43 protein-coding genes and 1 pseudogene are annotated in these 44,645 nt (G+C 29.1%); 27 read left to right on the top strand and 17 right to left on the bottom strand.

What is annotated here, in order from left to right:
* Nucleotides 1–147 precede the first annotated feature (147 nt).
* Nucleotides 148–600, top strand: coding sequence for a DUF411 domain-containing protein (locus L8V82_RS07195; protein WP_263724489.1), 453 nt, complete (start codon nucleotides 148–150; stop codon nucleotides 598–600).
* A 10-nt stretch (nucleotides 601–610) separates the two neighbouring features.
* On the opposite strand, the gene L8V82_RS07190 is transcribed toward L8V82_RS07195, so the two are convergent.
* From L8V82_RS07190 to exbB, 3 genes are read right to left on the bottom strand one after another with little or no spacing between them, the layout of a single operon-like run.
* Nucleotides 611–1,264 (bottom strand): energy transducer TonB, encoded by a 654-nt coding sequence (locus L8V82_RS07190; protein WP_263724488.1) that lies wholly within the window; start codon nucleotides 1,262–1,264, stop codon nucleotides 611–613.
* Nucleotides 1,261–1,650 (bottom strand): TonB system transport protein ExbD, encoded by a 390-nt coding sequence (exbD, locus tag L8V82_RS07185; RefSeq protein ID WP_039628097.1) that lies wholly within the window; start codon nucleotides 1,648–1,650, stop codon nucleotides 1,261–1,263. The genes L8V82_RS07190 and exbD overlap by 4 nt, the downstream gene beginning before the upstream one ends.
* Nucleotides 1,643–2,074: a TonB-system energizer ExbB gene (gene exbB, locus L8V82_RS07180; RefSeq protein ID WP_263724487.1), complete on the bottom strand. Its 432-nt coding sequence runs from the start codon at nucleotides 2,072–2,074 to the stop codon at nucleotides 1,643–1,645. The genes exbD and exbB overlap by 8 nt, the downstream gene beginning before the upstream one ends.
* 157 nt (nucleotides 2,075–2,231) lie before the next feature.
* Here exbB and L8V82_RS07175 point away from each other — a divergent pair, with 157 nt between their 5' ends.
* Nucleotides 2,232–4,325 carry a TonB-dependent receptor domain-containing protein gene (locus L8V82_RS07175; RefSeq protein ID WP_263724486.1) on the top strand — a complete coding sequence of 698 codons (2,094 nt, stop codon included), beginning with the start codon at nucleotides 2,232–2,234 and terminating at the stop codon, nucleotides 4,323–4,325.
* Here L8V82_RS07175 and L8V82_RS07170 read toward each other — a convergent pair.
* Nucleotides 4,322–5,854: a DNA polymerase III subunit gamma/tau gene (locus tag L8V82_RS07170; RefSeq protein WP_263724485.1), complete on the bottom strand. Its 1,533-nt coding sequence runs from the start codon at nucleotides 5,852–5,854 to the stop codon at nucleotides 4,322–4,324. The two genes, L8V82_RS07175 and L8V82_RS07170, sit on opposite strands and share 4 nt — an antisense overlap.
* A gap of 2 nt (nucleotides 5,855–5,856) precedes the next feature.
* The gene (gene rho, locus L8V82_RS07165; RefSeq protein WP_039617780.1) at nucleotides 5,857–7,161 is read right to left on the bottom strand and encodes a transcription termination factor Rho; all 1,305 of its coding nucleotides are present in this window, start codon (nucleotides 7,159–7,161) and stop codon (nucleotides 5,857–5,859) included.
* 175 nt (nucleotides 7,162–7,336) lie between these two features.
* On the opposite strand from rho, the gene L8V82_RS07160 reads away from it, so the two are divergent.
* Together L8V82_RS07160 and ccoS are read left to right on the top strand one after the other, a co-directional pair.
* The gene (locus tag L8V82_RS07160; RefSeq protein ID WP_263724484.1) at nucleotides 7,337–9,682 is read left to right on the top strand and encodes a heavy metal translocating P-type ATPase; all 2,346 of its coding nucleotides are present in this window, start codon (nucleotides 7,337–7,339) and stop codon (nucleotides 9,680–9,682) included.
* Nucleotides 9,679–9,888: a cbb3-type cytochrome oxidase assembly protein CcoS gene (gene ccoS, locus L8V82_RS07155; RefSeq protein WP_214099529.1), complete on the top strand. Its 210-nt coding sequence runs from the start codon at nucleotides 9,679–9,681 to the stop codon at nucleotides 9,886–9,888. The genes L8V82_RS07160 and ccoS overlap by 4 nt, the downstream gene beginning before the upstream one ends.
* Before the next feature lie 11 nt (nucleotides 9,889–9,899).
* Here the strand turns inward: ccoS and L8V82_RS07150 are convergent, their stop codons facing one another.
* Complete coding sequence (locus L8V82_RS07150; RefSeq protein ID WP_087700117.1) at nucleotides 9,900–10,205, bottom strand: c-type cytochrome; 306 nt, start codon at nucleotides 10,203–10,205, stop codon at nucleotides 9,900–9,902.
* 129 nt (nucleotides 10,206–10,334) lie between these two features.
* On the opposite strand from L8V82_RS07150, the gene L8V82_RS07145 reads away from it, so the two are divergent.
* From L8V82_RS07145 to gmhA, 4 genes and pseudogenes are all read left to right on the top strand, one after another.
* Entirely contained in the window at nucleotides 10,335–10,850 is a 516-nt protein-coding gene (locus L8V82_RS07145) for a D-glycero-alpha-D-manno-heptose-1,7-bisphosphate 7-phosphatase (RefSeq protein WP_263724483.1), read from the top strand.
* Nucleotides 10,847–11,800 (top strand): ADP-glyceromanno-heptose 6-epimerase, encoded by a 954-nt coding sequence (gene rfaD / locus L8V82_RS07140; protein ID WP_263724482.1) that lies wholly within the window; start codon nucleotides 10,847–10,849, stop codon nucleotides 11,798–11,800. The genes L8V82_RS07145 and rfaD overlap by 4 nt, the downstream gene beginning before the upstream one ends.
* Nucleotides 11,793–13,166, top strand: coding sequence for a D-glycero-beta-D-manno-heptose-7-phosphate kinase (rfaE1, locus tag L8V82_RS07135; RefSeq protein ID WP_263724481.1), 1,374 nt, complete (start codon nucleotides 11,793–11,795; stop codon nucleotides 13,164–13,166). The genes rfaD and rfaE1 overlap by 8 nt, the downstream gene beginning before the upstream one ends.
* A pseudogene (gene gmhA / locus L8V82_RS07130) lies at nucleotides 13,156–13,714 on the top strand (D-sedoheptulose 7-phosphate isomerase). The gene rfaE1 and the pseudogene gmhA overlap by 11 nt, the downstream one beginning before the upstream one ends.
* Before the next feature lie 7 nt (nucleotides 13,715–13,721).
* Here the strand turns inward: gmhA and pyk are convergent.
* From pyk to L8V82_RS07100, 6 genes are all read right to left on the bottom strand, one after another.
* Nucleotides 13,722–15,173, bottom strand: a complete 1,452-nt coding sequence (gene pyk / locus L8V82_RS07125) for a pyruvate kinase (protein ID WP_263724480.1) — start codon at nucleotides 15,171–15,173, stop codon at nucleotides 13,722–13,724.
* 12 nt (nucleotides 15,174–15,185) lie between these two features.
* The gene (locus L8V82_RS07120) at nucleotides 15,186–16,532 is read right to left on the bottom strand and encodes an FAD-dependent oxidoreductase (protein ID WP_263724479.1); all 1,347 of its coding nucleotides are present in this window, start codon (nucleotides 16,530–16,532) and stop codon (nucleotides 15,186–15,188) included.
* 109 nt (nucleotides 16,533–16,641) lie between these two features.
* Nucleotides 16,642–17,265: a type III pantothenate kinase gene (locus tag L8V82_RS07115; RefSeq protein WP_087700105.1), complete on the bottom strand. Its 624-nt coding sequence runs from the start codon at nucleotides 17,263–17,265 to the stop codon at nucleotides 16,642–16,644.
* Nucleotides 17,252–17,584 (bottom strand): hypothetical protein, encoded by a 333-nt coding sequence (locus tag L8V82_RS07110; RefSeq protein ID WP_263724478.1) that lies wholly within the window; start codon nucleotides 17,582–17,584, stop codon nucleotides 17,252–17,254. The genes L8V82_RS07115 and L8V82_RS07110 overlap by 14 nt, the downstream gene beginning before the upstream one ends.
* Before the next feature lies 1 nt (nucleotide 17,585).
* Nucleotides 17,586–18,581, bottom strand: coding sequence for a hypothetical protein (locus L8V82_RS07105; RefSeq protein WP_263724477.1), 996 nt, complete (start codon nucleotides 18,579–18,581; stop codon nucleotides 17,586–17,588).
* Nucleotides 18,578–19,123 (bottom strand): hypothetical protein, encoded by a 546-nt coding sequence (locus tag L8V82_RS07100; RefSeq protein ID WP_263675347.1) that lies wholly within the window; start codon nucleotides 19,121–19,123, stop codon nucleotides 18,578–18,580. Before L8V82_RS07100 ends, L8V82_RS07105 begins: the two co-directional genes overlap by 4 nt.
* A gap of 151 nt (nucleotides 19,124–19,274) precedes the next feature.
* Between L8V82_RS07100 and gatC the strand changes: the two genes are divergently transcribed.
* From gatC to L8V82_RS07060, 8 genes are read left to right on the top strand one after another with little or no spacing between them, the layout of a single operon-like run.
* Nucleotides 19,275–19,562 carry an Asp-tRNA(Asn)/Glu-tRNA(Gln) amidotransferase subunit GatC gene (gene gatC / locus L8V82_RS07095; RefSeq protein ID WP_263662245.1) on the top strand — a complete coding sequence of 96 codons (288 nt, stop codon included), beginning with the start codon at nucleotides 19,275–19,277 and terminating at the stop codon, nucleotides 19,560–19,562.
* A gap of 21 nt (nucleotides 19,563–19,583) precedes the next feature.
* A complete protein-coding gene (locus L8V82_RS07090; protein WP_263724476.1) occupies nucleotides 19,584–20,153 on the top strand; it encodes a CvpA family protein in 570 nt (189 codons plus the stop codon).
* Complete coding sequence (locus L8V82_RS07085) at nucleotides 20,143–20,598, top strand: Fur family transcriptional regulator (RefSeq protein WP_043019516.1); 456 nt, start codon at nucleotides 20,143–20,145, stop codon at nucleotides 20,596–20,598. Before L8V82_RS07090 ends, L8V82_RS07085 begins: the two co-directional genes overlap by 11 nt.
* 11 nt (nucleotides 20,599–20,609) lie before the next feature.
* On the top strand, nucleotides 20,610–22,112 hold the full coding sequence (gene lysS, locus L8V82_RS07080; protein WP_263724475.1) for a lysine--tRNA ligase: 1,503 nt from the start codon (nucleotides 20,610–20,612) through the stop codon (nucleotides 22,110–22,112).
* Nucleotides 22,113–23,354, top strand: coding sequence for a serine hydroxymethyltransferase (locus L8V82_RS07075; RefSeq protein WP_257397119.1), 1,242 nt, complete (start codon nucleotides 22,113–22,115; stop codon nucleotides 23,352–23,354).
* Nucleotides 23,351–23,896, top strand: coding sequence for a DUF1882 domain-containing protein (locus tag L8V82_RS07070; protein ID WP_263675352.1), 546 nt, complete (start codon nucleotides 23,351–23,353; stop codon nucleotides 23,894–23,896). The genes L8V82_RS07075 and L8V82_RS07070 overlap by 4 nt, the downstream gene beginning before the upstream one ends.
* A gap of 20 nt (nucleotides 23,897–23,916) precedes the next feature.
* Nucleotides 23,917–24,723 carry an SPOR domain-containing protein gene (locus L8V82_RS07065; protein WP_263724474.1) on the top strand — a complete coding sequence of 269 codons (807 nt, stop codon included), beginning with the start codon at nucleotides 23,917–23,919 and terminating at the stop codon, nucleotides 24,721–24,723.
* Nucleotides 24,720–25,502 (top strand): shikimate dehydrogenase, encoded by a 783-nt coding sequence (locus L8V82_RS07060; RefSeq protein ID WP_263724473.1) that lies wholly within the window; start codon nucleotides 24,720–24,722, stop codon nucleotides 25,500–25,502. The genes L8V82_RS07065 and L8V82_RS07060 overlap by 4 nt, the downstream gene beginning before the upstream one ends.
* Here the strand turns inward: L8V82_RS07060 and dnaJ are convergent.
* Nucleotides 25,499–26,620 (bottom strand): molecular chaperone DnaJ, encoded by a 1,122-nt coding sequence (dnaJ, locus tag L8V82_RS07055; protein WP_263724472.1) that lies wholly within the window; start codon nucleotides 26,618–26,620, stop codon nucleotides 25,499–25,501. The two genes, L8V82_RS07060 and dnaJ, sit on opposite strands and share 4 nt — an antisense overlap.
* A gap of 113 nt (nucleotides 26,621–26,733) precedes the next feature.
* Between dnaJ and L8V82_RS07050 the strand changes: the two genes are divergently transcribed.
* From L8V82_RS07050 to L8V82_RS07040, 3 genes are read left to right on the top strand one after another with little or no spacing between them, the layout of a single operon-like run.
* Nucleotides 26,734–27,405: a response regulator transcription factor gene (locus L8V82_RS07050; RefSeq protein WP_039617824.1), complete on the top strand. Its 672-nt coding sequence runs from the start codon at nucleotides 26,734–26,736 to the stop codon at nucleotides 27,403–27,405.
* Nucleotides 27,402–28,634: an ArsS family sensor histidine kinase gene (locus L8V82_RS07045; RefSeq protein ID WP_263724471.1), complete on the top strand. Its 1,233-nt coding sequence runs from the start codon at nucleotides 27,402–27,404 to the stop codon at nucleotides 28,632–28,634. The genes L8V82_RS07050 and L8V82_RS07045 overlap by 4 nt, the downstream gene beginning before the upstream one ends.
* Nucleotides 28,634–29,209: a recombination protein RecR gene (locus tag L8V82_RS07040; protein ID WP_263724491.1), complete on the top strand. Its 576-nt coding sequence runs from the start codon at nucleotides 28,634–28,636 to the stop codon at nucleotides 29,207–29,209. The genes L8V82_RS07045 and L8V82_RS07040 overlap by 1 nt, the downstream gene beginning before the upstream one ends.
* On the opposite strand, the gene L8V82_RS07035 is transcribed toward L8V82_RS07040, so the two are convergent.
* The 3 genes from L8V82_RS07035 to L8V82_RS07025 are packed head-to-tail and all read right to left on the bottom strand — an operon-like array spanning nucleotide 29,196 to nucleotide 32,459.
* Entirely contained in the window at nucleotides 29,196–30,224 is a 1,029-nt protein-coding gene (locus L8V82_RS07035) for a hypothetical protein (protein WP_263724470.1), read from the bottom strand. The genes L8V82_RS07040 and L8V82_RS07035 overlap by 14 nt on opposite strands.
* Nucleotides 30,221–32,014: an excinuclease ABC subunit UvrC gene (gene uvrC, locus L8V82_RS07030; RefSeq protein WP_263724469.1), complete on the bottom strand. Its 1,794-nt coding sequence runs from the start codon at nucleotides 32,012–32,014 to the stop codon at nucleotides 30,221–30,223. The genes L8V82_RS07035 and uvrC overlap by 4 nt, the downstream gene beginning before the upstream one ends.
* A complete protein-coding gene (locus L8V82_RS07025; RefSeq protein WP_263690503.1) occupies nucleotides 32,007–32,459 on the bottom strand; it encodes a hypothetical protein in 453 nt (150 codons plus the stop codon). The genes uvrC and L8V82_RS07025 overlap by 8 nt, the downstream gene beginning before the upstream one ends.
* Nucleotides 32,460–32,593: 134 nt before the next feature.
* On the opposite strand from L8V82_RS07025, the gene nhaD reads away from it, so the two are divergent.
* Both nhaD and guaA read left to right on the top strand, forming a co-directional pair.
* The gene (gene nhaD / locus L8V82_RS07020; protein WP_039617835.1) at nucleotides 32,594–33,952 is read left to right on the top strand and encodes a sodium:proton antiporter NhaD; all 1,359 of its coding nucleotides are present in this window, start codon (nucleotides 32,594–32,596) and stop codon (nucleotides 33,950–33,952) included.
* Between the two features lie 9 nt (nucleotides 33,953–33,961).
* Nucleotides 33,962–35,497, top strand: a complete 1,536-nt coding sequence (gene guaA, locus L8V82_RS07015) for a glutamine-hydrolyzing GMP synthase (protein ID WP_263690504.1) — start codon at nucleotides 33,962–33,964, stop codon at nucleotides 35,495–35,497.
* Here guaA and L8V82_RS07010 read toward each other — a convergent pair whose 3' ends face one another.
* Entirely contained in the window at nucleotides 35,498–36,049 is a 552-nt protein-coding gene (locus tag L8V82_RS07010; protein WP_039617837.1) for a class I SAM-dependent methyltransferase, read from the bottom strand.
* Nucleotides 36,050–36,161: 112 nt separating this feature from the next.
* Here L8V82_RS07010 and L8V82_RS07005 point away from each other — a divergent pair, with 112 nt between their 5' ends.
* The 6 genes from L8V82_RS07005 (at nucleotide 36,162) to L8V82_RS06980 (ending at nucleotide 44,496) form a co-directional block, all read left to right on the top strand.
* Nucleotides 36,162–37,601: a hypothetical protein gene (locus L8V82_RS07005; protein WP_263724468.1), complete on the top strand. Its 1,440-nt coding sequence runs from the start codon at nucleotides 36,162–36,164 to the stop codon at nucleotides 37,599–37,601.
* A gap of 263 nt (nucleotides 37,602–37,864) precedes the next feature.
* The gene (gene purD / locus L8V82_RS07000) at nucleotides 37,865–39,115 is read left to right on the top strand and encodes a phosphoribosylamine--glycine ligase (protein ID WP_263724467.1); all 1,251 of its coding nucleotides are present in this window, start codon (nucleotides 37,865–37,867) and stop codon (nucleotides 39,113–39,115) included.
* Nucleotides 39,112–39,570: an RDD family protein gene (locus tag L8V82_RS06995; protein ID WP_263724466.1), complete on the top strand. Its 459-nt coding sequence runs from the start codon at nucleotides 39,112–39,114 to the stop codon at nucleotides 39,568–39,570. Before purD ends, L8V82_RS06995 begins: the two co-directional genes overlap by 4 nt.
* Nucleotides 39,560–41,596, top strand: coding sequence for an LPS-assembly protein LptD (locus tag L8V82_RS06990; RefSeq protein ID WP_263724490.1), 2,037 nt, complete (start codon nucleotides 39,560–39,562; stop codon nucleotides 41,594–41,596). The genes L8V82_RS06995 and L8V82_RS06990 overlap by 11 nt, the downstream gene beginning before the upstream one ends.
* Entirely contained in the window at nucleotides 41,596–42,252 is a 657-nt protein-coding gene (locus tag L8V82_RS06985) for a phosphoribosyltransferase family protein (RefSeq protein ID WP_263724465.1), read from the top strand. The genes L8V82_RS06990 and L8V82_RS06985 overlap by 1 nt, the downstream gene beginning before the upstream one ends.
* A 135-nt stretch (nucleotides 42,253–42,387) precedes the next feature.
* Complete coding sequence (locus L8V82_RS06980) at nucleotides 42,388–44,496, top strand: polyribonucleotide nucleotidyltransferase (protein WP_263724464.1); 2,109 nt, start codon at nucleotides 42,388–42,390, stop codon at nucleotides 44,494–44,496.
* The last annotated feature ends 149 nt before the right edge of the window (nucleotides 44,497–44,645 follow it).

Below are 44,645 nucleotides of genomic sequence, written 5' to 3'. Positions count from 1 at the left end.
AGGTAAAGTTAATATTTGTAATAAGTATTATTAAATGAAGTAGGAATATAATTTTGTATTTTGGTATATTTTAAAATAAAAATTATTGGCTTTATAAAAAATATTAATTTTTATAATGTATTTTATCTTTTTATTTTTGGAGGATATATGAAAAAATTATTTTTAACTTTATCGCTTGGTTTTACAGCTTTATTGGCTAATGAAAAATTATTAAATATTTATGAAAGTCCTACTTGTGGATGTTGTGATCTTTGGGCTGATTATATGAAAGATAAGGGCTATAAAGTGCAAATACATAAAAGCGAGGATTTTTTAAAAATAAAAGAAAAAATGAATATTCAGCCTATGTATCAAAGTTGCCATACTGGCGTAATTGATGGTTATGCTATAGAAGGACATGTTCCTGAAGATGCAGTTGCTTGGCTTTTGAAAAATAAACCTGAAGATGTTATAGGTATTTCTGCTCCTGGTATGCCTCAGGGAAGTCCTGGTATGGAGCAAGGTTATGAAGAAGAATATCCTGTGGTTTTAATGCTTAAAAATGGAGATTATAAAATTTATGGGATCTACAAAGGACATAATTTAATCAAGACAAACTAAGTAATTTTGCTTAGTTTATCTTATATATTAATGGTATTCTTATATGAAAAGTTTTTTCATATTGTGGAAAATTCTTAGATGCTATACGTATAGTTTCTAAGGCACTATCGTTTAGTAATTTATATTTTGATGGTTTTAATATTTTTAAGTTTAATAGGTTTTTATCTTTAGTCCATGTGAATTCTACTAAAATTTCGCCACTCATTCGCATTTTTTTGGCTTGTCTAGGAAATATTAAAGCTTCATCTATAGCTTGTTTAACTTCTTTTAAAAGTTCATTGTTATTAGTTAAAGATATGCTTTCTTGAGAAGTTATTGGAGTGTTTTTTTCTTGTGCTATAGTTTTTTGAGGTTTTATTTTTTCATTTAATTGATTTATTGCTTTGGTATTGGTTAAAGTATTTGTTTTTTTAGGTTGAATAATAGCTTTTTCTTTTGTTTGTTCTGGCTTTTTTATTTTTTCTTGTTTAGGTTGTTCGGTTTTTACTTTAGGTGAATCTTGTAAAAATTGTTTTATAGTTATATTAAATTTTTCTTCTTTTGAAGCGCTATGTTGTATATGTAAAAAACTCTTAGTATAAATAAAAACAAAAAATAAAGGCAAAAAGAGAAATAAAGTGATGAAAAAGGATTGATTTTTATGATTGTTTATAAATGTTTTCATCTTTTTTGCTCTGTTAAAATTTGAAAATTTTCATGATTTTTATTTTTTAAAATATCAATAATTTTTACAAAACTTTCAAATTTTGCTTCTTTATCACTTTTTAATTCTACTAATGTTTTAGAATCTATAGTGTCAAATTTTGCTTTTATTTCTTCTAAGGAAGCTGTTTTTCCATCGATATAAAATTCATTTTCTTTATTGATTAAAATACTCACTTTGTCTTTATTTTCGTTTATGGAATTTGAATTTTCACTTTGAGGTAGATTGATTTTGATTTCACCATGTGCGATAAAAGTGGATATGCTTAAAACAATAGCTAGTAAAACAAGCATTATGTCTATAAAAGGAATGATGTTTAAACCTTCATTTTTCGGTAATTTAAGCATTTTTATCCTTAAAAATACGATATGCATTACTCAAGGTTGATATTTTTCTAAGTAATCCATTATAAGCCATCAAAGAAGGGATGGCAACTAAAATTCCTAATGCTGTAGCCTTTAAAGCTAATGATAAACCAATAACAATAGATTTAACATCAATATTCCCACTTGCTCCCATGTCGTAAAATGTAATCATAATCCCTATTACAGTTCCTAAAAGTCCTACATAAGGAGCATTAGTATAAATAATATAAAGCATAGTAAGATTTTCACTAATTGCATCATCAAATTTTTCTTGACATTGATAGTCATTTAGTTTGATTTTTTTAAAAAACAAGATACGTTCTATAGTACACCATATGGCAATAAATGCCATTACCCCTAAAACAATAAATATAATTAAGTCAATATAAGTTTTTAAAAATTCCATTATACCCTCATCTTAAAATTTTTTGTGATTATATTGCTAAAAATTAAATTTTTTATTAATAACAATTATCATAATTGATACAATAAATTTATTTTAAATTAATAATTATTATCATAATATTCCAACTTTGAAAATTTGTTTATTAAGAAAGGAAATAATGAAAAAACATTGTTTATCGTTTTGTGTTGCTAGTTTTTTGGTCTGCAATGCTTTATCACAAGAAGTTTTATTAGATAGTTCCATAGTAAGTGCTTCAGGTTTTTCTCAAGATATTAAAGAAGCCCCTGCTACTATAAATGTGATTAGCAAAAAAGATTTAGAAAGCAAGCCTTATAGAGATGTTGCCGAAGCTATTGCTGATATTCCTGGTGTAGATTTATTTGCTAGTAAGGGAAAAACTGGATCTTATAATATCACCATGAGAGGTATTACTGGATATACTTTAATTTTAATTGATGGACGCCGTCAAGGGATAGGCGGGGAAGTTGGGCCTAATGGTTTTAATGAAATTTCAAATTCATTTTTGCCTCCAATTTCTAGCATAGAAAGAATAGAAGTAATCAAAGGACCAATGAGTACTTTATATGGTTCTGAAGCTTTAGGTGGTGTTGTAAATATCATCACAAAAAAAGTAAGTGATAAGTGGGAAACATCGGTCAGTTTAGATGGTATTTTTAATGCACATAATGAATGGGGCAATACTTATGGTACAAGTATATATTCAAGCGGTCCATTGATGAATGATCGCCTAGGATTAACCTTACGTTTTAGAGAGTTTTATAGGGAACAATCTAATGTTGAATTTAGTAATGGTAGTGGACAAAGAGTGCAAGGCGATCAAGCTCAAAGTCCTACAAAAGCTAATAATTTTAATTTAGGAACTAGGTTAAACTATTTAGTAGATGATTATAATACTTTGATATTTGATATTGATTTTTCAAGAAATCATTATGATAACAAAAAAGGCCAACTAGGAACGCTGACTAAGCCATCTGGTGATAACGGGGCTTTAACAGGTGGTTATACAGATACTATGCAAGTAGATAAGTTGGTAACTTATTTAAGTCATGAGGGTGTATATGAAGACTTTTCGATTACTTCTACCTTGCAGTATAACCGTGTAAGTAATGATGGTCGTGAGGTAGTTGGTCAAAAAACACAACCATTTTTAGGACAAAATAGAGATATAGTTGCTGAAGATATTATCGTAGATACAAGATCAGTTATTCCTTTAGGCCAAAGTCATATTTTAAGCGTGGGTGGTGAATATAGACTTGAAAAAATGCAAGATAAAATTGCTAATCCTACAAATTTTGATCAATATTTATTAGCTCTTTTTGCAGAAGATGAGTATAGTATAAGAGATGATTTAAGATTTACTTTTGGCGCAAGATATAATCATCATGAAATTTTTGGAAATAACATTTCTCCAAGGGCTTATTTGGTTTATAATCCTACTAGCGAACTTACTTTAAAGGGTGGTGTTTCAACGGGCTTTAGAACTCCATATGCTAATAGATTGATAGCTGGTGCTTATAATTATAGTGGACAGGGTAAATACCCTATGTATGGAAATCCAAATCTAAAAGAAGAAACATCGCTTAATTATGAATTAGCCGCTGTTTATAATAATGATTTATTTTATATTTCAGCTACTGGGTTTTTGACAAATTTTAAAGATAAAATTTCTAGTCAAGAATTTAGTAAAAATAGTATGATTTCGGGTATTGGAAAATGTGAAGCTGGTACATGTTATCAAGCGATTAATCATGGCAAGGTTGAATACAAAGGCATAGAGCTTGGAGCAGGGATTACCCCTATAGAACATTTAAATCTAGATTTAGCTTACACTTATCTTGATAGTGAAGTAAAAGATGCACAAAATAAAGCTGTGATAGGAAAGCCAGAAGTGGATAGTTTAAAACACAATATCATGTTAAAAGCAAATTATAATATCTTTAATAAATTCACTCCATGGGTAAAAGGTGAGTGGCAAATAGATCGTTATATGGGCGATACAAATATTAATAGAGAATATTATCAAGATGTCTTTTTAGCTTCTATGGGTGTGCGTTATGATATCAATAAAAATTGGAACATCAATGCAGCAATTTATAATCTTTTTGATAAAAGTTTCACAAATGATTGGGATTCTTATAAAAACAAAGATGATGAAGATACTTGGGTAAATACTTATAACCGTATAGAAGAGGGAAGAAGAATTTATATTTCAATCAATGGTAGTTTTTAATTTTGTATTGTCGGAGAACCAAAGAGCTTATTAAGAGCCTCTTTGGTTTCGTCTTTAGGATCGTATTTTTTAGCGTCTTTTTTAAAATTTTCAAAATGCTCATTTAGATTTGGAGTGTTTTTTACTTCTTGTTTTATGGGAGTTTTGAATATATCTTGTAGTTTTTGAGTATCTATGGTTTCTATTTTTTGGATTTTAATTTGTGCTTTTTCTCCAAAAAGCTCATGAAGTAATGTTTTGATTAATTTAAAACCATTGTTTAAAACCATTCTATCATCATCTTTGGCATGTGAGCTAATGCTTAAAATGTCATCTTCAAAAGAAACAAACTGTGTGGTTTTTTTGAAAACTTCAGCTAAGTCATAATCTCTTTTATATATTGCTTTTAAGAGATTTTCATAAGGACTAAGTTTTTCTTCTTTAGGGGTTTGTTGAATAGAAGGAGTTTCTTGTTGTTTTGGATTTGGCATGCTATCTTGCTTTGAACCTTTAATAGCCTCATCAATGCTTTTTAGATAAGTTGCTTCTATAAGCATGAAAGCCATAACACAAAGCACAAAACTATCATCATCACTAGAATTTAACATAGTCTTAGCGCGTGAAAGAATTCTAAAAAATCTTTCATAAATTAACATAGAAAAAAGATTATTTTTGGTAAAAAATGCTTCTTTTAAAAAAAATATCATCTCATCAATGACATTACTTGCTTCATAATCTTCAAATTCTTTTAAAAACTCAAGAACTTTATCTTTATCATTGGCTAAAATGGTTTGATAAAATTCTTCAATTTTAGCTGGGTCTAAAAAGCCTAGCATCGCAGTGATTTTTTGTGTTTGTATATCATTTTGACAATATACTATGGCTTGATCTAGCAAGGTTAAGGTATCTCTTAAGGAGCCATTTCCGCTTCTTGCAATGAGTTTTAAAGCTTCTTTTTCATAACTAATATTTTCTTTTTCCAAAATCCATTCAAGATGATTTAAGATATCATGGGTAGAAATTTGCTTAAATCTAAAATGCTGTGTTCTTGAAAGAACCGTAGCAGGAAGTTTTAAAGGATCGGTTGTTGCTAGTATAAATTTTACATAACTTGGTGGCTCTTCTAAGGTCTTAAGCAAGGCATTTGCTGCTTGTGGGGTGAGCATATGCACTTCATCGATAATAAAAATTTTAAATCTAGCTAAAGATGGAGCGTATTTGACTTGCTCGATAAGTTCTTGTATATCTTCTAAGCTTCTATGGCTTGCAGCATCCATTTCTATAATGTCTATATTAGAACCACTAAGTGAAGATAAACATTGAGAACATTCACCACAAGGGTTGGCACTTGGTCCCTTTTCGCATACTAGAGCTCTTGAAAAAATTCTTGCACTTGAAGTCTTTCCGCTTCCGCGTAATCCTGAAAACAAATAAGCATGTGCTAAGCGATTATTTTCAAGAGCATATTTTAAGCTTGTAGAAACAGTATTTTGCCCTACAAGCTCATTAAAATTTTTTGGTCTGTATTTAACAGCAAGAGCTTGAAGCATTACTACTCATTCATGATAGATAATAACTCTTCATTGCTTTTAGTTTTTAGCATTTTAGAGTATAAGAATTTTAAAGCCTCTATATCATCCATTTGTGAAATAGCTGATCTAATTGCCCAAATTTTTTGAAGTTTTTCAACACCTTGGAGTAATTCTTCTTTTCTAGTTCCTGATTTTATGATGTTAATTGCAGGGTAAATTCTTCTGTCTGAAATATTTCTATCAAGAACGATTTCACTATTTCCTGTTCCTTTAAATTCTTCAAAAATTACTTCATCCATTCTTGAGCCTGTTTCTATTAAAGCAGTTGCTATAATGGTTAATGAGCCACCATGCTCTATATTTCTAGCTGCACCAAAAAAGCGTTTTGGTTTATGTAAGGCATTTGCATCAACTCCACCGCTTAAAACCTTACCACTACTTGGCGTAGCAGTATTATAAGCTCTTGCTAATCTTGTAATAGAATCAAGTAATATAATGACATCTTTGCCTGTTTCTACCATCCTTTTTGCTTTTTCTATAACAAGCTCAGCTACCCTAACATGATTATAAGCGGGTAAGTCAAAAGTTGAGCTAAAAACTTCGCCTTTGACACATCTTTGCATATCTGTAACTTCTTCAGGGCGCTCATCTACCAAAAGCACAATCAAATGAGCCTCTGGGTGATTTTTAGCAATAGCAGTGGCTAATTCTTTCATTAGCTCAGTTTTACCAGTTCTTGGAGGTGCTACAATTAAGCTTCTTTGGCCTTTTCCTATAGGGGCAAATAAATCAAGCATTCTACCTGTTAGTTTTAAAGGATCGTATTCTAATTTGATTTTTTCAGTTGGAAAAATTGGAGTAAGATTGTCAAATAAAGGTCTTTCTCTAGCTTCTTTTAATGGAAGATAATTAATTGCTTCAATTTTTAATAAAGCATAGTATTTTTCTTGATCTTTTGGTTCTCTAACTTGACCGGTAACTATATCCCCAACGCGCAGAGCAAATTTGCGAATTTGTGAGTTTGATACATAAGCATCATTTACGCTATCGCTTAAATTTGAATCCATTCCACGCAAAAAGCCATAGCCTTCAGGTGAAATTTCTAAAATCCCTGTAAAGAGTATAAAACCACCTTTTTTGGTTTGTGCTTTTAGAATTTCAAAAATAAGATCTTGTCTTCTAAATTCTCTTGGGTTTTCTATTTCTGCTTCATTGGCAATTTTAACTAAGCTTTCTAGATCAAGCAACTTTAAATCTTCTATCTTATAACCTTCCACCGGAATGTGTGTTCTTTGATGTTGTTTTTTTTCTTTTGTATTTTCCATATATCCTCTAAAATGTAGAAAATGTAGTATTTAATAATGAATAAGAGATTTTATTCAAAAAAATGCTTCTTTGTCAAATTTTTAAAATTATAATATAGCTTTGTAAATAATTTTTAAAATAGTGATTTTAAAAAAATGATAAAATATTGTAAAAAATTATTGAAGAAAGTATAAGATGAAATGCAAACACTGTCAATTAAGTTTTAGACAAGATCAAATGATAGAAAAAAATGGAAATTATTTTTGCTGTAAGGGTTGTGAGAGTGTTTATGAGATTTTACAAGAAAATAATTTGGAAGAATTTTATGAAAAACTTGGCAATCAAACTCTAACTCCTGCGATAATAGAACATAATGTTAAAGATTATGAAAAATACATACAAAAAACCAAAGAAGGTTTTAGTGAGATTTTTTTACTTATAGAAGAAATTCATTGTGCTGCTTGTGTTTGGCTTAATGAAAAAATTCTCATTAAAAGTGAAGGTGTGATAGAAATTGATATTAATTCTATTACCCATAAAGCTAGAATTGTTTTTGATGAAAAAAGCATAAATTTAGCAAAAATTATCCAAAGTATAGAAAGTATAGGTTATAAGGCTAGTGTGTATTTGCCTACAAAAAATGAACAAAGAGCAACTCAAACCAAAAGAGATTTTTATGCAAAATTAATAGTTGCCATAGCCTGTGTGATGAATATCATGTGGATATCTGTAGCCAAGTATGCTGGGTTTTTTAGTGGCATGGAAGCTGATACTAAGGATATTTTGCATTTTGCTGAATTTTTACTTTGTACTCCTGTGCTTTTTTATACAGGCTCAATCTTTTATAAAAATGCCTATTATGCTTTGAAATTTAAAAGTGTTAATATGGATACTTTGGTAATTAGTGGGGCAAGTTTAGCTTATATATATTCAGTATGGGCGATGTTTTCAAGAGCTTCACAAGTGTATTTTGATTCTGTAGCGATGATTATTTGTTTTGTTTTTATAGGAAAGTACTTAGAGCTTTTAAGCAAGAAAAAAGCTCTTGATACGCTTGATCATTTACGATCGTTTTTAAGTAGTGAAGTAAGGGTATTAAAAAATAACAAAATAGAAAATATCGATATAGAAGAAGTGCAAATAGGAGATATTGTAGAGTTAAAAGAAGGTGATAGGGTTTTAATAGATGGAATGTGCATTAGTGGTAATATTAGCTTGGATATGTCTAGTTTAAGTGGAGAGAGCTTACCGCTTGATGTGCAAAAAGATGATATGATTTATTCTGCTTCTTTAGTTTTAAGTGGGAATGCTTTATATAAGGCAAATGCACTTTATAAGGATTCTAAATTAGCTAGGATTATTAATTTACTCGAAAACTCAAGTACTAAAAAAGCCAAAATAGAAAAAATGGTACAGCAAGTAAGTAAGTATTTTTCACCTATTATTTTAACTTGTGCTTTACTTTGCTTTGCTTTTACTTTTTTTGTATTAAATTTGGGTTTTGAAGAAGCTATGATACGCATGGTTTCTGTGTTAATTATAGCTTGCCCATGTGCTTTAGCTTTGGCTACTCCGGTGAGTTCTTTAGTAGCAATTAGTGCTGGTTTGAAAGAAAAAATTTTATTTAAAGAAGCAGGTGTTGTGGAGGATTTGAGTAAGTGTAATGTGGCTGTGTTTGATAAAACAGGGGTTTTAACAAAGGCTAGTTTAGAAGTTAAAAAAAGCTTTTTAGATGAGAGGTTAGATAAAAATGAGTTATTAAATTTCTTACACCTAACTAACCACCCAGTGGCTAAAAGCATTTTGAAATTTTTAGATAGAAAAATAGATAGTAGAATAGAATTTGAAAAAATTCAAAATTTTCAAGCAAGAGGTTATAAAGCCTTTTTGGGTAAAGATGAATTTTTGGGAGGAAATGAGAGATTTTTCAAAGAAAACCATATACAAGTACAAGAATTTCAAACCACGCATTTTATATTTGCTAAAAATAAAACTGTATTAGCAGTTTTTGAATTAGAAGATAGTATAAGAGAAAGCTCTGAAGAGTTGATTAGATTTGTGAAAGAATGTAAAATGCAAATTTATATGTTAAGTGGTGATAATTTATCTGCTGTGAGTAAGGTGGCTGAAAAATTAAAAATAAATAATTTCAAAGCCACATGTATGCCAGAAGATAAAATGCAAATAATAGCTAATTTAAATCAAACAGGTAAGGTTTTAATGGTAGGAGATGGAGTAAATGATGCTTTAGCACTTTCTTATGCAGGTGTTGGGGTTTCTTTAAAAGAAGGTTCTGAACTTGCTATGGAAAATAGTGATATTATATTGTTAAAAAATGACCTAAAAAGCTTACAAAAAGCCATACAAATAGCTAAAAAAACTTATCAAATTATTAAACAAAATTTAGCTTTTTCTTTATTTTATAATGCTTTGAGTATGCCTTTGGCTTTTTTTGGTTTGATTAATCCTTTAATTGCGGCTTTATCAATGTCTTTTAGTAGTATAATAGTAATTTTAAATGCTCTAAGGATTAAAAAATGAATGGTGTTTTAATGATGATGATAGGTGTTTCTTTAGTTGCTTTGTTTTTAGCAATTTGCGCTTTGCTTTGGGGTATAAAGAATAAACAATTTGATGATGATTATAAATTTACTACTTTAAATGATAGTGAAGATGCGTTAAACGATGCGGTGATTTTAGAAAAAAGAAAAAAAGAAGCTTTGGAAAAGAACAAAAAACAGCCATAAAGGCTGTTAAATTATTTTTTTAAGCTTTCAATATAATCTTCAATTGCTTTGAAATCTGCTTCTGTTAAACCTTTAAGGTTAATTTTCATGATCGCTCCTTGACCATAAGCATTTCTTTTACCTGCTGCATAATCTTTCATGTATTGTAATCTTTCAGCTGCAGTTAAAGTATTTAAAGCAGGAACTTTGTTAAGGTAAACTTTATCTGCTTTAGCACCATGACATACTGCACATTTTTTATAAAGTGTAGCACCATCTGCAGCAAAAGCTGAAACACCAAGACATGCTAAAGCTGATAAAACAAGTAGCTTTTTCATTGTATCACTCCTATATAAATTGAAAATAAAATGTGTTTAATTATAAGCTTTTTTTATTTAAAGTCGCTTAAAAAACTTTTTTACTTGATAAATTATAAAATCTTAAAAAAAATTCATTATAATTTTTTTATGAAAACAAAGGCGTTATTTTTAGATAGAGATGGGATTATTAATATAGATAAAAAATACGTTCATAAGATTAGTGATTTTGAATTTTGTGATGGTATTTTTGAACTTTGTGAATTTTTTCAAAAGCAAGATTTTTTAATTTTTGTAGCTACTAATCAATCAGGTATTGCAAGGGCTTATTATAGTGAAAAAGATTTTGAAATTTTAAGCTCGTATATGCTAGGTGAGTTTTTGAAAAAAGGCATTAAAATAGAAAAAATTTATCACTGCCCGCATTTAGAAAATTGTGAATGTCGTAAGCCAAAACCTGGCATGCTTTTAAAAGCACAAAAAGAATTTGATATAGATTTTTCACAATCTTTTTTTATAGGGGATAATTTAAGTGATATGCAAGCTGGAATTAATGCTGGTATAAAAAATCTATTTTTGATTAATGAAAATTATAATGATGATGAAAACTATAAGGTCTTTAAAAATTTAAAAGAACTTTTGCATTATTTAAAGGATAAAAAATGAAAATAGTGATAACGGGTGGAGCAGGTTTTATAGGCTCTGCTCTTGCTTTAGAACTTCAGGATAAACATGAGGTTTTAATTGTAGATAAAATGCGCTCAAGTGCTACTTTTGAAAATGGAAATTTAGAAAGTTTTGGTCATTTTAAAAATATTTTAGATTTTGAAGGTGAGCTTTATGTGGGTGATATTAATGATGAAAAAACTTTAAAAGTTATAAAAGATTTTAAACCCGATGCGATCTTTCATAAGGCTGCAATTTCAGATACAACTGTTTATGATCAAAACAAAGTTTTAAAGACTAATTTAAACACTTTTAAAGATTTTATAGAACTTGCCTTAGAGCTTAATGCAAAATTAATCTATGCAAGTTCAGCTTCAGTTTATGGAGATGCACCAAGCCCACAAACTGTAAATTTAAGTGAAGCCCCTAAAAATCCTTACGCATTTTCAAAGCTAATGATGGATAAATTAGCAAAAAAATACTTTGATAAAATGCATATAGTCGGGCTTAGATATTTTAATGTATATGGCAAGGGAGAATTTTTTAAAAATAGCACTGCTTCTATGATTTTGCAATTTGGACATCAAATTTTAGCGGGTAAAAGTCCGCATTTATTTGAAGGAAGCGATCAAATTTATCGTGATTTTGTGTATATTAAAGATGTTGTGAGCGCAAATTTGCAAGCTTTAGAAGCAAAAAGTGGAATTTATAATGTAGCTACAGGTAAGGCAAGAACTTTTCAAGATATAGTTGATATTTTACAAAAAGAATTAAACACTAATTATCCTTGTGAGTATATTCCTAATCCTTATAAAAACGCTTATCAATTTCATACTCAAGCAAAATTAGATGAGAGTTTTTCATATAAAGCTAAATTTAGTCTTGAAGAGGGAATAAAAGATTATTTAGATGAGATTAAAAGGCTTTATGAAAAGGAAGTAAATGCTTGATTTTTTAAGTTCTAAAAAGCCAAAAATTTTAGTTGTTGGGGATTTTATGGTAGATCATTATATATGGTGTGATTGTACTAGAATTTCTCCAGAAGCTCCTGTAATGGTGATGAAATCACAAAAAGAAGATAAAAGACTAGGTGGAGCTGGTAATGTGTATGCAAATTTAAAAAGTCTTGGTGCTGAGGTTTTTGCTCTAGGACTTGTGGGTGATGATGAGAGCGGGAGGTTTTTAAAAGAGAATTTAAATGCAAAATTATTAGTAGAAAAAGATAGAAAAACCCCTCTTAAGAGCAGAGTTTTATCGCATTCTCAGCAAGTTTTAAGACTTGATGATGAGAATGATTTTGATACTAAATTAGAAGATGAAATTATCAAAGAGTATAAAAAAATCGCAAAAGATTATGATGCAATTATTTTGAGTGATTATGCTAAAGGAGCTTTAACTTCGAAAGTCACAAAGGCTTTGATAGAGCATGCAAATACTTTAAATTTACCCATTTTGATTGATCCAAAAGGAAACGATTTTAGCAAATATCAAAATGCAACCTTGTTAACTCCAAATAAAAAAGAAGCTATTCAAGCTTTGGGTGTAGAAAAAATTGATAATTTAGAAAAAGCTTTGAAAAAATTAAAAGATGATTTAAATCTAACTTATTCTATTATAACTTTATCTGAAGAAGGAATAGCACTTTTTGATGAAAAATTACATATTATTCCTGCAAAAGCTTTAGAAGTTTATGATGTAACAGGAGCTGGAGATAGTGTTATAGCTATGCTTGCTTATGCTTTGGCTTTAAAAGTTGATATTATAAAAGCGTGCGAGCTAGCAAATGATGCAGCAGCTGTTGTGGTAGCAAAAGTTGGAAGTGTGAGTGTAAGTTTAGAAGAGATAAAAAATCTAAAAAAAGCTTCTTTTGAAGATAAACTTAAAAGTAAAGAAGAGCTTGTAAAATTAATACAAAATCAAAAAGTAGTTTTTACCAACGGATGTTTTGATATTATGCATTATGGTCATATAAAATATCTTGAAAAAGCTAAAAAATTAGGAGATATTTTAGTTGTAGGTTTAAATTCAGATGAAAGCGTAAAAAAACTAAAAGGAAACTCAAGACCTATAAATTTAGAGTTCCAACGTGCATGTATGCTTGCAAGCATGTATTTTGTAGATTATGTAGTGATTTTTGATGAGGATACTCCTTATGAATTAATAGAGTTTTTAAAACCCGATGTGCTAGTTAAAGGAGCTGATTATAAAGGCAAAGAAGTAGTGGGTTCAAATTTAGTAAAAAAAGTAGAATTGATTGACTTTGAAGATGGGTTTAGCACTACTAATATAATTAATAGGATCGCAAATGATAAATAAAATTGAAAAAGAATTTATTCAACATCAAAAAACTTTAGAACAAAGTTTAAAATTAAAAGAGCAAATTGCTATGGTTGCTCAAGAGTTAAAAGTATGTTTGAAAAGCGGTGGGAAAATTTTAATTTGTGGAAATGGTGGAAGCGCTGCAGATAGCCAACATTTTGCAGCTGAGCTTAGCGGAAGATATAAAAAAAAGAAAGGCTTTAGCTGCTATTGCTCTAAGCACTGATACTTCTGCTTTAAGTGCTATAGGAAATGACTATGGTTTTGAATTTGTTTTTTCAAGACAAGTTGAAGCTTTAGCTGGTGATAATGATGCATTGATTGGAATTTCTACTAGTGGAAAAAGTCCAAATGTGATCAAAGCTTTTGAAAAGGCCAAAGAAATTGGTACCAAATGTATAGGGCTTAGCGGAAAAGGTGGTGGAGCGATGAATGCATTATGTGAGCATAATATAGTCATTCCAAGCGATGATACAGCTAGAATTCAAGAAATGCATATTTTAATCATACACTGCTTATGTGATTTGATAGAAGAAGAATATTAAGTTTGGGTTATTTTCCCAAACTTAAATAATATTCAATTTGATCTTTTTGTAAAATTCTAATTAAATTTGTACTTCCTGCAACACCTACTGGAAATCCTGCAGTAAGAGTGTAAACCCCATCTTTTTTCATAAGGCCTTTTTCAACCCCAAGTTTTACAGAATTGCTTAAAAGTTCTGTTAAATTTTCATGCTTTTCTATCAATATAGCAGGTTGAACTCCCCAAACTATACTTAAAAAATTTAAAGCTTTTTTAGAATGAGTAATAGCTATGATATCCATTTTTGGACGATATCTTGCTGTTTTAACTGCGGAAGCACCACTGCTTGTAATGGTAAAAATTGCATTTGCATTTAAATCAGTTGCTAGTTGTGTGCTTGATTTAGCAATGATATCAGTTTCATTAAAACATTTAAAATTTTCAAATTTTTCATAAGGATAGTTTTTTTCTGTTTCAATGATAGTTTGAGTCATAATATCAACTGCATTTGCTGGATCAATCCCCACTGCACTTTCTTCGCTAAGCATAACTGCGTCAGTGCCATCAAGCACAGCATTAGCAACATCTGAAATTTCAGCTCTTGTGGCAGTTTTGGATTTTGCAAGAGAAAAAAGCATTTGAGTAGCAGTGATGACAGGTTTATTAGCCTCGTTAGCTTTTTTAATGATGAGTTTTTGTATATTTGGCACCCTATAATAAGGCACTTCAATGCCTAAATCTCCTCTTGCAACCATTATACCATCACTACAATTTATGATTTCATCGATATTTTCAACCGCATCAAATTTTTCTATTTTTGCAAAAATAGCAATTTTGGCATTATTTTCATCAAGTATTTTTTTAACTTCATCAATATCATGAGCATTTTGCACAAAAGATATGGCTAAAAAATCAACATCATTCTTAATACCCCACGCAAGATCGTCTTTATCTTTTTGGGTAATAACATCGATATTGATTTTTGTATTTGGAAAATTAATTCCCTTGTTTGAACTAAGCACCCCGCTATTTTCTACTTGGGTTTGGATAAAATCTTTTTCAACTTGCACTACTTTGGTTTTGATGGAACCATCGCAAAGATAGATGTATTCTCCTGCTTTTAGCATTGAAAGAATTTCAGGGTGGTTAATACAGACTTTATAATGTTCATTAGAAAGTTTTTCTCCTTCAAAAGTATCCTTGTAAAAGTCTAGTCTATCTCCATTTTTTAGCTCAAAAGCTTCTGGAATTTTTAAGGTTCTAATTTTTGGTCCACTAATGTCTTGTAAAATTCCAATTCTTGCATTAAGTTCAGCTGCTACTTTTCTAATAGTAGCTAGATTTTGACTATGATACTCATGGGTTCCATGTGAAAAGTTTAAACGAAAAACATTTACCCCATTAATAATCATTTGTCTTATTGTAGCTTCATTTTCGCTTGCTGGTCCGATCGTTGCAACTATTTTTGTTTTTTTTAACATTTCTTATCCTTTTTATAGTAGTTCGCTAGTAAATAAATCCTCATTAAAATTAGCACCCAAGTATTGACAAATAAGTTTTGCATCTCTATAACCATTGCCAAGACAGCTTGTAGCACCTGGACTTGGTGTCATATTGAAAATTATGCCCGGAATTTCAGTGATACTTGCCTCGCCAAGCATTAATTCTCCTGCTTTTTTATCAAGCACTTGAGGGCGTACCCCGCCAAAGTTTTTGGCATAGTAAATATCATCTGTTTTTAAACTAGGAACTATTTTTTTGGCATCTTTTACAAAAAGTCTTTTGTTAATATAAGGAATTTCAAACAAATAATTATAAAGAATATAATTTCTAATAGTAGAATCTTTAAAAAGATTAAAACAAATTTTAACTACATTCATATCTAAATTTAATGTTTTGAAAAATTCAGGTAACGATTTAAAACCATGATATCTTTCTAACATAGGAATAACTAAAGCAGTAGGGCCAAAGCGTGTATTCATATTGGCTAATAAATCAGGATCACCATGTAACGCAGCAAATGGGAGTTTTGGATTTTGCACCATATAAACTTTACCATTTAAAATTTTTCTTTTTGCCATGTAAAAACTTCCTGCAACAGGAAAGCAAGATTTATCTAATCCTATACCCATTTTATGCGCTAAAAATAAAGAATGCGCTCCCGCATTTACTATAATTGATTTTGCACTATATTCTTTAAAATCTCTTGTTTTTATATAAAAAATATCATCTTTTTTTTCTATAAAAACAACTTCTTGATTATAAGCTACATGGGTATTTTTACCTTGTTTGCAAGCTTGTTCTATAAGATTTTGGCTCATTAATCCAAAATCCACTGTGGTATAAATTTCACCTTCTTCTACACCCATAGCTACTATATTATCTGCTCTATCATTGATGCCATCTTCACCTAATACAACATTAGGTTCTATTTGCTTAATATCATTTTTGGTGTAAAATTTAATATAAGGATATAATTCTTTAAATTCTTCATATCTATTTTTCATATACTCGCATTCTTTGTCTCCAACTGCAAGTGCAAGTTTTTGGTGTGAGTGCATAAATTTATTTTGTGCATTTTGCAAAAGACCGTATTTAACAATCATATCTGCAGTTTTTTTAACTTTTTTTGCTTTTTCTAAGGTATAGTTTGTTTCTATATCGCCACAGTGGATAGTTTGTGAATTGCTTGTGCTATGACTATTTAAAGTTGCGGCATTATTATATTTTTCTAATAAAGCAATATTTTGAATATTTGTATATCTAGCTAGCTCATAAAATGCCGCAGCACCAGAAATCCCACCGCCAATTACTACGGTATCAAAATGTTTTTGATCCATTGTTATCAATTCCTTTTGTATATTTACTTTTGCTAATGATATCAAAATATAGTTGTTTTGAGTTTAAATAAAGCTTATAATTTTAAGAGTAGGGGCGTAGAAATAAATTTTAAAGTATAAAATTTTCACAAACAGCTTTTTTCATGCCTCTAAAAATTAAAAATTTATCATAAATAGCATAATCAAAAAAATTTGCAAGAAATTGTCCATCACCGCCAGTAAAATATAATTTTTTACCATATGCACTATCTTTTATGAGTAAATATATGCTTTTAAATACACCATAACTTAAAGCATCAACAGTTCTTTGGGGAAAAGCATCAAAATTTATTTGGGTGTTTAATTCATATTTTAAACGTGATGAAATATTAGAAAAAGATTTTTTGTAACTTTCAATACCAGGAAGAATAAATCCACCAAGATGAATAGAATTAGAGATAATATCTACAGTGATTGCAGAGCCTGCATCAACTACAACACCATCTTCTATAGTATAGCAAGCTGCTATTCTATCGACCCCTAAATTATCATAAATAGTATCAAAGTTAAAATATGGAGCAAGATTGATAAATAAGGGATTTTGTTTCAATCTTTGCTCTAAATTTGGATTAACATTGATATAAAATACTTTCTGTGTTGGCTCATATTGTAAAAACTGTTCTATACTCATAGAATGAAATTTTTGCTCATTTAAAAAACTTGCGGTTGTATTGCCAATATCACATAAAAGCATAACTTTTAATTCCTTTGGTAGTTAAATATTCTTTTGCTTTTGAGCAAATCAAAGCTTGATGAAAAATAAAATAATTTTTGAAATTTAAATTTAGAGTTTGGTTTATATTTTGAAAAATACTTTCAAATTCTAGACATTCTTTTGTTAAAATTTTACTTTTCACAAAAGAAAATAAAATTAAGCAGTATTGCTTGCTTGCATTTTCTCCATAAATACAAGTTATTTTTTTCTTTTTACTAAAAACATGAATATCTAAAGACTTAGTGTTTTTTAAAATAATTCCATGTTTTATAAGAATATCACTAAGTTCTTGATTCATTTTAGTTTAATTGTAAAAATTTGTTTTGAAAGAAAAATTTACCATTTGCCATAAAACTTTTTTTATCAACAGCTTCACTTAGTTTATATACTGTATAATCTTTTAAATTGGTATTTAATTTGATTAAATAACCTGTTTTTTCAAAAATATATAAAGAGTTGTTGTATAAGGTGCTTTTGGAAAATAGAGCAAATTGAAATTTTATTTCATCGATTTTTCTAAGATTATAGTCATTTTTAAGAATTCTTCCATCTTTTGTAAGTATGAAAATTTCATTATCATTGATATTTACTTCTTTAATATTTTCATTTAGGTATAAAGTTCTATTTGGAGTAACAACGATGATTTTTTGTGCAGTTGCAGCAACCATTGTATCATTTTTTACATGAAGGTAGATGATATTGTTAAAAAATTCTTCACTACTTACCAAAATTTCTTTACTAACTTTTAATGTGCTTTTATTAAGTATGGCTAATTTTCCATTAAGCATAGGATATATGATAATAGTATTTAAAAAATAAGGATTAGCGTAACGACTATCTTGAGCATAAGCTGTACCAAGATTTTGAAGCATTTTAATACCAAGATTTTTATTTGCATATACTAAGGTATTGCTAGCTAAAACCAAGGCTATATCATCTCCATCTATACTTGCACTTACTACGCTTTCATTAAATTTATGAGAAAATAATTCATCTCCTTGTAAATTTAAAATCTTAAAATTTCCATTATCATCGCCAACAAGAACTTCTTCTTGTTGCATATTTAAAATATGATAATTTTTATCTAGTTTAAAATTAATAATATTCCCCGTGGAATCTATAAAGGAATTGCTATTTAATTGTGCTATATTGTTATTGAAATTGATAATCTTACCATTAATATTATGTGAGCTATAAGGAAGTTGTTCTGTTTGTGTTGGTTGATAATACTCCCTTTTTGTGCCACAAGCGCTAAAAAATATTAAAGTTATAATAAATAAATAAAAGTGTTTCATTTTATTCCTTGATAATGTTTTAAGCTTGTAATAATCTGCCATAAAGGAGAATTTATAGGTATTTTATTAAATTCTATATCTGCATTTTTAAAATCATTTTGCTTTAGAAATTCAAAACCTGCTAGTAGGGTATTATAATCTTTTAAAAATTCTGACTTTTGATTATTTTGAGCAAGTACTATTTGTTTCAACAAAGGATCTATATTAAGACTTAAAGTTTGATTAAGATCTTGATTGTTTTGTCCCATGATGAATATGGTGTATAAATTTGCATTTTTTTGTTTTAAATCTTCAAGTAATTTTTGATCTGAAGGATTTTTTAATAAATTATTAAAAATTATATTGCTTTCTTGAATATTACTTTCTTGTTTTAGATTATAAAAATAACTTCCACCAAAATATGCAACCAAAAGCACGATAATCGTAATGAAGTAGTATTTGTATTTTTTTATAAAGCGCTCAGATTTAATAAAATTTTCCATCATTTGCTCTTGAGAGCTTAATTCTTCTTGGACTGCTTTTAAGTTTTCTTTTAAAGCCATATTTTCCCTTTTTTAGCAAGAATAAACATTATTTATTGTTTTAAGTCTATAATTGTAACATATAAAAATGAAAAAATAAATGATTTTATGTTATAATTTTTAATCTAAAAAAAAGAGTTTTCTTGGATATAAATTAAAATTAAGGTAAATCATGCAAATTGATGATAAATTATTGACTAAACTTGAAAAGCTAAGTGCTTTAAAAATTGCCGATGAGAAAAGACAAGAATTAGAAGAACAATTAAGTCAAATTGTTAATTTTGTAGAAAAATTAGATGAATTAAAACTTGATGATGTGGAGGCTATGACAAGTACCACAAAAGGTGGAACGCCATTTAGACTAGATGAAAGTAGAAAATCTGAAGTATTTGATGTAATTAGCAAGCATGCTCCAAATTCTCAAGATGGATTTTTTATAGTCCCTAAAATAATTGAATAAAATATTTGGAGTTTAGCGTAGATGGAAAATTTTTCGTGGTTTGATGTATTTGTTTTGGGCTTAACTGTGATTTTGGGCTTAAAAGGCTTGGTAAGTGGTTTGTTTAAAGAAATTTTTGGTTTACTGGGTATAGTTGGTGGGGTTTTACTTGCTTCAAGATATGCTAAAGAAGTAGCAGAAATTATTAATAATAATTTTTATGCAATTGAAAATGAAAATCTTGCAATTTTTGCGGGATTTTTAGTTTTATTGATTGTGATATGGATAGCTTGTATGGCTTTGGGAAATATACTATCAAAAATGTTTAGTATGAGTGGTCTTGGTTTTATAGATCGTATTGGCGGGTTTTTGTTTGGTAGTGCTAAAATATTTTTGATTTTTGCTATTTTGGTAGCTTGTGTTAATAATATAGAATTTTTAAATTCAAGCTTGGAAAAATATGCTAAAAACAGCTATACGTTAGAATTGCTTAGACAAACAGGTGATTTTATAATGAATACGGATTTTACTCAAAATGGTTTAGATAAAATACAAGAACAAATTATAGATTCTAATTTAAGTCTAAATTCGGAGGTAAATAATGCAAATTGAAAATATAGAATATGATGTTTTACTTGAGCGTTTTAAAAAAACACTTAAAGATAATGGTCTAAAATATACTAAACAAAGAGAAGTGCTTTTAAAAACCTTATATAATAGCGATATGCATTATACTCCAGAAAGTTTATATGTGGAAATTAAGCAAAAAAATCCTGAGCTAAATGTAGGTATTGCGACAGTTTATAGAACCTTAAATTTATTAGAAGAATCAGGTATGGCTACTTCTATATCTTTTGGTGCTTCAGGAAAGAAATTTGAACTTGCAAATAAGCCTCATCATGATCATCTAATTTGTAAAAGTTGTGGAGAGATTGTAGAATTTGAAAATTCTATTATTGAACAACAACAAATGTTAATAGCAAAAGAATATAATTTTAAATTAACAGGGCATTTAATGCAACTTTATGGCTTATGTCCACAATGTAGTAAAAAATAAAGGTATATTTAATGTTTGATAATATTTTAGAACAACAAAAAATTCAAAAAGCACAAGAATTAAAAGAACTAGGAATCAACCCTTATCCACATTTTTTAAAAAAAGAAATGAGCATAAATGAATATAAAAGTAAATTTGCTTACATTAAAGATATGGAAAATCAGCGCGATGAAAATGCTCATGGGGTGTTAGCAGGAAGATTAAAGCTTCTTAGGATAGCTGGTAAATCAGTATTTGCTAATATAGAAGATGAGCAAGATAATTTACAAATTTATTTTAATCAAAATATTTTAGGGGAAGAATACTTTGCTATTTTAAAAAAATATCTTGAAGTAGGGGATATTGTTTTGGTTAAAGGTTTTCCTTTTATGACTAAAACAGGAGAATTTAGTCTTCATGTGGAGCAAATTCAAATAGCTACAAAAGCCATAGTGCCTTTGCCGGAAAAATATCATGGGCTTACTGACATCGAGCAAAGATATAGAAAAAGATACCTTGATATGATTATGAATAGTGAAGTGAGAAAAGATTTTATTTTGCGTTCTAAAATTGTTTCTTATATTAGATCTTTTTTTGATAATAAAGGATTTTTGGAAGTTGAAACACCAATGATGCATCCTATAGCAGGGGGAGCAAATGCAAAGCCTTTTGTGACTTATCACAATGCTTTGGGTGTGGAAAGATTTTTAAGAATAGCTCCAGAATTATATCTAAAACGTTTGATTGTAGGTGGTTTTGAGGCAGTTTATGAGATTAATAGATGTTTTAGAAATGAAGGGATGGATTTAACGCACAATCCTGAATTTACTACAATTGAGTTTTATTGGGCTTATCATAATTATCATGATTTGATGGATTTAACAGAAGAGCTTTTTGCTATGCTTTTGGATAAATTAAATTTAGACAAAAAACTTGAATTTGATGAAAAAATAATTGATTTTTCTAAGCCATTTGAAAGAATTACTTATAAAGATGCGTTAAAAAAATATGGTGGTTTAGATGATGAGCTTATTAATAATAAAGAATTAATCTTAGAAAAGCTAAAAAAAGATGGCTTTGAAGCCAATGAAAAATTAGAATTAGGTCATTTACAAGCTGAACTTTTTGATAATTATGTTGAAGATAAACTAATTGATCCTACTTTCGTGATAGATTTTCCTATTTCCATAAGTCCTTTATCTAGAAGAAGTGATAAAGATGCAGATATTGCTGAAAGATTTGAGTTGTTTATCGCAGGTAGAGAGATTGCAAATGGATTTAATGAGCTTAATGATCCGCTAGATCAATATGAGAGATTTTTAAAACAAATTGAAGCTAAAAATGCAGGCGATGAAGAAGCATGTGAGATGGATGAGGATTTTGTTAATGCACTAGGCTATGCTATGGCACCAACTGCGGGGCAAGGTATTGGAATAGATAGATTAGTTATGCTTTTAATTAATAAAAAATCAATTCGTGATGTAGTGCTTTTCCCAGCTATGAGACCACTTAAAAATGAGATAAAAGGAGAGTAAATGTTGGAAAATTTTGATAAAGAAATTTTTGATTTAACCCAAAAAGAGTTAGCAAGACAATGCGATGGTCTTGAAATGATAGCAAGTGAAAATTTTACCATACCAGAAGTTATGGAAGTTATGGGAAGTATTTTAACAAACAAATATGCAGAAGGCTATCCTGGTAAAAGATATTATGGTGGATGTGAATTTGTAGATGAGATTGAGACGATTGCTATAGAAAGATGTAAAAAACTTTTTAATTGTAATTTTGCCAATGTACAACCTAGTTCAGGTTCACAAGCAAATCAAGGTGTGTATATGGCATTATTAAATCCTGGTGATAGAATTTTGGGCATGGATTTAAGCCATGGAGGACACTTAACTCATGGTTCTAAAGTAAGTTCTTCTGGAAAAGTTTATGAAAGCTTTTTTTATGGAGTTGAGCTTGATGGAAGAATTAATTATGATAAAGTTAGAGAGATAGCAAAAGAAGTTAAGCCAAAACTTATTGTTTGTGGTGCTAGTGCTTATCCTAGAGTGATTGATTTTGCCAAATTTAGAGAAATAGCAGATGAGGTTGGCGCATACTTATTTGCTGATATTGCGCATATTGCAGGCTTGGTTGTAGCAGGTGAACATCCTAGTCCGTTCCCTTATGCTCATGTTGTAAGTTCTACTACACATAAAACTTTAAGAGGTCCAAGAGGCGGGATTATTATGTGTAATGATGAAGAAATTGCCAAAAAAATCAATTCTGCAATTTTTCCAGGTATTCAAGGTGGTCCATTAATGCATGTAATTGCTGCTAAGGCAGTTGGGTTCAAATATAATTTAAGTGATGAGTGGAAAATTTATGCTAAGCAAATCATCAAAAATACTGCTACTTTGGCACAAGTTTTAATAGATAGAAAATATGATTTAGTCAGTGGTGGTACTGATAATCATTTGATTTTATTAAGCTTTTTAAATAAAGAATTTAGTGGTAAAGATGCAGATTTAGCGCTAGAAAGAGCAGGTATTACAGCTAATAAAAATACTGTTCCAGGTGAAACTAGAAGTCCTTTTGTAACGAGTGGTTTAAGACTTGGAACAGCAGCTTTAACAGCTAGAGGTTTTAAAGAAGAGCAAATTACTATTGTTGCAAATTATATAGCTGATATTTTAGATGATATACAAAATACTAAACTACAAGAGGAAATCAAGGTTAAACTGAAGGATTTGGCAAGTAATTTTATTATTTATGAAAGGGCTTTATTTTGATTACAACAATGGATTTAGCTTTAATTAAAATGGTTACAAGCCATTATTATATAAAGCGTGATACTATAGTAAATAAATATGAATACAAGGGTAGAATTTTCTTTGATAAATTTGAGAAAATCAATGCTCCATTAACTGCTAGTGTTATACAAGAGCATATGGAAAAAAAGATAATCGTGGCGCATTCTTTGATCAATAGTTTTGATAAGGTTGAAAATATTGTATTTGATTATAATGGTTTTAATGCGGAGCGTTTTTGGCATAGAGCGCAACTTGTTTTAAGAGAAGAGGGTTTTATTAATTTTACCGCTTATAGAACAAGAACTAATAATCACTTGCATTTGTATATTCATAAAGGACATACAACCTTTAACGAGGCTTGCTCTTTGGGCTCAAAATTATCTTTGCTTTTTTCTCAAAAGATGCCAGTAGAGTGGAAGGTTTTTCCTAGTATGGATATACCTAGAGAATTTAATATATTAACCTTGCCTTATGAAGTTTATCAAAAAGAGCGTGGTGCCTCTTGGTCTAAACACATGTAATTTCTTGAAAGGATGAAAAAATGGAAGAAAATAACAAAAATGAATTTGATGATATTATTTTGCAAAAAAACAATAAAAGCGAAAAGCTTAAAAAAATTTTGCTTAGATCAATTATTTTAATCATTGTATTTTTAGTTGTTATGATAGCAATGAAACTAATCAATGATCCAGGTGAAGAAAAAACATTACAAATGCCATCAGAGCCGCAAGAGCAAGCTACTTATGGAAATAATTTTAATTCTTTACCTATTACAGATAGTACTAAAGAAGAAGATGAATTTGAAGCTTTAGCTAGAAAATTAAAAGAAGAAAGCTCTTTGAATGATACAAATACTACTATAGAGGAAAAGCAAGAAGTTCCAAGCAATAGTGTGTTAGATCAAATTACTACAGTAGAATCAAAAGAAGAGCCAGCTAAGGTGGAAGAAAAACAAGAAGAGATTAAGCCTGTAGAAAAATCCATAGAAAAACCAATTCAAAAACCTTCTGAAAAACCAAAAAATAATGTAGTTGAAAAAACAAAAGTTCCAGAGCAAAGTAATACAAATGAATTGTTTGAGAGTATAAAAACCCCAAATGTTCAAACGCAACTTCCTGCAGGTGCTTATATTCAAGTTTTTTCTTTAAATAGTTTAGATCCTAAATCAAAAGAATTAAATATACTTAAAGAAAATGGATATGATTATAAAATTTATAAAACAACAGTAAATGGTAAAGAGCTAACAAAAGTTTTAGTTGGGCCTTATAAAGAAAGTGAATTAAAGGCTGAGTTAGAAAAAGTACGTTCTAAAATCGCAAAAGGTGCTTTTACATTTAGAGTAAAATGAAAACTTTTGCAGTTATAGGCGATCCTATTATGCATTCTAAATCTCCAAGAATGCATAATAATGCCTTGCAAGCTCTCAAAAAAGACGCAGTTTATACAAGATATCATCTAAAAGATAAAACAAAATTAAAAGAAATTGTTCAAAAATTAGATGGTGCTAATATCACCATACCTTTTAAAGAAGTAGCTTGTGAAATAGCTGATTTTAAAGATGAAGGTGTTATGCATATAGGCTCTGCTAATACTTTGTTAAATAAAAATAACAAAATTTATGCTTATAATACAGATTATCTAGGATTTCTAAAAGCGATTGAAGATTTTTCTCTTATCAAAAATGCTTTGATTTTGGGTGCTGGGGGTACGGCTAAAGCTTTAGCTTATGCTTTAAAGTCTACAAAAATTGAAGTTACAATAGCAAATCGCTCTAGTGCTAGATTTGAAAATTTAACCGATTACCCATGTTTTTTATATGCCCAACTTGATTTAAGTAAAAATTTTGATTTGATTATTAATACAACTAGCGCGGGTTTAAATGATGAAAAATTACCTTGTCAAGAAGATATTTTAAAAGGTTTTTTTCTAAATGCCAAATATGCATTTGATGTGATTTATGGTAAAAATACACCTTTTTTAAATTTAGCAAGAGAAAATGGCTTGACAATAAAAGATGGCACACAAATGCTTTTATGGCAAGGTATTTTTGCTTTTGAGTTATTTTTAGAGTGTCAAAAAATAGAAGAAATTTATAAAGCCATGGAGATGGCTTTAAAACTTCCTTAGTGACTAAACCAAGATTTGATTTTATCAAACAAGCTTTCTTGTTCTATAAAAGCTTCTTCATCTGCTAAGCCAAAGCTTTTTTCAAGTTGAAATAGTAGATTTTTTTGTTCATCAGTAAGTGTTTTTGGAAATTTTATTTCAATTTGTACAATATGTGAGCCTAATTTTCCATTATGAATATTTTTAACACCTTCATTAGCTAATTCAAATTTTTGTTTATCTTTTGCACCTACTGGAAGTTTAAGATCAGCCTCTCCTCTTATGGTAGAAACTTTAATAGTCTTTCCTAGAGCAGCTTGGGTAAAAAATACAGGTACTATGGTATAGATATCATCATCATGTCTGATAAATTTATCATCATCTTCTACGATAATTTTGATATACAAATCACCTCTTTGGGAAGAATTTGGAAGCTCATTAGCTTTGTTTTGTACTCTAAGGCTCATACCGCTATCTATACCTTCTGGTATATCAAGCTCTATACGATCTTTAATTTCTTCATAACCATTACCATGGCATGTTTTACATTTATCTTTGATAATCTGACCACTTCCTTTGCAATGATCACAAGTTTGCACAAAGGTCATAAAACCTTGTCTAACACCAACTTGCCCTTTTCCTCCACAATGAGGACAAGTATCTAATTTTCCATTTTCCGAGCCACTTCCTTTGCAGGATTTACAAAAGCTTTTATAGGTAAAATCGATTGTTTTTTTGCAACCAAAAACAGCTTCTTTAAGGCTAATTTTTGTCGCTATTTTTAAATCGTGAGGATATTTATTTCCTTTTTCCTTTTTGCGTGCTGAGCCTCCAAAACCAAAATTATCTCCAAAAAAGCTTGAAAATATATCTCCTAAATCAACATCACCAAAGCCATTAAATCCACCTGTTTGTCCTTTAAGCCCTTCTTTTCCATATCTATCATATATGCTTCTTTTTTCATCATTGCTAAGAACTTCATAAGCTTCGTTGACAAGTTTAAATTTTTCTTCAGCTTCTTTATCTCCTTGGTTTCTATCAGGATGATATTTTAATGCCATTTTTCTATAAGCTTTTTTTATGGTTTCTTTGTCTGATGTTTGAGAAATTTCTAGTATTTCATAATAGTTAAGTTCCACTTTTTTCCTCTCTTGAAAAATTAATATTGTAATTTTAGCAAAAAAATAAATGAATAGTTAAATTATGTGTTATAATATTAAGTTTGTAACATATTTTCACTAAAGGGGTAGAGATGATTAATGTTTTAATGATCGAAGATGATCCAGATTTTGCAGAGTTTTTGGCAGAATATTTGGCCCAGTTTAATATAAAAGTTACTAATTATGAAGATCCGTATTTAGGAATGAGTGCTGGTATAAAAAACTATGATTGTTTAATTCTTGATTTAACTTTACCTGGACTTGATGGTCTTGAAGTTTGTCGTGAAATAAGGGAAAAATATAGTATTCCTATTATTATTTCTTCAGCTAGAAGTGATTTGAGTGATAAAATTGTAGGACTTCAAATAGGTGCGGATGATTATCTACCAAAACCTTATGATCCAAAAGAAATGCATGCAAGAATTATGAGTTTGATTCGTCGTTCAAAACGCGTAAATGAAACTCCTGAGAAAATCATCAATTCAGCGTTTAAAATTGATGAAAAAAGACATGAGATTAGTTACAATGATGAAGTTTTAGTTTTAACACCTGCTGAGTATGAAATTTTAAGTTATATGATAAGACAACATGGATTTTCAGTTAGTAGAGAGCAACTTGTATATCACTGTAAGAGTTTAAAAGATAAAGATTCTAAGAGTTTAGATGTAATTATTGGTAGGCTTAGAACCAAGATTGGCGATAGTTCAAAAGCACCAAAACACATTTTCTCAGTTAGAGGAATAGGATACAAATTAATAGGATGAAAGTAACTATTAACCTTAAGATCACGGTCCTTTTTGCAACAGCTTTTTTGTTTGTTTGTGCCTTGTTTGTGCTTTTAGGTAAGGTTCAGATAGATTCTTATTTAACTAATGAGCAAAGCAGACAAAAGGAAATTGTAGAAAAGATAATATATAATTTAGAAAGAAAAGAAGGTTTTTCAATACATGAGTATCTTCTTTCTAAATCTTTTAAATTAGTTGAAAATGAGCGTAATATAAAACATATTGTTGCCAAAGGTGAAAAAGTACTTAGGGTTAATTCCTTGTATGGAAGCTTTTCTTCTATTATTTATCATAATCAAATTTTTTTCTATGTAGAGCAACTTAACACAAAACATCTTTATGAGTTAAACGCTTCTGCGCGTCTTGAGTATTTATTTTTATTGAGTTTCTTTTTTAGCTTGATTTTAATTATATTTTTATATTTTTCAGTATTAAGATCTTTAATGCCTTTGAAAATTTTAAAAAAGAAAATTAAAAATATTAGCGCAGGTAAAATTGAACCTTTATCTGAATATTCTCAGATTAATGATGAAATTTCTGAAATTTCTTTTGAATTTGATCATGCTATCAATAAAATTCAAGAACTTGTAAAATCAAGACAGTTTTTCTTAAGAATGATTATGCACGAGCTTAAAACACCTATTGGAAAAGGTAGAATAGTTTGTGAAATGCTAGATAATCAAAAGCAAAAAGATCGTTTGGTGGCGATTTTTGAAAGACTTGAATTATTAATAGATGAATTTGGAAAAATTGAAAAAGTTTTATCAAGAAATTGTCAGCTTAATTTGCAAACTTATCATCTGAGTTTGATTTTAGAGCAGGCTGAAGACTATTTAATGAGAGATGATTTTTATCAAAAATTAAAGATTACTTATAAAGAGGATACTATGATAATTGCTGATCTAGAACTCTTTTCTTTAATGCTTAAAAATTTAATTGACAATGCTATTAAATACTCAGTTGATAAAGCTTGCGAGATTATATGTTCTGGAGATTATATTATTGTTAGAAATAAGGGAATTCAACTTAAAAAAACTTTTGATTATTATTTAAAACCTTTTGTAAGAGAGCATAATACCCAAGTAGAAGGAATGGGGTTAGGACTTTATATTATTAATAATATTTGCAATCTTCATGGTTATAATCTAACCTATAGTTATGAAGATGGTTATCATACTTTTAAAATTGTTTTCTCAAGGTTGAAATAATTTTGAAAGGCTTAGAAAAATTTAATGAGTTGGTAGCTGCTTTTTCTGCATTGCCTACCATAGGAAAGAAATCTGCTTTAAGGCTTGCATATCATGTTTGTATAAAAGATCCTTTGTTGGGTTCTAAACTTGCTTATCATATTGAAGAATCCATAAGAATGATAAAAAAATGCACACAATGTGGTGCTTTAAGTGAAAATGAATTATGTGAAGTTTGTTCTAATATAGAAAGAAATCATAATATTATCTGTATAGTTCAAGATTCTAAAGATGTTTTGGTTTTAGAAGATAGCAGAAGTTATGATGGGCTTTATTTTGTACTTGATGATACAAGTGAAGAAAACATTATAAAATTAAGAAGCATGATTGAGTATAATAAAACCACAGAAATATTTTTTGCTTTCACACAAGGCCTAAATTCTGATGCTATTGTTTTTTTTATAGAAGAAAAATTAAAAGATTTAAATTTGAGTTTTTCTCAAATAGCTCAAGGCATCCCAAGTGGTGTGAGTTTGGAAAATGTCGATTTTATATCTTTACATAAGGCTATTAATCATAGAACTAAACTTGATTGATATATTTTTTAAGTAAAATTATCCATTCATTTTTGCTAATGTCATTTATAATTTCATCGGCAAAATCGCAATTTTTAACTCTATTTTTGGTAAAAAGTAAAATTTTATTTTGTGAATTTTGTATTTTATATTCATGTAGTATTTGACTAAAATGTAAAATATCGAACTTTATGACTTCATAATCAACCAAAATTAATCTAAAATTTAATTTTAAAGCGTTCTTAAAATCACTTAGGCTATCTACGATTTGATTATTTGAGCAAAATTGATTGGTTATATTTAAAATTAGATTATTTTCAAAACTAGAAGATTTAAAAATCAATACATTGTATAAATTTGCTATTTGATAACTTTCTTCTTTAAAATTTGTACTTAAAAAATTGATAAGATCTTTGACATTGACATCTACAAATGTGTAGTTTAGCGTATTTTTTATTTTCTTCTTTGAAATAATAAAGGAATATTTTTTCTCTACTTTTTGAAAATCATCAAAAATTTCACTACTAATGCCTATATCTAATAAAATACATTGTAATAAAAAATTTTCAATCATATCATCATTTACAATGCATGCGTGGATATTCTTAAAAATAATATTTTTTGTTTTTGTATTTATTTGATATTTTTTTAAAATCGGTTTTAGTGCAATGGAATTTTCTAATCCCATATAGTTAAAACTTTGAATAAGATATTGCAAGTTTTTTTGTAAAAGTTTGTTTTGTATTTTTTGATCTTGCAATTGTTTTTGCGTTAGCTCAAATGATGTTTTTAATTTTTCTTTTAGATCTATTAAAGAGGTTGAACTTGATATTTTTAAAAATTTTTCTATTTCTTGAATAATGATATTATCTTTTTTAAGTTTTTGATTTTTTAAGATTATATAAACACATGCAATGATAAAAATCAAAATACTCATAAAAGTATAAATGAAGAATAGTTTTTGATCGATAGGATATAAAAAATAATAATTTAAAAAACATAAAATTAAAGTCAAAAGACTAATAAATAATATCATAAATTTTCCTTGATTAATTTAGCTATTTTTACATTGGAGAGTGATTTTAATTCATCAAAACTAGCTTTGCTAATTTCATTAAAACTACCATAATAATCTAAAAATTTTTTAATATATCCTTGGGAAATTCCAAGTTGTATTAACCTAGAACTTTGCAAATCTTGTTTTCTTTTTGTTTTTTGATGAAAACTAATTGCAAAGCGATGTGCTTCATCGCGTAATTTTTGTAAAAATTGTAATTTTTTATCATCGGTTGAAAGTTGAATTTTACCTTCTTGGGTATAAATTTTATCTTTCGCACTTCCTTTTGCCCTATAAGCTTTTGCGTCTATTTTTTCTTTAGAAATTGCTAAAATATCTACATTTGCCCCAGAACTTTTGATGATATCATTGGCTAGTTTTAATAAAGCATCTCCCCCATCAATTAACCATAAATCAGGCGGAGGATTTTTATCAAATGACATAGCTCTTTTACTAAGGGTTTGAAGCATTTGATCGTAATCATTTTTATAGGATAAATGGTAGTGTCTATAAGAACTTTTATCAAATTTTCCATCTTTATAGGCTACCAAAGCACCGACATTTGCCTCACCTTGCATATGAGAATTGTCAAAAATTTCTATATAATTAGGATAATTTTGCAAGTTAAAAAATTCTTTTAATTCTTTTAAAAATAAATAATCATCACTTTTTAAGTGTTTTTGTATGTTTATTTTTGCATTTTCTAGTGCAAGTTCGCACAAGGCTTTTTTTTCACCAAGTTTTGGAGTCTTAAGGTGAAATTTCCTAGAAAACCTTTCACTAAGTAAATTTTGCAAAAGGTTCATATCTTCAAATTCTTCATGCGTATAAATTCGGGTTGAATTTATTGGGCTATCTTGGGTGTAATTTTCTAATATATATTGCTTATATACTGCATTTAGGTCAAATTCTTCTTGATGATTTAGGGTTAGCACTTTATGGTTTGAGCTAATTATTTTGCCATTATTTATAACAAAACGCACCATAGAGAGTATATTTACTTCATGGTATATGGCAAAAACATCAAAATCTTCTAATTTTGCAAGGTCTATTTGTATTTTTACGCTTAAATTTTCTATTGTTTTGATTTGATCTCTTATAATAGCTGCTTCTTCGTAGTTTTCGTTTTTTGCATATTCAAGCATTTTATTTTCTAAGTTTTTTGTTAAAGATAAGGGATTTAAAAGAGCTTGAGTAGCCTTTTGGATAATTTTTTCATATTCTTGTTTAGAGATTTTTTCTTCACATGGTCCTTTACAGCGTTTAATTTGATAAAAAAGGCAAAGTTCTTTGCAGGATTTTTTTTGTCTTAGTTCAAATGATAAATACAAAGCATTTAAAAGCTCTTTTGCTCCTTTAAAAAATGGACCAAAATATTTTATTTTGTTTTTTTTGATGATTTTTCTTGTAATTTCAAATCTAGGAAAATCTTCGTTTAAATCTATGTAAATATAAGGGTAGGTTTTATCATCTCTTAATAGTATATTATATTTTGGATGAAGTTGCTTTATAAAAGAATTTTCTAGTATTAAAGCATCAGCCTCGCTTTTTGTGGTGATAAATTCTAAATGATGTGTTTGACTAATCATTTTTTGAATTCTTAAGCTATTATTAGGATTTGGGCAAAGATTTGGAGTGAAGTTAAAATAACTTCTAACACGGTTTTTTAAATTCTTGGCCTTACCTACATATAAAAGCTTACCTTGAATATCAAAATACTGATACACACCCGGCAAATTTGGCAAGGTTTTGAGTTCATTTTCAAGCATTTTTTATAAGCTTTCGTAATTCTTCAAATTTATTATATAAAATAGGATTTTCAAAATGATTTTTAAAATTTCCATTAGAAAGCTCTAGATGAGTTTTTTTATGATCGGCAAAAATACTATTTTTAGATATAAAGTTTTTATCATTAAGTATTTTTATATTTTCTACTTTTGCAAAATTACTCATTGGCCTAGCTAAAGTATAGTTTTTTATGAGACTTTTAATCATTTTTTTGGTATTATCGTGATTAAGCTCCATATACGCAATGTGGTGTTTAACTAAAATAATCAAAGTATTATTTTTTATAAAGAGTTTAGTAATCATTTGTTGGTGATTGTGATTAAACAAATTTAAAAACTCTTTATATTGAAAAAATATTTTTAAAGGTTTATAATGTTTAAAATCAGCAAGCTCGTTGATGATGTAATGACTCGTTTTAATTTTCATTTAATTATTTTAACATTTTTTTTATTAATATTTCTAAATGCATGTGGCTATAAGGATGCTCCATTTTATGAGATAAAAGATAATAATGGCAGTGTAAAAGAGATTAAAAAATTCCAATCTTTGGAGAGTGAAATATGAGTAGAATACTTTTTTTACTTTGTTTTAGTATTAGTTTTTTATTAGCAGGTCAAACTCATGAGTTGAATTTGGCTTTTAGCGCTTTGGGTATAGGTGTTTTAATAATTTTTATATTAGGTTATTATTTTATCGCAGCAGAAGAGAAATATCATATCAATAAAACTAAGCCTGCTTTATTTATAGGAACTTTATCTTTTGTTATCATAGGTATATATATGGTAATGAATGATTTAGATACGCAAATGCTTGAAGAGAGTGTTAATCATCTTATTTTAGAAATTGCACAAATTGTGTTTTTCTTAATAGCCGCTATGACTTTTATAGAAGCTTTGATAGAAAGATCAGTTTTTGAAACTTTAAAATACAAACTTGTAAGCAAGGGTTATACTTATAGAAAGTTATTTTGGCTAACAGGTATTTTAGCTTTTTTTATCTCTCCAATTGCAGATAATCTTACAACAGCTTTGATTTTATCCACTGTGCTTTTAACTATAGATAAACATAATAAAGAATTTTTAATCCCAGGTGCTATAAATATTGTAGTAGCAGCTAATGCCGGTGGAGCTTGGTCGCCTTTTGGTGATATTACTACTTTGATGGTTTGGACAGCAAAAAAAGCCACATTTTTTGAATTTTTTGCTCTTTTTCCTGCCTCTTTTATTGGCTGGTTGCTTACTGCTTATTTATTGTCACGTTATGTGCCTAATATTAAGCCAAATTTCCATAAGGATAATTTAGAAAAAGTAGAAATTAAACCAGGCGGTAAAGTTTTTATTGTGCTTGGTTTTTTAACTATAGCTTTAGCAGTATTTATTCATAGTATTTGTGATTTACCTGCAATGTGGGGTATGATTTTTGGTCTTTCATTGCTTAGTTTATATATGTATTTTTTCAATAGAAAACAAGGTAAAAAAGATTTAAATATTTTTCATTATATGACACGTATTGAAATGGATACTTTATTATTTTTCTTTGGTATTTTATCTGCTGTAGGTGCTTTGCATTTTGTTGGTTGGCTTGCATATGCTTCTGATCTTTATGCAAAATTTGGAGCTACTAGTATTAATATAGGAGTAGGATTTTTATCCGCTATTGTAGATAATGTTCCAGTTATGAGCGCGGTATTAAAAGCAAATCCAAGTATGGATGATACTCAATGGCTTTTAGTGACTCTTACAGCGGGAATAGGGGGATCTTTGATTAGTTTTGGTTCAGCTGCTGGAGTGGGAGTAATGGGTAAAATGAAAGGAATTTATACTTTTAATGCTCATTTAAAATATGCATGGACGATTTTGGTTGGTTATATAATATCTATTATAGTTTGGTATGTACAATTTCAATTGTTAAATTTATAAAGGAGTTAGATGAAAAAAGCAGATATTTTAGTTTTGGACTTTGGTTCACAATACACACAACTCATTGCTAGAAGATTAAGAGAGCAGGGTGTGTATGCAGAAATTTTACCTTTTAATGTGAGTTTAGATGAGGTTAAAGCTAAAGAGCCCAAAGGTATTATTTTAAGTGGTGGGCCAGCTAGTGTATATGCAAATGATGCTTATTTTTGTGATAAGGGTGTTTTTGATTTAAATATACCAGTTTTAGGAATATGTTATGGTATGCAACTTATGGCACATCATTTTGGAGCAAATGTTGCCCCAGCAGGTCATAAAGAATATGGCAAAGCAACTATAGATATTCAAAATGATAGTGATTTGTTTAAAAATTTACCTAAAAAGCAAACAGTATGGATGAGCCATTCTGATAAGGTTGAGAATTTACCACAAGGTTTTGAGGTTTTAGCTACTAGTGAAAATAGTCCATTTTGTGTATTTGGAGATGAGAAGCGTAAATTCTTTGCTTTACAATTTCACCCTGAAGTGCAACATAGTGAATTTGGAAAAAGCATTTTGAAAAATTTCGCAAAATATGCATGTAACTGTGATAGTGTATGGAATATGGGATCTTTTGCAAAAACTCAAGCACAAAAAATCAAAGAAGAAGTAGGAAATGATAAAGTACTTTGTGCTGTTAGTGGCGGGGTTGATAGCAGCGTGGTGGCTGCATTATTAGCAAGTGCGATAAAAGATCAAGTAGTAGTTGTTTTTGTTGATAATGGTCTTTTAAGAAGCGGTGAAAAAGAACAAGTTGAGTATATGTTTAGACACACCTTGGGTATTGATCTAATCAGTATTGATGCAAGGGAGGTTTTCTTAAGTCGTTTAGCAGGGGTAAGAGATCCTGAACAAAAGAGAAAAATCATAGGAAATACTTTCATAGAAGTTTTTGAAGAAGAAGCTAAAAAACATAAAGACGTAAAATATCTAGCACAAGGGACTTTGTATACTGATATTATTGAAAGCTCGGTTGTAGGGGCTAGTAAGACTATAAAATCTCATCACAATGTGGGCGGTTTGCCTGAAAAGATGAATTTAAAACTCATCGAGCCTTTAAAGGAAATTTTTAAAGATGAGGTAAGAGCTTTGGGAATGGAACTTGGTTTAAGTAAAGATGTAGTTTATCGCCATCCTTTTCCAGGGCCAGGTCTTGCTATACGTATAATGGGCGAGGTAAATGAGCCTAGCTTGGAGCTTTTAAGAAAAGCAGATGTTATTTTGATCGAAGAATTAAAAAGCAGTGGTTGGTATGATAAGACATGGCAAGCTTTTTGTGTGCTTTTAAACGTGCAAAGTGTTGGTGTAATGGGAGATAATAGAACCTATGATAACGCAGTTTGTGTACGTGTAGTTAATGCAAGCGATGGTATGACCGCGACTTTTTCTCATTTACCTTATGAATTATTAGAAAATATTTCACGCCGTATTATTAATGAAGTAGAAGGAATCAATCGCGTAGTGTATGATATTTCTAGTAAGCCACCAGCAACGATTGAATGGGAATGATTATTTAGTACAAAAATATACAAAAGCAGGAGGGAGATTTTGCCAAATGATAGGTGAAATTTCTACCTTGCTAAAAGTGGCAAAAAGTTTTTTCTTAAAAGCCCTTCCTTTTGGTGTTGGGAGTATATAAGCAAATGTTGCAAAACAACCATTTTCCTCTAAAGCATCATGAATAGATTTTAATAATAAATCTTGCTCTTTGGAATTTAATAAAGCCCAAGGAATTCCTGAGATAATTAAATCAACGCTGTTGATTGCTCTTTTTTCTAGCATATTTGGTAAAAATTCTGCTGAATTGACTTCTATATCTATATTTTTTATATTTTGTTTTAATTTTTTTGCCATGTGAGGATTGATTTCAACGGCAAAAAATCTTGCATTATGACTTTTTTGTTTGAGGATATATTTTGTAAAACTTCCCGTACCAGGCCCTATTTCAACGATATTTTTTGCATGTTGAACATGAGAAGTTATAAGTTTGCTTAATTTTTTGGAGCTTGCGCAAAATGCTCCTGTTTGTTTTGGGTTTTTAAAATATTGATATAAAAACATAAATAAAATACCTAAAGATGTTTATTTTGTGAAATTTTAAAATATAATTGTAAATTTATGAAAACAAAGTTAAAATAAGAATTGAATTTTTCTTTAGATCAAGGATTTGGATATGCACGGAAAAATAATGGTTTATGTGGATGCTACTGGAAGGGGAACAGTAATCAATCTAGCAAAAACATTTTTTGAATTTAATAAACATGCATGGCATGATAAAAGAAGTATGCCAACAGTTGGTATGTTTGTTGAATTTAGATCCGATGGAAAGCATATTACTGATTTAAGACCTTCCAAATTTCAAGAATTTACAGATAATGATTTTATTAAAGAAAGAGATTTTTGGAAAACAGATAGTGATGATGAATTAGAAGATTTAAGACTAACAAGACGTGATGCTTATGTTCAAGAACTTTATAGAGAAACAGATTATGATAATCTTGATAAAATCACATTAAATTTAACTATCCCACAAGCCATTCAAAGATATTTTTATAATGAAACCTTGTCAATTAATGCAGTAAAAGACATTAACACAGATGAGGTGCCATATATTATTGATTTTTTTGCTATGAAGCGTTTTTTGTATAAGGCTTTAGATACTTTATTATTTTCGGATAATACTATCAATCAAGCTGATTTTTCTGCAATGAAAAATATCATAGTGCACCTTGAAATGGCATATAAAGATATGAAAGATAAGCAAAAACACATCAATATGGAGCGTTTGTATGATGAGGTGTTTTTATCTCATCAATGTCATTATCAAGCACTTTTAGCTTCGATTGATAATAGGAAAAATAGAAAATTAGCACTAGATCGTCAGATGAGTACTTTAATTACAGATATAAAATCAAAACAAGCAAGATTAGAATCTGAAAATGGTAAAAAACGCCAAGAATTTGAAGAGTTAATACAAAGTAAAAAACAAAAATTAATAGAAATTAAAAATGAAGCTGACTATTTTACAAAAAGCGTAGAAAAATTAGAGGCAATGAAAAAGTCTTTTTATGAAAAAAATTTTACTATTTTTAGTAATAGTTTTAATATGGCAAGAGAAAAACTTTTTGAAAAAATTAAGCAAGGTTTGAATATTTGTGCTACAAAATTAGATATAGAAATTTGGAAAAAATCTTTAAAATCAACAAGTATTAAAAACTCTTATTTTAAAACGGCAAGTGAAATTTCTTTTTGCACGCTTTCTTTTGCTGAGCTTTATTTAAATAGACTAAATAAACATGCATTAAACCCAAATGATCAATTATTACTTTCTTATGTTAAAAAGGTTCGAAAAGAATGTGAAAAGAGTTTTTTGGTTGTTACTTCTAATCCTGATTTGTATGTTAGCATGAAGATTCAAATTTTTGCAATGAATCCTTATTATATAGTTAAGCATGCACCTAAAAAAGTAAATTATCAAGGATTGATGAAAAATACTGAATTTGATATAGTTTATGTAGATGAAAAGACTATATGGGCGCCTGTTGCTGATGTTATCTTAGAAGGGAAATATTTCTTAAAAAAAGATTCTAAAACTAAATTTAAAATTTTATAAAAATCCTTTTTAAACCCTATTTTTAAGTTTTCTTAGTTATAATTATATTGCCTAAATGGTTCGATATGGTATTAAAGAGGATCCAACACATTAATTATAAGCTGTGATGTGTGATTTACCGTGTTCTGTGACTTCGTTTGAGTTTTGAAAAAAGCGAGAAGCTGCAGCCTTTAAAAATCACCTAATGGCATACTTTGACTTTTTGAGGGTCAGACACTTATACTCCGGCCATTTGGGTTTTTGCAACACTTTTAAGGAAAATAATGAAAATTTTAATATTAGGAAGCGGTGCAAGAGAGTATTCTATCGCTTTGGCTCTTCAAAAAACAAATGATAGTTTAGAATTTTATTTTGCTCCAGGAAATGGTGCTACTGCTAAAATAGGAACTAATCTTAATATGAAAGATCCTAAGGTGATTACAGCTTATGCAAAGGCATCTGAAATTGATCTTTGTATAGTTGGGAGCGAAAATTTTTTAGCAGAGGGTATAGTAGATCTTTTTAAAGAAAACAATATTGCTATTTTTGGGCCTACTAAAGCTGCTGCTATGTTAGAGGCTTCAAAATCTTTTATGAAGAGTTTTTTAAAAAAATATAAAATTAAAACAGCTAAATTTTTAAATACAACAGATTATGAAAAAGCTAAGAAATTTATTACATCCTTAACACCTCCTATAGTGGTAAAAGCAGATGGCTTATGTGCGGGTAAAGGGGTAATTATTGCTCAAAGTCATGAAGAAGCTTTAGAAGCTACTAAAAATATGCTAAGTGGAGAAAGCTTTGGGGAAGCTGGAAAGATTGTTGTGATTGAAGAATATCTTGATGGTTTTGAGTTGAGTGTATTTGCAGTTTGTGATGGAAATGATTTTATATTATTGCCTGCTGCGCAAGATCATAAAAGATTATTAGATAATGATAAAGGACCTAATACAGGTGGCATGGGAGCTTATGCCCCAAGTGCTTTAGCAAGTGAGAATTTGTTAGAGCAGGTGAAAAAAGATATAGTGGCACCAACTCTTAAAGGTATGAAAGAAGAAGGTGCTGAATTTGTTGGAGTGTTGTTTATAGGTTTAATGGTTGTAAATAATAAACCTTATGTTTTAGAGTATAATGTGCGTTTTGGTGATCCTGAGTGTGAGGTTTTGATGCCTTTGATAGAAAATCCTTTGGATTTATTTTTAGCATGTGTGAACAAAAATCTTGCTAATACTCATATAAAAATTAAAAATGAATTTGCTGTGGGTGTGGTTTGCGCAAGTAAAAATTATCCTTATAAGGACTCACCAAAAGCCTTGATCGAGATAGATAATGTCCCGCAAAATTCTCATATTTCTTATGCTGGTGTAAGTTTGGAAGATGATAAATTGTATGCTAGTGGTGGTCGTGTATTGGTTTGTGTAGGAACTGGAAAAAGCATTGAGGAAGCTCAAAAAAATGCTTATATGCTTTGTGAAAATGTTCATTTTAAAGGAAAACAATATAGAAAAGATATTGCTTTTCAGGTTCTTAAATGAGTGCAAATCAAGAATTATTTGATAAACTAGAAAAAGAAGAGCTAAAAATAGCAAGTTTTAAAAAAAGATTTTTAGCTTATATTATTGATAGTTTTGTAATTTTAGCTATTGTAAGTATTATTTTGCTTGATAAAATTAATTCTATGCAAACTTATGATGAAATTCATAATCTTTTAATGCGCTTTGCTGGTGGAATTTTGATTTTACAGTTTGCGTATCATAGTTTATTTACTTATTTATACGGTGCAACTTTAGGGAAAATGCTTTTGAAAATTATGGTGATTGATCAAGAATTGCTAGATAAGCCAAGTTTTACCCAAAGTGCTTTAAGGGCAGGTGTAAGACAAATTAGCGATATGTTGTATGGTTTAGGTTTTGCTTGGGCTTTGAGTAATATTGTTTTAAAAACTTGGCATGACTATGCAGCAAAAACAGTGGTGATAGATCTTGCGTAAAATATTACTTTCTTTAGCTTGTATAGGAAGTTTATATGCTTCTAAGGTAGATATTTATGCTTTAGATGTTGTAAAAAAAAATGATATTATAGAAGCAAAAAATAATGTAGTTGTAGTTTCTGATTTGTATTTAATTACCGCAAGTGAGGCTAAATTTAATGAAGCAACTAAAGATTTAGAATTATTTGGTGATGTAAATATCTTACGAGGACAAAAAGAAAGAACCAATTCTACTTATACTAAGATTAATCTCAAAGATAACACAACAGCTTTTAAAAATTTATTTTTTTCAAATAACGATTTAGAGGTTTGGTTGCAATGTCATCAAGCTGATTTAAATGATAAATTTGTTATAACTAAAAAGTCAGTTGTTTCTAGTTGTAATGTAGAAAATCCTGATTGGGAAATTCGTTTCGATGAAGGAAAATTAAATAAAGAAAGTAATTTTTTACATCTTTATAATGCAAGATTGTATGTAAAAAATACTCCTGTGATGTATTTACCTTATTTTGGTTTTAGTGTAGATACTAAAAGAAAAAGTGGTTTGTTAATCCCTCAGGTAGTTTTAAAGCAAAGTGAGGGACTGTATTACAACCAGCCCATTTATTATGTTATTGATGATAATGCAGATATTCAATTTGAGCCTCAGATTAGAACAAAAAGAGGTTATGGATTATACTCAACCTTAAGATTTATTGATGGTCCTTATTCTCAAGGTGAAGTTAGCGGTGGTATTTTTGGAGAAAAATCAAGCTACAAAAGAGAGGAAAATTTAAAAAACAAAGAACATTATGGTTTAGAAATCAAATATTCAAGTGAAGCTTTGTTTAAAAGTCTTTTGAGCGATGAGTTTCAAGAAGGCTTGTGGGTTGATGCTACTTATTTAAATGATGTGGATTATATGAATTTAAGTTCTAGTGCAAAAACTGAAGCTTCTTTAGTTACCTCAAAAATAAATTATTTTTTATCTGATGATGATAATTATTATGGTGCTTATGCAAAGTATTATATAGACACTTCTAAAATTAGCAATAAAGATACCATGCAAGAATATCCATCTTTTCAATATCATAGATATTTAAATGGTTTTTTTGATAATTATATACAATATAGTTTAGACGCTTCTTTTCATAGGTATTATAGACATACAGGTATTTATGCTAAAACATTAGATTTTGATCTGCCTTTAATCTATCATACGAGTTTTATGGATGATTTTTTAAATTTTACTTTTACTGAAAGAGTATATGCAAATTTTGTTAATTATTCTAATACAGATGCTAAAAATCAAGAACATTTGTTTCAAAATTCACATAATTTTTCTTTATATACAGATCTTTCTAAGCCATATGAAAATTTTTATCACACTTTATATTTAGGTGTTAATTATTTTATACCTGGAGCCAAATCGGGTAAAATTACTGAAGATTTTATAGAATTAAAAAATGATCCTGAGCAGTTTAATTTTTCAATGTATCAGTATTTTTACAATACTTTAGGTAAAAAAAAGTTATACCATAGTTTAAAGGCTAAATATTTCACCAAGGAAGGTAGTTTTGGTGGTTTTGATAATGTTATAGAATATTTTTACAATGATTATATAAGCTTGAGAAATGAAGCAGAATATTCAGGGGTAGATAATCGCTTTGATAAAGTATTTAGTGAGGCTTTGTTTGATTATGGTGAGTGGAAAGTTAGTCTAAATCATGCTTATAGAATTTATGAAAATGAAAAATATAATTTTTTAGGAACTAAAGCTCAGTATGATATAAATACTAACTATCAAATATTTGGTGGTTTGTGGTTTGATTTAAATAAAGATCCTGAAAAATGGGAAGTAGGTTATACCTATCAAAGAAAATGTTGGAATTATTCTTTGATGTATCGTAAGGATATTTCACCTAAGCTTACTAGTGGAGGGATTAGCGCTAAAGATCAAAGCGGTGTATATTTTATGTTTAATTTTTATCCGTTGGGCGGAGTTTCTTATGATTTTTCTTTGGAAGAAAATGAAAGGTCTATATAATGTTTTTTGAAGATGAAAAAGATGCGCTTGCTAGATTGTATGATATATTACCACTAAATAAATTAAAAGATTATATTATTATTACACCTTCTTTAAAATCTATAATTTTTGTTGATACGCTAGCACAAAAATTAGAAATTCCGTATGATTTTTTATTTACAGAGCAAATTAAAGCCCCTAATAATGATGAGTGTCAAATAGCTATGATTAGTGAGACAAAAGAGCTTGTTTATAATGAGGCTTTAGTTAAAGCTTTTGATATAAGCTTAGATTATATTTATGGTGAGGCAAACAGGACTTATGAAGAAAAGATTTTAAAAAATGTATATCGTTACAGAAAAGGAAATCTTTTAAAAGACTTAAAAGGAAAAAATATTTTAATGTTACATGAGGGCTGTGAAAGCGGAATTACTGCTTCTTCATGTATTAAAAGTTTGCTAAAGGAAGAAGTAAATAGTATTATTTATGCCACTGCTTTAATGCCAAGTGATGTGTATGATTATATTAGTGTTTTTGTAGATGAGGTTTATTGTGTGCAAAAGATTGATCATTTTGTGAATATTGAGTTCTATTTTAAAAATAAAACGATTTTGCAAGCCTATGAAATTTTAGATATTTTAGAAGAAAGTAAATATTATTTACCTTTAAAAAAGTAAATTTATATCTAAACAATTTGTTGTTTAGATATAAATTTATAGGCAAAATAAAAACAGGCTTTTTAAGTTTTAATTTTTTTAAAATTTAAAAAGCTTATTTGGTTTTGTCTATGATAAAAATTTAAAGGAAAAATCATGCGACATGAAATAAATATCAATAATCATCTTGAAATATTTGATACCGATAAAGTGGCAAAACAAGCAGCAGGTGCAGTTTTAATGCAAGAAAAAAATGCAGTAGTCTTAGCAACTGTAGCAAGAGAAGAAAAAATGGTAGAAGAGGATTTTTTACCTCTTACGGTGCAATATATAGAAAAAGCCTATGCAGCAGGTAAAATTCCAGGTGGCTATGTAAAAAGAGAAACCAAACCAGGCGATAATGAAACTTTAAGTGCAAGGATTATAGATAGAAGCCTAAGACCTCTTTTTCCAAAAGGCTATGCTTATCCAACCCAAATTGTAGTTATGGTTCTTTCTGCTGATCCTGAAGTAGATTTACAAGTAATGAGCCTAAATGCTGCAAGTGTTGCTTTATATTTAAGTGATATTCCTATTAAAGCGCCAGTTTGTGGTGTAAGAATAGGTCGTATAAATAATGAATTTGTTTTAAATCCAAGTAACAGTGAGCTAAAAAATAGCACTCTAGATCTTTATGTAGCAGGTGTTAAAGATGAGCTTTTAATGATAGAAATGAGAGCTTTGGCAAATAAGCAAAACAATAAACATTGTATGAATGAGTTAAGTGAAGATGATACTTTAAAAGCTTTAGATTTTGCAGGTAATGCAATTTTACGTGGCTCCAATGAATATGAAAAAACATTTGCTGCTTATAGAAAAAATTCCAAACTTGAGTTTAAAATAGAGTTAGATAATGCTCAAATTATTGACTATATAAAAAATACTTACATGACAAAACTTAAAATTGCTATTAATCAAATGGCAAAAAGTGAAAGGGCAAGTGAAATTTTACAAATTGCAAAAGAAATTGAAAGCGAAGTAATAGCTATTGAAAATGAATGGAAATTTGAAGATATTGAAAAAGCTTTGCATGTATGTAAAAGAGAACTTATTAGAAACCAAATTATTAATGAAAATAAAAGAGCAGATGGTAGAGGTTTGAAAGATGTTAGGAAAATAGATATAGAAACAAATATTTTACCAAGTGCTCATGGATCTTGTCTTTTTACTAGAGGACAAACCCAAGCCTTAGTTGTTGCAACTTTAGGAAATGATAATGATGCGCAAATGTCAGATTTGCTAACAGAAAAAAATCCAATTTGTGAAAAATTTATGGTTAATTATAATTTTCCGGGATTTTCTGTAGGTGAGGCTAGTCCTATAAAAGCTCCTGGTAGAAGAGAGCTAGGGCATGGAAATTTAGCAAAACGAGCTTTGCATCCTAGTGTGGATGTAGATTATGCTCATACCATTCGTTTGGTATCTGAAATTTTAGAAAGTAATGGTTCTAGTTCTATGGCTACTGTTTGTGGTGGTGCTTTGGCTTTAAGAGCTGCAGGAGTAAAAAGTGAAAAGCTAGTAGCAGGTGTGGCAATGGGGCTTGTTTTTGAAGATGAAAAATATGCTATTTTAACCGATATCATGGGGCTTGAAGATCACGATGGAGATATGGATTTTAAAGTAGCAGGAAGTTATGAAGGGATTACTGCTTTGCAGATGGATATAAAACTTGGTGGTATAGAGCAACAGGTTTTAAAAGAAGCTTTGTATCAAGCAAAAGAAGCTAGAGAGTATATTTTAAAACTAATGGAAGAAGCTGATAGAAATATCATTGTTAATGAGGCTATTTTACCAAAGATTGAGATCTTTAATGTAGATCCAAACAAAATCCCTGATATCATAGGTCAAGGCGGTAAAACTATAAAAGAGATCATCGAAAAATTTGAAGTTAATATCGACTTAGATAGAGATAAAGGCGAAGTTAAGATAGCAGGAATTAATCATGATTTAATTTCTCAAAGCAAAGAATATATATTAAATTTACTCCATTCTAAGGGTTCTAATAAAAAACGCGATAGAAAAGAAATGCCTAAATTTGATATCGGAGAAGAATTTATAGGAAAAGTTCAAAAAGTTGTAGAATTTGGAGTTTTTGTAGAACTTAAAGAAGGCGTGGATGGTTTATTGCATAATTCTAAGATTAAAGAAAAGTTAGAAGTAGGCAATGAAATTAAAGTTAAAGTTGCAGAAATTAAAAATGGAAAAGTTTCTTTAGATTTAGCCTAAATTTTGAGCATATTAAAAAATATGCTCAAAATTTTATATTATATCTTGACAAAAGAATATTCTTTTGGCATAATTTCATTTTTTGATTGTCTCGTTAGCTCAGCCGGTAGAGCATCTCCCTTTTAAGGAGGGGGCCGTTGGTTCGAATC

This window comes from Campylobacter sp. IFREMER_LSEM_CL2151 (assembly GCF_025771725.1).
Taxonomy (GTDB): domain Bacteria; phylum Campylobacterota; class Campylobacteria; order Campylobacterales; family Campylobacteraceae; genus Campylobacter_D; species Campylobacter_D lari_C.
This window is presented reverse-complemented; position numbering and strand designations above follow the sequence as displayed.

What these genes read in the sequence shown, in the direction of transcription:
- exbD (WP_039628097.1), bottom strand. Translation starts at nt 1,650, where the DNA reads ATGCTTAAATTACCGAAAAATGAAGGTTTAAACATCATTCCTTTTATA.
- L8V82_RS07085 (WP_043019516.1), top strand. Translation starts at nt 20,143, where the DNA reads ATGCAAATTGAAAATATAGAATATGATGTTTTACTTGAGCGTTTTAAA.
- guaA (WP_263690504.1), top strand. Translation starts at nt 33,962, where the DNA reads ATGAAAAAAGCAGATATTTTAGTTTTGGACTTTGGTTCACAATACACA.
- L8V82_RS07170 (WP_263724485.1), bottom strand. Translation starts at nt 5,854, where the DNA reads ATGCTTCAAGCTCTTGCTGTTAAATACAGACCAAAAAATTTTAATGAG.
- L8V82_RS07065 (WP_263724474.1), top strand. Translation starts at nt 23,917, where the DNA reads ATGGAAGAAAATAACAAAAATGAATTTGATGATATTATTTTGCAAAAA.
- rfaE1 (WP_263724481.1), top strand. Translation starts at nt 11,793, where the DNA reads ATGCTTGATTTTTTAAGTTCTAAAAAGCCAAAAATTTTAGTTGTTGGG.
- L8V82_RS07010 (WP_039617837.1), bottom strand. Translation starts at nt 36,049, where the DNA reads ATGTTTTTATATCAATATTTTAAAAACCCAAAACAAACAGGAGCATTT.
- L8V82_RS07110 (WP_263724478.1), bottom strand. Translation starts at nt 17,584, where the DNA reads ATGAATCAAGAACTTAGTGATATTCTTATAAAACATGGAATTATTTTA.
- gatC (WP_263662245.1), top strand. Translation starts at nt 19,275, where the DNA reads ATGCAAATTGATGATAAATTATTGACTAAACTTGAAAAGCTAAGTGCT.
- L8V82_RS07035 (WP_263724470.1), bottom strand. Translation starts at nt 30,224, where the DNA reads ATGATATTATTTATTAGTCTTTTGACTTTAATTTTATGTTTTTTAAAT.
- purD (WP_263724467.1), top strand. Translation starts at nt 37,865, where the DNA reads ATGAAAATTTTAATATTAGGAAGCGGTGCAAGAGAGTATTCTATCGCT.
- L8V82_RS07075 (WP_257397119.1), top strand. Translation starts at nt 22,113, where the DNA reads ATGTTGGAAAATTTTGATAAAGAAATTTTTGATTTAACCCAAAAAGAG.
- pyk (WP_263724480.1), bottom strand. Translation starts at nt 15,173, where the DNA reads ATGTTAAAAAAAACAAAAATAGTTGCAACGATCGGACCAGCAAGCGAA.
- L8V82_RS07060 (WP_263724473.1), top strand. Translation starts at nt 24,720, where the DNA reads ATGAAAACTTTTGCAGTTATAGGCGATCCTATTATGCATTCTAAATCT.
- nhaD (WP_039617835.1), top strand. Translation starts at nt 32,594, where the DNA reads ATGAGTAGAATACTTTTTTTACTTTGTTTTAGTATTAGTTTTTTATTA.
- exbB (WP_263724487.1), bottom strand. Translation starts at nt 2,074, where the DNA reads ATGGAATTTTTAAAAACTTATATTGACTTAATTATATTTATTGTTTTA.
- L8V82_RS07100 (WP_263675347.1), bottom strand. Translation starts at nt 19,123, where the DNA reads ATGGCTTTAAAAGAAAACTTAAAAGCAGTCCAAGAAGAATTAAGCTCT.
- L8V82_RS07175 (WP_263724486.1), top strand. Translation starts at nt 2,232, where the DNA reads ATGAAAAAACATTGTTTATCGTTTTGTGTTGCTAGTTTTTTGGTCTGC.
- L8V82_RS07195 (WP_263724489.1), top strand. Translation starts at nt 148, where the DNA reads ATGAAAAAATTATTTTTAACTTTATCGCTTGGTTTTACAGCTTTATTG.
- L8V82_RS06985 (WP_263724465.1), top strand. Translation starts at nt 41,596, where the DNA reads ATGTTTTTTGAAGATGAAAAAGATGCGCTTGCTAGATTGTATGATATA.
- ccoS (WP_214099529.1), top strand. Translation starts at nt 9,679, where the DNA reads ATGAATGGTGTTTTAATGATGATGATAGGTGTTTCTTTAGTTGCTTTG.
- L8V82_RS07115 (WP_087700105.1), bottom strand. Translation starts at nt 17,265, where the DNA reads ATGCTTTTATGTGATATTGGCAATACAACCGCAAGTTTTTTAAATGAG.
- L8V82_RS06980 (WP_263724464.1), top strand. Translation starts at nt 42,388, where the DNA reads ATGCGACATGAAATAAATATCAATAATCATCTTGAAATATTTGATACC.
- L8V82_RS07050 (WP_039617824.1), top strand. Translation starts at nt 26,734, where the DNA reads ATGATTAATGTTTTAATGATCGAAGATGATCCAGATTTTGCAGAGTTT.
- L8V82_RS06995 (WP_263724466.1), top strand. Translation starts at nt 39,112, where the DNA reads ATGAGTGCAAATCAAGAATTATTTGATAAACTAGAAAAAGAAGAGCTA.
- L8V82_RS07150 (WP_087700117.1), bottom strand. Translation starts at nt 10,205, where the DNA reads ATGAAAAAGCTACTTGTTTTATCAGCTTTAGCATGTCTTGGTGTTTCA.
- rfaD (WP_263724482.1), top strand. Translation starts at nt 10,847, where the DNA reads ATGAAAATAGTGATAACGGGTGGAGCAGGTTTTATAGGCTCTGCTCTT.
- L8V82_RS07005 (WP_263724468.1), top strand. Translation starts at nt 36,162, where the DNA reads ATGCACGGAAAAATAATGGTTTATGTGGATGCTACTGGAAGGGGAACA.
- L8V82_RS07025 (WP_263690503.1), bottom strand. Translation starts at nt 32,459, where the DNA reads ATGAAAATTAAAACGAGTCATTACATCATCAACGAGCTTGCTGATTTT.
- L8V82_RS07045 (WP_263724471.1), top strand. Translation starts at nt 27,402, where the DNA reads ATGAAAGTAACTATTAACCTTAAGATCACGGTCCTTTTTGCAACAGCT.
- L8V82_RS07090 (WP_263724476.1), top strand. Translation starts at nt 19,584, where the DNA reads ATGGAAAATTTTTCGTGGTTTGATGTATTTGTTTTGGGCTTAACTGTG.
- L8V82_RS07160 (WP_263724484.1), top strand. Translation starts at nt 7,337, where the DNA reads ATGAAATGCAAACACTGTCAATTAAGTTTTAGACAAGATCAAATGATA.
- L8V82_RS07190 (WP_263724488.1), bottom strand. Translation starts at nt 1,264, where the DNA reads ATGAAAACATTTATAAACAATCATAAAAATCAATCCTTTTTCATCACT.
- uvrC (WP_263724469.1), bottom strand. Translation starts at nt 32,014, where the DNA reads ATGCTTGAAAATGAACTCAAAACCTTGCCAAATTTGCCGGGTGTGTAT.
- lysS (WP_263724475.1), top strand. Translation starts at nt 20,610, where the DNA reads ATGTTTGATAATATTTTAGAACAACAAAAAATTCAAAAAGCACAAGAA.
- rho (WP_039617780.1), bottom strand. Translation starts at nt 7,161, where the DNA reads ATGGAAAATACAAAAGAAAAAAAACAACATCAAAGAACACACATTCCG.
- L8V82_RS07120 (WP_263724479.1), bottom strand. Translation starts at nt 16,532, where the DNA reads ATGGATCAAAAACATTTTGATACCGTAGTAATTGGCGGTGGGATTTCT.
- L8V82_RS07145 (WP_263724483.1), top strand. Translation starts at nt 10,335, where the DNA reads ATGAAAACAAAGGCGTTATTTTTAGATAGAGATGGGATTATTAATATA.
- L8V82_RS07105 (WP_263724477.1), bottom strand. Translation starts at nt 18,581, where the DNA reads ATGAAACACTTTTATTTATTTATTATAACTTTAATATTTTTTAGCGCT.